This window comes from Variovorax fucosicus (assembly GCF_030316825.1).
Lineage (GTDB): Bacteria > Pseudomonadota > Gammaproteobacteria > Burkholderiales > Burkholderiaceae_C > Variovorax > Variovorax fucosicus.
This window is the reverse complement of record NZ_JASZYU010000003.1, coordinates 736,838-792,228: the sequence shown is the minus strand read 5'-3', so window position 1 is coordinate 792,228 and position 55,391 is coordinate 736,838. Positions and strand designations below refer to the sequence as shown.

The following is a 55,391-nucleotide window of genomic DNA, read 5'->3' as shown; positions in this document are numbered from 1 at the left end:
GCAGGGTGGCGCTGCCATGTACACCCGGCACGATCGGCCGGTGGACTGTGCTGGTCTTGTATCCTGTACATACTTTCCTCAATATGGTGCACGCCGGTTTGCCGAGGCCCTCTCGATGCTCATTCTTCGCCCCGAATCGCCGACACCTCTGGTCAGCCAGATCGTGGAGGGGCTGCGCGGGCTGATCGGCAGCCAGAAGCTCAAGGCCGACAGCAAGCTGCCTTCGATCCGCGCCTTCGCCGCGGCGCACAGCGTCAGCGTCTTCACCGTGGTCGAGGCCTACGACCGGCTGGTGGCCCAGGGCCTGCTGGTCTCGCGGGCCAACGCGGGCTTTTTCGTCAAGCGGCGCAGCGACGAAGGCGGCGGTGCCGCCAGCGCACCACGCGCCGACCCGCGCTTCGATGCGCGCTGGTATCTGCAGCAGATCTTCGAGAACAGCAACCTGCCGCTCAAGCCGGGCTGCGGCTGGCTGCCGCACGACTGGCTGTTCGAGGACGGCGTGCGCCGCAGCCTGCGCCAGCTCGCCTCCGACGGTGCCGACATCGGCGGCTACGGCCTGCCGTTCGGCCACATGGCGCTGCGCATGGCGGTGTCCGAATCGCTGTCGGAGCGGCAGATCCAGGTGGACGCGGCGCAGGTGCTGCTGACCCAGGGCTCGAGCCAGGCGCTGGACCTGGTCGCACGCCGGCTGCTGAAGCCGGGCGATGCGGTGCTGGTGGACGACCCGGGCTACCCCAACCTGATGTTCATGCTGCGCTTCCTGGGGGTGGAGCCCATCGGGGTGCCGCGTACCCCCACGGGCTACGACCTGCCGGCGCTGGAAGCGCTGCTGGCGGTTCATCGGCCCAAGGCCTTCTTCACCCAGCCGCGCCTGCAAAGCCCGACCTGCTCGATGGCGGCGCTGCCGCAACTGGTGCGGCTGCTGCAGCTGGCGCAGGCGCACGATTTCGTGCTGGTGGAGAACGACATCTATGCCGACATGGACGCTTCCATGCGGCCATCGCTCGCAAGCCTCGCCCAGTTGCGGCAGGTGGTGTACGTGAGCAGCTTCTCCAAGAGCATCTCGCCGAACCTGCGGGTCGGCTATGTCGTTGCCGAGCCCGAACTGCTGGGCGACTTGGCCCAGCTCAAGATGGTGTCGGGCCTCACCTCGTCCGACATCACCGAGCGACTGGCCTTCGGCGTGGTGACCGACGGCCGCTGGCGCAAGCATCTCAAGGCGCTGCGCGACCGGCTGGCGCATGCCCATGGCACCGTGGCACGCCGGCTGGAAGCGCGGGGCTTCGAGCTGTTCCACGAGCCCGCGGCGGGCATGTACCTGTGGGCCCGCCATCCGGACATCGCCGACAGTGCCGAGCTCTCGCAGCGCGCCGCAGGCGAGGGCATCATGCTCGGCCCGGGGCAGTTGTTTCTGGTGAACCCGCGCCCGACCGGGTGGCTGCGCTTCAACGTGGCCTTCAGCGAGGACGAGCGCTTGTGGCGCTTCCTGGAGCGCAGCGTCGAGCAGCAGAGCGGGGAACTCGCGGCGCAGGGCGAAGACTGAGGGCTTCGGCCGCCCCGGGGCCTTGGAACAGGCCCCAAACCTATAATCGAATGTTCAAGCAAATCAAGCATTTAGGCGCGTTCCCGCGCCTGCGCAGAACCAGATCCCGATGAGCCAGCCCACCTTCACCGTCGCCGACATCCGCAAGACATTTCTCGACTTCTTTGCCTCCAAGGGTCACACGGTGGTGGCCTCGAGCCCGCTCGTGCCCGGCAACGACCCGACCCTGATGTTCACCAACTCGGGGATGGTGCAGTTCAAGGACGTGTTTCTTGGCGAAGACAAGCGCCCGTATGTGCGCGCGGCCTCGGTGCAGGCGTGCCTGCGCGCCGGTGGCAAGCACAACGACCTGGAGAACGTGGGCTACACGGCGCGGCACCACACCTTCTTCGAGATGCTGGGCAACTGGAGCTTCGGCGACTACTTCAAGCGCGAATCGCTCAAGTGGGCCTTCGAGCTGCTGACCGAGGTCTACAAGCTGCCGGCCGAAAAGCTCTGGGCCACCGTCTACATCGAAGACGACGAGGCCTACGACATCTGGACCAAGGAGATCGGCCTGCCGCCCGAGCGCGTGGTGCGCATCGGCGACAACAAGGGCGGCCGCTACATGTCCGACAACTTCTGGATGATGGCCGACACGGGGCCCTGCGGCCCGTGCTCCGAAATCTTCTACGACCACGGCCCCGGGATCGCCGGCGGCCCGCCCGGTTCGCCCGATGAAGATGGCGACCGCTACATCGAGATCTGGAACAACGTGTTCATGCAGTTCGACATGCAGCCCGACGGTTCGGTCAAGAAGCTGCCTGCGCCCTGCGTCGACACCGGCATGGGCCTGGAGCGGCTGGCCGCGATCCTGCAGCACGTGCACAGCAACTACGAGATCGACCTGTTCGATAAGCTGGTCAAGGCCGCATCCCGCGAAACCGGCGAGAAGGATCTGAACCACAAGAGCCTGCGCGTGATCGCCGACCACATCCGCGCCACCGCGTTCCTCGTGGCCGACGGCGTGATCCCTTCGAACGAAGGCCGCGGCTATGTGCAGCGCCGCATCATCCGCCGCGCCATCCGCCACGGCTACAAGCTGGGCCAGAAGAAGCCGTTCTTCCACAAGCTGGTGCCCGACCTGGTCGCGATCATGGGCGAGGCGTACCCCAAGCTCACGGCCGACCAGCAGCGCATCACCGACACGCTGAAGGCCGAGGAAGAGCGCTTCTTCGAAACGCTGGCCAACGGCATGGAAATTCTGGATGCGGCACTGGCCAACGGCGCCAAGGTGCTGCCGGGCGAAGTCGCGTTCAAGCTGCACGACACCTTCGGCTTTCCGCTCGACCTGTCGGCCGACGTTTGCCGCGAGCGCGACGTGGCGGTCGACGAGGCCGGCTTCAACGCCGCCATGGAAAAGCAGAAGGCCGCGGGCCGCGCCGCCGGCAAGTTCAAGATGGACCGCAACGTCGAGTACGCAGGCGCCAGCAACACCTTCACCGGCTACGAACACCTCGAAGAACAGGCCAAGGTCGCTGCGCTGTACTTCGAAGGCGCATCGGTTTCCGAACTGAAGGAAGGGCAGCCCGGCATCGTGGTGCTCGACAACACGCCGTTCTATTCCGAGAGCGGCGGCCAGGTCGGCGACCAGGGCCTGCTCACGGCCGAGGGCGTGCAGTTCGGCGTCGACGACACGCAGAAGATCAAGGCCGACGTGTTCGGCCACCACGGCACGCAGACGCAAGGCACGCTGAAGGTCGGCGATGTGGTCAAGGCCGCGGTCAATGGCGCTCTGCGCGCCGCCACCATGCGCAACCACAGCGTTACCCACCTGATGCACAAGGCGCTGCGCGAAGTGCTCGGCGGGCATGTGCAGCAGAAGGGCTCGCTGGTCGATGCCGACAAGACCCGTTTCGACTTCGCGCACAACGCCCCGGTCACGCCCGCGCAGATCCTCGAGATCGAGAAGCGCGTGAACGCCGAGATCCTGGCCAACGTGGCCACAGAGGCGCGCGTGATGGACATCGAGTCGGCCCAGAAGACCGGCGCGGTGATGCTGTTCGGCGAGAAGTACGGCGAGACCGTGCGCGTGCTGGACATCGGCTCCAGCCGCGAGCTGTGCGGCGGCACGCACGTTTCGCGCACCGGCGACATCGGCCTGTTCAAGATCACGAGCGAGAGCGGCGTGGCGGCGGGTGTGCGCCGGGTCGAGGCGATCACCGGCGCGAATGTGCTGGCCTATCTGCAGGATCTGGAATCGACCGTGCACACGGCCGCGCAGACCCTGAAGGCGCCTGCCGCCGAGCTGCAGGGCCGGCTCACGCAGGTGCTCGACCAGGTGCGCGCGCTCGAGCGCGAAGTGGGGTCGCTCAAGGGCAAGCTCGCTTCGTCCAAGGGCGACGAGCTCGTGGCGCAGGCAGTCGACGTCAACGGCATCAAGGTGCTGGCCGCCAAGCTCGATGGCGCCGATGCCAAGACGCTGCGCGACACCATGGACAAGCTCAAGGACAAGCTCAAGACCGCCGCCATCGTGCTGGCCGCCGTCGACGGCGGCAAGGTGCAGATCGCGGCCGGCGTCACGGCCGACACCATGGGCCGCGTCAAGGCCGGCGAGCTGGTCAACTTCGTGGCGCAGCAGGTCGGCGGCAAGGGCGGCGGCAAGCCCGATATGGCGATGGCCGGCGGCACCGATCCGGCCGGCCTGGCCGCGGCGCTCAAGTCGGTGCAGGGCTGGGTCGCCGAGCGCGCCAACTGATCTCATGACCGCCGGCGCCGTACTCGTGATGGGCGCCGGCAGCGTCGGCTGCTATGTCGGCGGCTGCCTCGCGGCGGCGGGCGTGCCGGTCACGCTGGTGGGGCGGCCGCGCGTGCTCGACGCCATCGCGCAGCAGGGCCTCACGCTCAGCGCGATCGACGCGGCGGCGCACAGCGTGCCGGCCAGCGCGCTGCGCTTGGCTGGCGCCGTGCCTGTCGATGCGGCACCGGCCCTGGTGCTGCTGTGCGTGAAGAGCAGCGCCACCGCCGAGGCCGCGGCCGAACTGGCGGCGGCGTTGCCGCCCGGCACGCTGGTGCTGTCGCTGCAGAACGGCATCTCCAATGCAGCCGCGGCATCGGCCGCGGCGCCGTCGCTCAAGGTGCTGCCCGCGATGGTGCCGTACAACATCGCCGAGCTGGCACCGGGCGCGTTCCACCGCGGCACGGTCGGGCGTCTCGCGGCACAGGACGACGCGCTGCTGCTGCCCTGGCTGCCGGTGTTCGAGCGCGCCGGCGTGCCGCTGGACCTGCGCGCCGGCCTGGTGGCGATCCAGTGGGGCAAGCTGCTGTTGAACCTCAACAACCCGGTCAATGCGCTGTCAGGCCTGCCGCTGCGCGACGAGCTGCTGCAGCGCGGTTACCGGCGCTGCCTTGCCGCGCTGATCGACGAGGCCATGGCCGCGCTCGATGCGGCCGGCATTGCGCCGGCCCAACTCGCCGCGGTGCCGGCGCGCCGCCTGCCGACGGTGTTGCGCCTGCCCACCTGGCTGTTTCGCATGGTCGCCGCGCGCATGCTGCGCATCGACGCCAAGGCCCGCTCCAGCATGGCGGACGACCTGGCGCTCGGCCGCCGCACCGAGATCGACGCGTTCTGCGGCGAGGTGGTCCGGCTCGCGCAGGCCAACGGTCTCACCGCACCGCGCAACGCAAAGATGGTGGCACTGCTCGACGTGTGGCCAGCGCAGCCGCAGCGACTTGGCGCCGACCAGCTCTGCCGGCTGCTGGCGCTCTGAGCCCTGAGCCCACCCCGAAACCGCAGCGCCCAGATCAAGACCGTATCAGGCGGCCCGCCGCGCACGGTCACGCAAAGAACTTGCAGAGCGACGCGGCAGTGCGCGTGTCCATGTTGCGGCCGCGGTTCAGGTGGTCGTCGATCTCCGCTGCGCAGCCCAGCATCCGCGGGTACAGGAAAATCGTGAAGGCCGCCGTTTCCAGATCGCGCTCGCCGATCTCGCCGGCCTGCAGCGGCTTCCACAGCATCTTCAGCAACAGCGCCGCGATCACGGCGTCGATGTTCACGCAGTAGACATTGCGCGACACGCCGGCATCGAACAGCTGCTGCACCAGCGCGCGGTAGAACTGGTGGAACACGTTGGTCTCGCCGCGCCGCTCGAACAGCTCGGCGATGAAGACTTCGCGCGGGTCGTGGTTGACCGGCTTGTCCTTGAACACCGGATGGTTCACGCCGGGCAGCTTGGCAATGTCGAGGCTGCCGAGCGTCTTTTTCTGCTTCTTGTAGTGCGCGTACTGTTCGACCGCCTTCACCGCCAGCGCCGGTAGATCGATGCCGTGCTCTTTCGCGCTCGGGTCCTTCAGGCCGCTGCCCTTGAACTGCTCGACCAGGTAGGCAATGCCTTCGTAGCCATTGCCACCGTGCGCATACCCCGTGTGCGTCAGAAAACCGACCAGCGCCTTGTTGAGTTGCACGCGCTCGGGCTGCTCGGGCCCGTCGGCCGACACCGCGCCCTTGGCGCCCTGCGCTGAGATGGCGCCCGGGCCGTTGGTGAGCAGCAGGCCCACCAGCGTCTGGAAGGCGAACAGGTCGTCCTCGCCCGGCGTGTGGCCAAGCAGCGCGGCGAAGGCGATCTCGCCGAGGCTCAGCGAGTTCAGCATCTGCTGCTGCGGGATGCCGCAGAAGGCATCGGGCGTGTGCTTCGACGCACCGGCCGACGCACCGATCAGCGTGCCGAACAGCTGCAGCCACCACGGAAAACTCTCGGCCGTGATGCGCGAGATGCGCTTGCGCGACAGCGGCCCCCAGGCCAGCGTGGCCGAGATCGCCGCGAGTACCGCGGCTTCGGTCGGATGGCCGCCAAGGTGCTGGAGCCAGCGCAGGAACACCGAGCGGCCGCCGCGCGCCGCGACGCCGGCCATCAACGCCTCGGCACGCGCGTCGGGCACGTTGGTGGTCATCGCGGGCAGGTTCGAGGTGTCGACCTTGCCCAGGTCGAAAGCCTCGTTCAGCGACGCGCCGAACTCGTTGCCGAGGCCGGCCGCATGGAAGCGCTCGATCATCACGTGCAGCGCCGCACGCGCGGCCTCCTGCCGCTTCGGCCCGACGATGGACGCCGCTGCGGCCAGCACCGCGTTGGGCGCATTGCCGGCCTCGCGGCTGGCCTCGGCCGCCGCAAGCTCGGGCCGGCCGTACAGGTTGATGTAGGCCGCGACCGTCGGCGCGATGAGTCGGCGGTCGTTCTCGCCGCCGGCGTCGTGCACCAGCGCCAGCGCCACGTTCGATTCGAGCGGCAGTGTGGCCGCGTCGAGCATGCTCATGCCGTGCAGGCTGCTCACCTGCGTCTTCGCGTCCATCTGCGAGGCGCCCGACGCATCCTTCATGGCCTGGCGCGGCACCACGCCGCCGATCTGCGTGTTGAGCACCGCCACCTGTTCGTTGTAGGGTGCCAGCGCCTCCACCACGGGCAGGCGCAGTTCATCGGGCAGGTCGAGCCCTTCGTCGGAGCCGAACCACGGCTTGAGCGCGAGGTTGCCCTCGGGGGTGAAGTCGGGCAGGGTGGCGTTGGCCCGCATCACGGCAGTGAGCGCGGCCGGGATGTGGGCGATGTTGGCCACCACTGCACCCTTGGCCGAGACCACCGGGTTCTCGGGCGTGAAGAGGGCATCGACGCCGAACTTGTCCATGAACCAGCGTTCCTTCGCCTGCGCGTCGTCGCTGCCGCCGGCCATCGCGCCTGCATGGCCCACGGCGCGCGTCAACTTGCTCTTCCAGCGGCCGACCACGCAGGCCACGATCGGCTTGGTGAACTTCGCCTCGAGTTCGTAGAAGCCGCCCGGCTCGCAGTACAGCACCGCCGCCTTGCTGCGCGCATCGTTGGCCAGTGCAAACGCGAACTCCGGCGCGGCGTAGTGGATGTAGACGTCCTTGCCGCTGCTGACCACCGTGGTGGTGCCCCAGCCCGCCATGCGCAGGTACTGCGCGATGGTGGTCGAGAAGCCGCCCGAGTTGGAGAAGATCGCGATCGAGCCCGGCCGCAGCGAGTCGCCCGGGTTGTCGCCGCCGAGCGCACCGCCAATGCGCACCTGGTTCCACGAGTCGGCCACGCCGAGCCCGTTGGCGCCGAAGATGTCGATGCCGTGCTGCTGGCCCATGGCGCGGATCTCGCGCGCGTCGTGCACCGAAATCTTCTCGGTGATGATGAAAATCTTGCGCAGGTCGGGGTTCACGCGGATCAGCTCGGCCACGCCGTCGCGCGCCGCCGAGGGCGGCAGGTAGACCACGCCGCAGTTGAAGCGGTGGCCAGCGGCCAGCGCGTCGCGCACGTTGTTGAACACCGGGATGTTGCCGATGCTGGTTTCGAGCACCGCGCCGCCCTTGCCGGGCGCCGTGCCGCAGACCACGTTGCCGCCCGAGTAGACGTGGCTCACCGGCGTGACTTCGCTCGATTCGCCACCCAGGATGTTGAGTACGCAGACGCGGTCGTCGCGCGATGCGACCTGCGTGAGCGAGCTGATGCCGACGTGGTACTTGAAGCCGCCCACGCCCTTGTTCTGCCAGTTGTTCTGCATGATGTGTCCTCGTGCTTCAGGCGGTGACGGGAGCTGTGGCGGGGGCGGTGATGCCCAGGCGTGCCGCGACTTGTTCGCGGCCACCGGCCTTCATCCAGGTGTCGACCTTCTTGGCGAACTGGATCACTTCGCTCATGTCGGAGTCGAAGCCGAACAGCCGGTAGGGCAGGCCCAGAGCATCGCAGGTGTCGCGCAGCGCGCCCATGCCGCGCACCAGGTTCGGCCCGCCGCGGCCCACCACCACGTAGAGCGGCGTCGGCCCGTGCGCACTGAAGTGTTCGCGCAGCGCGTCGGCCATGGCGCGCAGCGTCTCGAAGATGTCGGTGTTGTTGCTCTTGCCGCCGATGATGAACAGCACGTTGGCCTGCCGCAGCCAGTGCTTGAAGCAGATGCGCGCCACCTCCTTCATCTTTTCGTAGGGCGGGTTGCCGCCGAAATCGGAACTGATGATCGCGTCGTCGCCCAGCATCTCGGTGACCAGCGAGTTGGCGCCGCCGCCGAAGGTCGGCGCCAGTACCGTGCCGCGGTCGTTGATCACGTACACGTCGCTCTGGCCCTGGTGCGTGCGCAGCGTGTTGATCTCCTGCTCGAAGCTGGAGTAGTCGGCGGCGAACAGGTGCGGCGGCAGCTTGAGCCGCAGCCAGCGCGGGTCGTCGCGGTCGAAGCCGCACTTGAAGTCGCAGGCCACCGGCGTGAGCCGGCCCTTCTTGTCCTCGCGCATGCGGATCGGGTTGAGCTCCAGCGTGGTCATGCCGAAGTTGTGGAACAGCTCCCACAGCTTGGGCAACTGCTGCACCAGCGGCGAGATGATTTCTTTCGGTGCGCCGATCTCGGTGAGCGCGTTGGCCACCACGAAGGCCTTGAGCCCGGTGAGCGGATCGAACGGCACCATCGCCACCTGGCTCTTGTCGAGCTCCTCGATGTCCATGCCGCCCATGTGCGTGAGCGTCATCATCGGCGCGCGGAAACGGGTCGAGTCGCTGATCGAGAAATACACCTCGTGCTTGGCCGGCACACCGGCCTCGAAGGTCACGCCGTTGGCCTTGGCCTTGACGTGGCCGACCTGGTGCTCGGCGAAGTAAAGACGCTCTTTTTCGGCCAGTGCGGTCTGCAGGTCTTTCGCGCGACCCAGCAGGCCGGCCTTGCCCTTCTTGCCGATGCCGCCCTTGAACACGGGCTTGATGAAGATCAGGCCGTACTTGTCGATCAGGGCCTTGATCTCTTCTTCACTCGCGCCGGGCCCCAGCACTTCGGAGGCGGGGAAGCCCGCGAACTCGAGCAGGCGGGCGCCCTGCAACATACCGGTGATCTGCATGGCTGATGTCTCCTTCGATGGTGGAAGAACAAGGCACGGTCGCGTGCCGGACATGCAGCCCGGATGCCGTGCTGCTGTTCATCGTAGAAACCGAAACTGACGATCAGCCGTCCAGAAAATCAGGGAAAACGCGCGGTATTCAGGCGGAAGGAGGGGCGACCGTACCGCCCACGATGCCGTGGCGCCGGAGCGAATCCGCCACGAAGCCGCTCGCCTTCATGGCTTCCACGAAGTCGGCGAGCACGGCGGCCGCGTCGGCGCCGCGATCCGCGGGCAGGCCCATGGCCTGCTGGATCACCATGAAGCGGCCGGGCAAAAGGCGAAGCGCAGCGTGCTGCTGCGCCCAGTCTTCCAGCAGCTTGCGGATGCCTGCGGCCACTTCGACCTGGCCGGCCAGCAGCGCCGCGAGCACGGCCGGCGCGCTGGCCACGCGCTCGATCGTTGCCTGCTTCAGTTCGCGGGTCAGGAACAGGTCGTAGGCGCTGCCCGAGCCCACGGCCACGCGCGTTCCGGCGCGGTCGACTTCGTCGTTGTGCTCCAGGGCGGAGCCTTGCGGCACCAGGTAGCTGCCTTCGATCAACACGTAGGGCGCGCTGAAGCGCAGGCCCTCGCCGCGCGCCGGATCGATCGCGAAGAAGCCGATGTCGGCCGCGCCGTTCTTCACGGCATCGACTGACTGCGCGGCCTTGTCGAACACCACGAGTTCGATCGGCAGCCCGAGCCGCCCGGCCAGTGCTTGCGCCAGATCGATCGAGACACCGACCGGCTCGCCGCTGGCCTTGTCGCGGTTGGCAAGGATCGGGTTGCCGAGGTTGATGGAGGCGCGCAGCACGCCGGCCGGTGCAAAGGCGCGTGCGATGTCGGGCGAGATGGGTGCGGTGCTCGTCATGCGCTTGCGCCGCTCAGTTGCGCCAGGTGCCGCGTTCGCGCAGCACGGTCTTGCGGCCGTCGTGCACGATCAGCCAGCCGTCGCTGCCGACGAAGTAGCTCACGTTGCCTTTGTAGAACTGGTAGCCGGTTGGGTCGCAGCCTGGCGGGCAGGCGCGCATGCCGGGCTTGCCGGTCAGGTTGATGCGGCTGCCGTTGCGGTTGTGCGTGCCGGCGTACGCGAACTGCTCGCAGTCGGTCACGCGCTCGCCGCACAGCGGCGTGATCTCGACGGTGTAGCTGCGCGTCTCGAGCGTGGCCGCATGCAGCGGCGTTGTGGCGCAAGCCGCAAACAGGGCGAGGGTGGCAGCGAGTCGCTTCATGCAGGCTCCAGGTGGGGTCGGGGAGCGGCCAGTGTATGCCGCTGCGCGCCTGCTGTGCACCACCACGGCCCGCGTCCCGCGACCCGGTTGTCATTCATTCGGCGCCCAGGCCGATCGGGCTGGGCCGGCGTTTTTCGATGGCGTGGCGCAGCAGCGACGCGGTGCGGAAGATGCCGTGCGCGAACTTGCCGTAGGGCAGGGTGGCGAACAGCGCCATCACCGCGCCCAGGTGCAGGCACAGCAGCAAAGCCAGCGCCGGCGTGCCGCGGCCCAGCCAGAGCGCGAGGCCGCTCGCGCTGGTCAGGAACAGCAGCGCGATGAAGCCCATATCCATCGGCTTCTGCGCGGCGTCGCCGTGCAGCGGATCGCGCCGGCGGTTCAGCCACCACAGGCCGGCCGTGCCGGCCATCAGGCTCACGCCACCGGCCACGCCTAGCAGCTTGGGCAGGCTCGGCAACTCGTAGGGTGCGACCCAGCCGAACACATAGTGGTAGAGCGTGGCCACGCTGGTGGCCGCAAAGCACAGTAGGAAGCCGTAGAACGTGAGGTGGTGGAAACGCCGGCGCGCCAGCGTGAAGGCGTCGTCCGCCTCGTTGCAGCCCTCGCCGTGGCCGCCGCCGAGGTACTTCAGGCGCAGCACTGCATCGGCGGCCTCGGCCGCGGCGGGCGGGCTGAGCGCGGCTCCGCCGGTGGCGGGCGTCACGTCGCGCCAGAAGCGGCGCACGCCCATGGCCAGCGCGAGCGCGGAGAACAGGAACACCGGCGCGAACAGGCCGACCAGCAGGTTGTGCGGAAACAGCCGGTAGAAGTTGCCCTGCAACGCGTTGCCCCACAGCGAGCCGTTGGCGGCCACGCCCAGGATCAGGAACAGCGCCAGCCCCGCGGCCAGCGCGAGCGACAACGTGAGGCCGTTGCGCTGGTAGAGCTTTCCGAGCGCTGGCGGCCACGCGTAGTCGGCGTAGGTCTGGCCGCGCACCTCGGCCATCGCCTTCGGCACATTGACGGCGAACTCGTGCGGCGGCGCGTACTGGCATGCGTGCAGGCAGGCGCCGCAGTTGTGGCACAGATTGGCCAGGAAGTGGATGTCGGCCTTGCCGAACTCGAGCCGGCGCGTCATGGCCGGGAACACCGCGCAGAAGCCCTCGCAGTAGCGGCAGGCGTTGCAGATCTGCATCTGGCGGCCGACCTCGGCCTCTCGTGCGCTCAGGATCGGGATCACCGCGCCGCCAGTGCGCGTGCCGTTGGCCAGTGCGCTGGCTTCGCGCGTCAGGGCTTCAAGCGCTCGCATGTGCGGCCTCGGTCTTTGCTGCCAGTGCCGCCTGCGTGCCGGCGATGCGGCCGAAGGCCGTGCCGATCGCCATGCCGACGCCGGCGGTGTAGCCCTTGCCGAGCACGTTGCCAGCCATCATCTCGCCAGCCACGAAGAGGTTGGGGCTGGGCCGGCCGCCGAAATGCACGGCGGCCTCGTCGTTCACCTTGAGCCCGAGGTAGGTGAAGGTGATGCCGGGCTTCAGCGCGTAGCCGTAGTAGGGCGGTGTGTCGAGCGGGCGCGCCCAGTGCGTCTTGGCGGGGGCGAGGCCCTCGGTGCGGCAGTCGTCGAGTGCGGTGTGGTCGAAGTGGCCGGGACGGCAGGCGGTGTTGTAGGCCTCCACCGTCTGTACGAACGCCTGTTCGGGCAGGCCGAGCTTGCCGGCGAGTTCGGCGAGGGTGTGGGCCATAGTGCCGGGAAACACCGGCGGCATGAAGCGGCCGATCGCCTTCTGGTCGATGATCGAATAGCCGACCTGGCCCGGCTGCTGCGCCACCAGCCGGCCCCAGATGGCGTAGCGCTTGGGCCAAAAGTCCTCGCCCTCGTCGTAGAAGCGAACACCTTCGCGGTTCACCACGACGCCGAGCGAGACGCAGTCGATGCGGGTGCAGATGCCGCCGTCGTACAGCGGTGCGCGCGCATCGATCGCCACCATGTGCGCCTGCGTCGGATCGCCGATGGCATCGGCGCCGGTCTCGATCATGTGCTTGAGCAGCACGCCTTCGTTGAAGCGCGTGCCGCGGATCAGGAAGTTGTCGGCCGGCCATTCGCCGCGCTCGTTCTGGCCCCAGGCTTCGCGCAGCCATGCGCGGTTCGACTCGAAGCCGCCTGCCGCCAGCACGCAGCTCCTTGCCGTGATGCGTTCACCACTGGCCGTGCGCACGGCCACGAAGCGGTCGCCGTCGCGTTCGATCGACGCGACCGGTGTGTCGTAGCGGATCTGCACGCCGAGCCGCTCCGCGCTGCGAAAGTAGGCATTGACCAGTGCCTTGCCGCCGCCCATGAAGAAAGCGTTGGTGCGTGCCACATGCAGCGCGCCGGACAGCGGCGGCTGGAAGTGCACGCCGTGGCTGCGCATCCAGTCGCGGCAGCCCGACGAGGCGCGGATCGCGAGCCGGGCCAGGTGCTCGTCGGTGAGACCGCCCGTCACCTTGAGCAAGTCCTGCCAATACTCTTCTTCGGGGTAGGCGTCGATCAGCACGTCCTGCGGCGCGTCGTGCATGCAGCGCAGGTTGCGGGTGTGCTGCGAGTTGCCGCCGCGCCAGGCGCGGGGCGAGGATTCGAGCAGCAGCACGCTCGCGCCGGCCTCGCGCGCCATCAGCGCCGCGCACAGTGCAGCGTTGCCGCCGCCGACCACCAGTACATCGGTCAATCTTCTTGTCTCCGTGGGATTCCAGGAGACTGTAGGCACGTCCTGCGCCGGCCGAAAGGCCGGTTGAGGCAACGGGTGTTCAGTTTTCGAGAAGACGCGCGCCGATCCAGAGCCCGTCGCGCACCAGCCGGCGAGCGGTGTCGGCCATCACCACGCGCGCGGCGAGCGCCGCCGGCGAGAGTTCGTCGTCCGACAGGCTGACGAGCAGGTTGCGGCGCCCGACGTGCGCGTCGGTGATCTGGCAGCGCACCACGTCCTCGGCCGAATGCCGGGCGGTGGCTGCACCCGGCTGGATGGTGGCGCCCTGGCCGGCCCGCACCGCGTCCATCAGCAGCGCGAGGCCGTCAACTTCGGCTACCACGTTCGGCGCGACGCGCACGCGTGCGAACGCGGCCGTCAGCGCCGCGCGCAATCCGTGGCTCGCGCTCGGCATGATGAGCGGCACGTCCGCGAGCTGCGACAGCCGCACCTTCGCGCCAAGGGGGCGCTGCGCCAGCGTCGGCGCGGAGATCACGAACAGCTTCTCGTCGAGCAGGGGCGCGACGCTCCAGCGCCGCGGCGTGGGGGTCTGGAACAGCACGGCCAGGTCGAGCTGGCGCGCCTGCAGCATGGTCGACAGATGGCCCGACAGCGCCTCCACCATGTGCAGCCGCACGTCGGGGTAGCGCTCGCGCATGGCCTGCATCAGCGGCACGCCGAGCACCGAGGCCGTGGTCGGTGCCAGCCCGACGCTCACGTGGCCCGACAGCCGCGCCTGCTGCGCGGCGTGCACCGCGCCTTCGGCATGGCGCAGCGTCAGCTGGGCCTGGTGCAGGAAGGCCATGCCGGCATCGGTGGGCGTGACGCCGGTCGACGCGCGCTGCAGCAGGCGCGTGGACAGCTCGCTTTCGAGCCGGCTGATCTGCTGGCTCAGCGCCGAAGTGACGACGCCCAGCTCAACCGCAGCGCGCCCCATGCTGCGCAACTCGCACACCTTGACGAAGTAGCGCAGCTGGCGCAGCTCCATGCCGCTTCAGCGAGCGCGGGCCGGCTCCAGCCCGCTCTTCTTGATCACCGGCTCGGCGGCCGGCGAGATGAAGTAGGCGATCATCTTCTTCGCCGCTTCGGGCTCCTTCGAGGTGGTCGCGATGCCGGCCGAGAACACCGTCATGCGCTGCACCTCGGGCGGCAGCACGCCGACGAAATCGGTACCGGGGATGGGCAGCAGCTCGCTCACCTGCTGCATGCCGAGTGCGGCCTCGCCGCGCGCCACGATGGTGCCGACCCGCTCGCTCAGGATGCGCTTGCTCTTGGGCTTGACCTCGGCCTCGATGCCCAGGTTTTTGAGCATCTCGGTCTCGTAGTAGGTGCCGCTGGCGCTGGCCGAATACGCGATCGACGGCGCTGCCAGCAAGGTGCGCTTGAGGGCCTCGACGGTGCTGATGTCGGGCTTGGGCGCGCCCTTCTTCACCGAGAAACCGATCAACGAATGAACCAGGTCGACCTGGCTGCCCGCCACCACCTTGCCCTGCGCCACCAGCGCGTCGAGCGCCGGGCGCGCGAGGATCACCACGTCGACCGGTTCACCTCGGGCCATGCGGCTCGGAATGGAGTCGGCGGCACCGCCCATCGAGGAGCCGTAGGCGGTCTTGACGGTGTCGCCGCTCAGGCGTTCGTAGGCAGGGCGGAGCTCGTCATAGGCGGCGGCAAAGCCGCCCGAGGTCATGACGTTGATCTCCTTCGGCGCCGGCTTCGCGCCCATGCCGGCACAGCCGGCCAGGGCGAGCGCCGCGGCCAGCAGCGCGGCGCGACGGGTAAGGGCGAAAGCGGTGGTGGAGAGAGGGTGTTGCATGCTGCGCATCAGTCCTTGTAGCCCGGGTCGATCCGGTCGAGCTTGCGGATCAGCGACGGCCAGACGAAGCTGCCGCCGAGCCCGCCGGTCTGCACCTTCATCGCATGGCCGACGCCTTCGACGATGCGCGGATCCACCTGCGTGAGTTCGCCGCCGCCCGACTGCGCGGCGATCTGGATCTGGCAGGTGTTCTCGAAGGTGTACATCGAGAGGAAAGCATCCGCGATGGTCTTGCCGCAGGTCAGCAGGCCATGGTTGCGCAGCATGAGGAAGTTGGCCTCGCCCAGGTCGGCCTGCAGCCGCACCTTCTCGTCGTCGCGGATCGCCACGCCTTCATAGCCGTGGTAGGCCAGCGAGGCCAGCACGAAGGTCGATTGCTGGCTGATCGGCAGCACGCCGTTTTTCTGCGCGCTCACGGCGATGCCGGCCTTGGTGTGGGTGTGCAGCACGCACTGGATGTCTTCGCGCACGGCATGCACCGCGCTGTGGATCACGAAGCCGGCCGGGTTGACGGGGTAGGGCGAGTCGATCACCTTGTTGCACTGCTGGTCGACCTTGACCAGGCTCGATGCCGTGATCTCGTCGAACATCAGGCCATAGGGGTTGATCAGGAAGTGGTGTTCCGGGCCGGGCACGCGCGCGCTGATGTGCGTGAAGACCAGGTCGCTCCACCCGTACAGCGCAACGAGGCGGTAGCAGGCGGCGAGGTCGACGCGCAGTTGCCATTCTTCGGCGGAGACGAGTTGCTGGACTTCGGACTGGGTGGTGGCGTTCATGGGTTGCTCCTTGGGGTGTCAGGCGGTGGCGGGCTGTTGCAGCGCCGCCTTGTAGATGCTCTGCTTGGGCTGCGCCATCACGCGCTGCAGCATCGGCATGAATTCTTCGATCGGGAGGGTTTCGGCTTTCGCATCGAACGCCGGGTTGTCGTAGAGCTCGCAGAACTCGGCGGTGGGCTCGTAGCCCGGATGCGCCTTGAAGTTGTCGCGCAGGTTGCGGTCCAGCCCGATGTGGTGAAAGAAGTAGTGGCCCTGGAAGATGCCGTGGTTCTGCACCATCCAGTGGTTGGCCTCGCTCACGAAGGGCTTGAGGATCGCGGCGGCGATGTCGGGATGGTTGAAGCTGCCGAGCGTGTCGCCGATGTCGTGCAGCAGCGCGCACACCACGTACTCCTCGTCGCGGCCGTCGCGCCAGGCGCGCGTGGCGGTCTGCAGCGAGTGGGTGTAGCGGTCGATCGGAAAGCCGCCGTAGTCGCCTTCGAGCAGCTGCAGGTGCTTCACCACGCGCTGCGGCAGGCCGCCTGCGAACTGCATGAACTCGCCGCCGATCGTTTGCCAGTCTTCACGCGTGCTGTCCTGCATGCGCACGAAGGTCGCTCTTGCGTTCATCGGGATATCTCCTGTGGGGTGGCCCACTGTAGACTCCGGCTCGTTGCCAAACTGTCCGAAAAATGACAGTTGAGTGCCCGCGTAAACCCCCGGTTACGAATCGAATGCCAACGCCACCCAAGCCCCAGTTGCCGGCCGCATTGCGTGACGCGATGGGTGCCAACCCGTGGTTCGCCAGCCTGCCGCGCCCCCAGCGCGAGGCGCTGCTCGGTGCCGCGGAGCTCACGCACTGGCGCCGCGGCGCGATGGTGTTCCGCCAGGGCGACCCGGTGCATGCGGCGGGCAGCGGCCTGTATGGGCTGGCGGCCGGCATGATCAAGATCTCCACCCTGCGGCAGGACGGGCGCGAAGCGATCCTCGCGGTGCTCGAGCCCGGCAACTGGTTCGGCGAGATCTCGCTGATCGACGGCTCGCCGCGCACCCACGATGCCACTGCGCTGGGCGCGCTCGACCTGCTGGTGGTGCCGCCCGAGGCCTTTGCGCAACTGATGCGCGACGTGGTGTTCGCCAACGCGATGGCCGCGCTGCTGGCAGCGCGCGTGCGCGGCCTCTATGCGCTGATGGAAGACGCCACGCTGCGGGGCCTGCGTGCCCGCGTCGCGCGGCGCCTCATCACCCTCTCTCGCGGCGACGCGACGCAGTCGTCCGAACCGCGCCGCCGCGTGTTTTTGTCGCAGGAGGCACTGGCCATGATGCTGGGCGTGACGCGCCAGACCTTGTCGCGCGAGCTCAACGCGCTGGCGCAGGAAGGCATGATTTCCCTGGGCTACGGCCAGATCGAGATCGTCGCGTTCGAGGCGCTGGAGCGCTGCGGCACGGGCGGCTGATCAGCCTTCGATGGCGGCGCCGCGTTCGGCCAGCAGGCCGCGCAGCAGCGAGCGATGGCAGCGTGCCTCGTGCTCGCAGTAGCAGCCGACCGCCAACGCACTCTGGTGCGACAGCGCCGCCAGCAGGTCGAGGCTGCGGCTTGCGTCGGGCTCGGCCATCTCGCGCTTGTAGGCGCGCGTGAAAGCATTCCACTGCGCGGGTGTTTCTGCGTCCTGCCCGAGCTTCATGGTCTCGGCCGAAGGCGCGAGATTCGGATACCAGACGTCGTACCAGTTCTGGCTGGCGAACTCGGCTTTGGGCACGCCGCGCGGCGGGCGCCGCACCGTGCCGATGCGAAGGCCTTCGCCGGCGGCGCGTTCGCTGCCGAGGCGGACGATGCGGATGCTCATGCCTGTCTCCTCAGGTGCCGACGATACCGCCGTCGCGTCGCTGCACCGCCAGCGTGGCCGAGCGCGGGCGGGCGCTGCCCGGCAGTTTGCCATCGGGCCAGGCGCTGTTCGGCGCGGCGCTGCCATCCTCGCGCGTCTCGCCCGGATGCTGGATGTTGACGAACAGGGTGCGGCGATCCGGCGTCACCACGCAACCGGTGACCTCGCAGCCGTTCGGCCCCACCAGGAAGCGCTTGATGCGCCCCGTCGCCGGGTCGGCGCACAGCATCGCGTTGTTGCCGAGCGCGGCCATCGGGCCCTTGCCGATGCCCGGGCCGCCCATGTCGGTCTGGATCCAGAGCAGGCCGCCGCTGTCGAAAACCAGGCCGTCCGGGTTGCCGAAGGCATCGGCGTCGGCACTCGGGTAGCGCGCGCTGGCATCCGGGCGCTTCGGATCGCCGGCCACTACGAAGTGATCCCAGGCAAAGCCCGTGCTGGCCGCATCCGCGTCGTCTTCGCGCCAGCGCAGGATGCCGCCGTAGATGTTGCCGGCGCGCGGGTTGGCCGCGTCGGCCGCGGGCCTGCCGGGCGCGCCACGCTGGTCGTTGCCGGTGAGGGTGGCGTACACCTCGCCGGTTTGCGGATGCACGGCAATCCACTCGGGGCGATCCATCCGGGTGGCGCCGACGATGTCACCGGCCAGCCGCGCGTGAATCAGCACGTCGGCCGGGTCGGCGAAGCCGCCGGCAGCGTCGATGCCGCCCTGGCCATGCCGCAGTTCGAGCCATTGGCCCCGGCCGCCGGCGTCGTAGCGCGCCGCGTAGAGCGTGCCGTGGTCGAGCACGCTGCGGTTGGCGCGGCGGGCGGCTGCGTCCTGGCCCGGCACCACCTTGTCGCGGCTCACGAACTTGAAGATGTATTCGAAGCGCGCGTCGTCGCCCATGTAAATGGCGACGCGGCCGTCTTTGGTGAGCGTGCAGGTGGCGCTTTCCTGGCGCTTGCGGCCCAGCGCAGTGCGCTTGAGCGGCACCGAATCAGGGTCGAACGGGTCGATTTCGACCACCCAGCCGAAGCGGTTCGGCTCGTTCGGGTGCTTGCTGACATCGAAGCGCTCGTCGAAGCGCCAGTAGTCGACCCATTGCCCGCCGGGAATGGCGCCGTAGCGTCGCTGCGCTTCGGTCAACTGCGCGGCCGCCTCTTTCGGCCCGCCGAAATAGCCATGGAAGTTTTCTTCGCAGGTGAGGTAGGTGCCCCAGGGCGTGACGCCCATCGCGCAGTTGGCGAAGGTGCCGAACACCTGATCGCCCGCCGGGTTGGCGGCGGTACGCATGCGCGGCGAGCCGGCCGCCGGGCCGGTGATGCGCATCGGCGTGTAGCCGTGCACGCGGCGCGCGTAGCGCGATGGCAGCACCTGGCGCCAGCCTTGCGGCTTGCGTTCGACCTCGATCACCGAGACGCCCATGGCATGCAGCGACTTGCGCACCCGCTCGGCCGTCCATTGCGTGGCGCCCGCGGGGTTGAGCAACTGCTCGTCGGTGTACTCGTGGTTCATCACCAGCAGGCCGCGGTCGGCGCCGAGCGCGAAGAAGTGCATGCCGTCGTGGTGCATGCCGGCCTGCACGGCCTGGTCTGCCGCGCTGTTGGAACCGTCGGGCGCAAAGGCCGGCATCGATGCCGCGACGCCGGTCGGTGCGCCCCACGGGTACAGCAACTCGTAGCGGTATTCGGGCGGCACCGTGATGCCATCGGCCAGCGTGGCGGGCACGCCCGTGAAGCCGAGCACACGGCCGGGCGTCGCAGCCAGGCTGGTGCAGCCCTCGCCAAGCAGGGCGACGACCGCGGCGGCAGCGCTGGTCTTGAAGAGATGGCGTCGATCGAGGGTCATGAAGCGGCATCATCGCCGACCCGTGGAGCCGCGCCATACTCGCAAGGAGCAAGGAGACCTCCCATGACCCACCGAATCGAATCGATCCGCCACGCCGACGGCGTGGTCGAACTGCAGTTGGACCGCGCCGACAAGATGAACGCGCTCGACCCCGCGATGTTTGCCGCGTTGATCGAGGTCGGCGAGAAGCTCCAGCACGACACCACCGTGCGCGCCGTGGTGATCGCGGGCCGCGGCGACGCCTTTTGTGCCGGGCTCGACATGCAGTCCTTCCAGGGCATGGGGGAGGGCATCGGTGCCGACCTGCTGGCGCGCTCGCACGGGCTGGCCAACGCCCCGCAGCAGGTCGCCATGGTGTGGCGCCAGGTGCCGGTGCCCGTGATCGCGGCGGTGCACGGCGTTGCGTTCGGTGGCGGGCTTCAGGTGGCGCTGGGGGCCGACGTTCGCATCGTCGCGCCCGACACCAGGATGTCGGTCATGGAGATCAAGTGGGGCCTGGTGCCCGACATGGCCGGCATGGTGCTGATGCGCGAACTGGCGCGAACCGACGTGGTGCGCGAGCTCACCTTCACAGGCCGCATCTTCTCGGGCGAAGAGGCGCTGCGCATCGGCTTTGCGACGCGGCTCGCGGCCGACCCGCTGGCCGAAGCGCTGCAGATGGCACACGAGATCGCGGGCAAGAGCCCGGATGCCATCCGCGCCGGCAAGCGTTTGCTGAATGCCGCGATGAGCCTCGGCGCGGCCGAACTGCTGATGGCCGAGTCGATCGAGCAGCAGGCGCTGATCGGCAGCGCGAACCAGGCCGAGGCGGTCAACGCCAACATGGCGCGGCGCGCGCCAAGTTTCGCCGATCCGGTCGCCTGAGGCTCAGACGCCCCTGAAGCACACCGTTTCTTCGAGCGGTGCGCGATCCGTTTCCAGCGCATTGACCGGATGCGCCGGATCGGCCCAGCCGATCGACATGCCGGTGAACAGGATCCGCTCAGGCGGCAACTGCAGCGTGCGGCCGATGGTCTCGGGGTAGCGCGCCCAGCATTCCTGCGGGCAACTGTCGAGCCCTTCCTCGCGCAGCAGCAGCATCACGGTCTGCAGGTACATGCCGCAGTCGGACCATTGCGGCGGCCCCATGCGCCGATCCACCGAGCAGAACAGCGCCATCGGCGCGCCGAAAAAGGCGTAGTTGTTGGCGAGCCAGCGGCGCCGGGCGGCCTTGTCGTCGCGCGGAATGCCAAGCCTCGCGTACATGGCTTCCGCCACCTGAAAGCGCCGGTCGCGCCATGGCGAGGGCAGGGCGGGCGGATAAATGTCGTAGGCGGGCGTTTCCTGCACGCCGGCCTCCAGCCGTTGTTGCATCAGCGCCTTGAGCGCATCGAGCGGCTCGCCGGCCAGTACGTCGATGTGCCAGGGCTGCAGGTTGCCGCCCGAAGGTGCGCGTGCTGCGAGCGACAGCACCCGGCGGATGGTCTCGGCCGGCACGGGATTGGGAAGAAACGCCCGGGTCGAGCGGCGGGAGGTGACGGCTTCGTGGACGTGCATGGCGCGTCATTCTGGCCGAGATGAGAGACGAATCTGGCAGACTCAGGCCATGTCGTTCAAACTGCTCCATCGCCTCATGCAAGAGAAGCTTCCGGTTCACCTGACCGCGGGGGCGGACATCGACATGCTGCGCGTGCTCATGCTGGCCGGACTCGCCAAGGGCGAGATCGCGCCGCCGGTTCGCACCCTGTCCGGGCATGTGCAACCGCCCGCCGCCGTCACCGAGATCACGCAGATGGGCCGCATGATGGCCAACCGGTTTCCGGTGGAGCAGCGCAGCCGCTGACGGCGCGCCGGGACGGCGCCCGGCCTACCAGCCGAGGATCGATTTGAGCGCCAGCAGGAAGCCGAACATCAGCACCACGACGACGGCCGCCTTGACCCACATCGGGATGCCCGTTGCCGGGCGCACCGCGTCCAGGGTCTGAAACGAAGTCGTTCGGTCTTCGCGCTCGGGCCGGTCGCGCCACATGTCAGGTTTTGTATCCATGTAGCTAAATGTACTTACTTTTGAGGGCGAGTGGCCGGCTTCGCATCGAAGGCGTCCCCGGTTCGTGATAGCGTTCACCGCATGAAATCCCTTGACGACCTGATCAGGAAGCTCCCGCCGGGCGGGACGATCGTCGTCAGGGCAGAGATGATCGGCCTGAGCGCCAAGGCTTTCCAGGATCTCGCGCGGGAGATCCAGGCCGACGGCGGCGCCGACGACTGCGATTTCGTGAAAGCGCACCGTCTGGGCGAAACCAACTGGGCCCAGCTCGAGAAATCGCTGGAGGATTCCGGGCTGCCCGTGGACGCCATCACCCTGAGGCGGCACCGAAACTGACCGGTGTCAGCCGGTCGGCCAGCGCAGTGGCCGAACTTGAGTACTACCCACAAAGGAGTACTAAAGTGTGAAAAATTGTCTTGCAAGGTAAGCAATTGGTAATCACAATTGCTTACATGACACACCCAGCCCAGACCTCCCACGAATGGTGGAAAGACAAAGCCGACCCAACTGAATTGGCGGCTTTCACTCGATCCTACCGAGCCACCCAGCGCGAACTGAACGCCGCCGGTTGGCGCCGAAACGTGCTGCTCTGCATCCTGGCGGTTGCCATTCCGGTCGTAATCCGGCTGGTTACATCATGATGCACGATCCGTTGCCATTGCCGCGTCTGAGCACCTGGCAACTCAGGGCGCTGGCCAAGTCGGTGCGTCACCAGGCTGGTGCAAACGACCGGACCGCAGATTCTGTCGCCGCTGCGCTCGAGTCCGTCTCGCGCAGACGCACCGCCCGCCAGCCGCTGCTGCTGGCGCGCCGTGCGTTCACGGGGTTGCAGCGCCGGGTGTTGATGCTGGCCGGCGCTGGCGTCGATCTTGCTCATATTTGCCTTGCGGCCCGTGCCCTGCAGGTTGCGGCGTACGGAGAGCAGAAAGCCAACCGCAATCTTTCGAGCCAGGCTGCCCAGGGTGGGGCACCGGCCTCAACTCCGGGGAGCAAGGTCATGTCGTTGAGTCCGTCCGTTGTCAAACAGGCGTTCCTTGCGGTGGAAAACGGCAACGGGCTGTCGCCCGACGTCTGCAATGCGCTCGTTGAGCAAGGCTGGCTCGAGTGGGTCGACTTCGTCCATGGCACACCGATCGACGCGAACAGCCCCCGGTCGCTGCTCAGAATGACGCGGGAAGGCCGCAGGCTGTTCAGGGTAGAACGCGTTTCGCTGGACGAAGGCTCGGGCAGCGCGAATAGTCTGGCGGCCTGAGTCGCTCAGCGGGAGGCAGTTCGCGGCTGCGCTCGGCGCGCGCTCACTTGCGCCAGAACGAGGGGGTCAGCAACGCAATGAAGCTCAGCATCTCCAGCCGGCCGAGCACCATCGCGAACGTGCAGACCCACACCTGGAAGTTTGTCAGGCCGCCGAAATTGCCGGCCGGACCGATGGTGCCGAGGCCTGGGCCGGTGCAGTTCACGCTGGCCAGCACTGCACTGAAGGCCGTGACCGGGTCGAGGTCGGTCAGCACCAACAGCATGCTCAGCGAGATCGTGGTCACGCCGTAGACCAGCATGAAGGCCAGCACCGAGAAGATCACGCGGTGGTCGACCACCGTATTGCCGAGCGTCACCGGTTGAACCGCGCGCGGATGTACGAGGCGCGTCATCTCGCGCCGCGCCTGCTTCACAAGGATGAGAACCCGCACCATCTTGATGCCGCAGCCGGCAGAGCCTGCGCTGGTCGCCACGCTCGAGAGCAATAGCATGAAGAGCGGCGCGAACACCGGCCAGGCCAGGTAGTCGACGGTTGCAAACCCGGTCGTACTGCCGACCGAGATGGCGTGGAACACGCCATAGCGCAGCGCATCCACCGGCCCGTAGACGCCCTTGACCCACAGCACCAGCGCCACCAGCAGACCGCCGCCGACAAGCGCGATCAGCGTGGCACGCAACTCCGGATCGCGCCAGAAGCCGCGCCAGTGACCCTTTCGCATCGCAACGAAATACAGCGCAAAGTTGCAGCTGGCTGCGAGCATGAAAACCACCGCCACGCCTTCGAGCAGCGGCGACGCGAAGTGCGCAAAACTCGCGTCGTGCGACGAGAGCCCGCCCAGGCTCACCGTGGCAAACATGTGCATCACCGCGTCGATGGCCGTCATGCCACCGGCCCAGTACGCGAGGAAGCAGACCGCCGAGAACGTCGCGTAAATGCCCCAGAGCCCCTTGGCGGTTTCCTTCACGCGCGGCGTGAGCTTGCTGTCCTTGATCGGGCCGGCCACCTCGGCCTTGAAGAGCTGGCTGCCACCCACGCCCAGCAGCGGCAGGATGGCCACCGCCAGCACCAGGATCCCCATGCCGCCGAGCCATTGCAGAAAGGTGCGCCACACGTTGATCGACACCGGCAGCTCGTCCAGTTTGACGAGCACTGTCGCGCCCGTGGTCGTGAGGCCCGAGACCGCTTCGAAGTACGCATGCGTGAAGTTGATCGGCCGCCCGATCGCGTCGAGTGCCCACATCAGTGGCAGCGTGGCAAACAGCGGCAGCAGCACCCAGGTGAACGACACCAGGAAGATGCCGTGGCGCGGTTGCAGCTCGCGCTTGTGGCGGCGCAGGCCGCCCCACAACGCGGCCCCGCAGACAAACGAGATCGCGGAAGAAACAGCCCACACATGGCGCAGGCCGTCCGCGTGCGTCCACGAAATGACCCACGGTACGAACATGCCGAGCGAGAAGAAGGTCAAGAGCGCGCCGAGCACGCGCAACACCGGAAGGAAGTCGCTCATGGGACGAGGCCGGTCGTGTCAGAAGAAGGTGGCGCTCACGCGGAACAGCTTTTCCACCTCGCGCAGCTGGCGCTTGCGCGGCACGAAGATCACGACGTGGTCGTTGCTCTCGATCACGGTGTCGCCGCGCGCGATGATCACTTTCGCCGGCGTCGGCGGCGCCCCGCCGGCCGGAACCGCGCCGATCTCCGGCAACCCGCGCATGACCAGGCCGAACTGCGCGCCCTTGGGAAGCTGGATGTCCGAGATCTTGCGCCCGACCACGTGCGAGGTCTTGCGGTCGCCGCGCGCCACGATCTCCAGGGCCTCGGCCACGCCGCGTCGCAGGCTGTGTACCGCCTGCACGTCACCCTGCCGCACATAGGCCAGCAGCTCGCCGAGCATGGTCTGCGCGGGCGACAGCGCAATGTCGATCTGCGTGCCGTGCATCAGCTCTGCATAGCTGCGCCGGTTGATCAGCGCCAGCACGCGCCGCGCTCCCAGGCGCTTGGCCAGCAGGCTGGCCATGATGTTGTCCTCGTCGTCGCTGGTGAGCGAGAGGAACAGGTCGATGTCCTCGATGCCCTCGTCTTCCAGCAGGTCTTCATCGGTGCCGTCGCCGTGCAGCACCAGCACGCCGGTTGGCAGCTCGGAGGCGAGCAGCACGCAACGTGCGTGGTCGCGCTCCAGCAGCTTGATCTGGTATTTGCGGCCGGTCTCGATGAGTTGTCTTGCGAGGCGCAGCCCCACGCGGCCGCCGCCTGCGATCATGATGCGCTCGACGTCGCGACGACCGGTATGGTCGTCGCGGTGCAGCGCCGACAGGACCGATTGAAGGTGCTCACGCGCCGACAGCACGAACACCTCGTCGCCGGGCTCGATGAGCGTCTGGCCTTCGCACATGATGAAGCGGTCGGGCTCGTTCTCGAGCCGGCGGTAGATTGCGACGATGCGCATGTCGGCATCGGGCACGCACTCGCGCAGCTCGGCGATGCTGTGGCGTACCAACGGCGCGCCGGCCACAGCGCGCACCGCCACCAGACAGGCCAGCCCGTTCGCGAACTCGCGCACCTGCAGCGCCTCGGGATACTCGACCAGCTTGCCGATGTAGCGCGTCAGCGATTCCTCGGGGCAGATCACGCGATCGACGGCAAAGCCTTCCTTGCCGAGGAGCGGGCTGTCGTCCTTGAATGCATTGGAACGAACGCGCGCAATGCGCGTCGGAATGCCGAACACCTGGTGGGCGACCTTGCAGCAGACCAGGTTGGTTTCGTCCTGTGCAGCGCAGGCGATCAGCATGTCGGCATCGCGCGCACCGGCTTCGGCCAGCACGTCGGGCTCGATGCCGCTGCCCACCACGCCGCGCAGTTCGATGCGTTCCTCGAGTTCGCGCAGGCGCGCCGCGTCGGTGTCGATGACGGTGATGTCGTTTCGCTCCGACACCAGCGTGCCGGCCACGCTTTCGCCGATTCGGCCTGCGCCGAGGATGATGATTTTCACGTGATGTACTCCCCCAAGCCGTCTTATACGCCCCAAGGGAATCGCATATTCAAGGCACCCCTGGCGCCAGCACCTGCTGCATCGCCAGGCGGATCTGCGGCAGACGCTCCAGCGCCGTGCGCCGGCCACAGTCGACCATGGCCTCGGCCGCCGCAAAGTTGAAGCCTTCGCCGACCGGGATCGGAACGGTCAGCGACAGGTCGGCGCGATCGGCCTGGGCGGCGGCGTCCCACCAGCCCTGCAAGCGCCAGGCACCGCCCATCGCGGCGCGCAGGCCGAACGGGCGACGCAGTCGCTGTTCGAAGCGATCGGCGGCGCGCGCAGCATCGGGGGCCGCCTCGGGATAGGTGGGTCGGACCAGCGCGGCGAGCCTGAAGCCGCAGCCGCGCGCGGCGAGCAGGTCGACCGGCAGGCGCGACACGACTGCACCGTCGACGAATACCGAGTCGCCGAGCCGGACCGCGGCGAACACCCCCGGGATCGCCGCCGTGGCCTGTGCCGCCGGCGCCACGGCGCCGCTGTCGAGCACGGCACGCTTGCCCATCGTCAGGTTGGCCGCGACGACCGCGACCGGCAACCGCAACTGCGCAAACGTGGCATCGCCATACAGCTCGCGGGTGAGCGTCGTCATGCGCGATGCGGAGATGAGCGAGCCGCGTGGCAGCCATTGCATGCCCCTGGCGCGCGCGAAGTCCGCCACCACGCGCAGGACGTTCTCGGTCGCAGCGCGCGCGCTGCCGAATCGGGCAAAGGCCAGTGCCACGGCACCCCCCATGCTCGAGCCGCAAAGGAAGTCGATCGGCAGCCCATCGCTTTCCAGGACCTCGAGCACCCCCAGGTGCGCCAGCCCGGCAGCTGCGCCCACGCTCATGGCCACGCCCACCTCCCGGCCGCAAAGCCGCCGCACGAGGTGATCGAGCGCCGGCTGGCGCGCCCGCGACCAGTCGCCGCCCGATGCCGCAGCGTCGATCTCGTCGCGCGGCACCGCGTGGCACCAGCGCTGCAGTGCCGCCGCCGCGGAGAGCGCACCCGGGCGCCAGACGACGGGGGCGGCGTGCGTATCAGGGAGGCGACGCAGATCGTCCGCGGTGACCAGCAACGCGTCATCGGCATCGAGCTCCGCCAGCAACGCCGCGCTGCCGGCCAGGCCGCTACCGAGCAGCAGCACTGCGTCGCTCGGCCCAACGTCCCGCCAGCGGCGAATGCGCTGCGCGCCGCTTGCCGCGTCGTCGCGCGACTCGTCGTGCTCGGAGCCGGGCGCGTAGTGCTGCAAGCCGCGAGCAAGCGCCACCAGCAGGATCGGGTCGCCTTCCTCCCCCGTCGGCACCAGCACGACGCGCGGCCGTGCCGCCGCCGCACGGCGCGTCCGCTCGCGAAGGCGCAGCCCCAGCAAGGTCGCGACGTTGCGGAAGAACGCGACCTCCTGCGCCATCGCCTCCAAGAGAACGGGGGCCGAGAGGACCCAGGTTTGCACATCGCGCTGGGCGACGACGTTGGCCGAGACCGGATCGCCGGTCAGCGCCGACAGCTCGCCAAAGCACTGGGGCGGCAACAGCAGCAGCCGCCGGCCACCCCCGGCCAGCTCGACACGCACAGCGCCGTCGATCAGCCCGAACAGCTCGGCCGACGGCACGCCGGCGCGCAGGATGATGTCGCCCGCTTCGAAGCGACGCGTTTGCAGGTGTGGTTCAAGGGAGGCGAGCGCCTCTGACGAAATGCCGGCGAACAGCGGGTGCAGGGCGAGCGAAGGCGTCATCGCGCCAGGCCGAGCAGCAGGAACCCGCAACCTTCGGCGAGGACTGCGAGCGCCTCGGCCGGAAGCCGGCGGTTGCAAAGGGGCGGCGGTTCGGCGAGCATGGCCGTCAGTATGCCGCGGCGCGACGGCGCCTCGGTGCCCGACACCCATGCCGAAGATCGCCAAATCCGCCATCGTCATCCCGAGCAAGCTCGCCCCCGCCGCGCGGGAAGAGTTCATCGATGCGCTCTACAAGGTCCATTGCGAGGTGTTCGACGGCGTCAGCCGCGACTCGTTCGCGAAGTACGTGGTCGAGTCCCGGGCCGAGCACACCTGGATCAACGTGCACCGCAACCACGCAGGCGAGATCGTCGGCTACTTCGCGCTGCACATCTTCGAGCGTGAACTGGCCGGCAAGGCGAGCGCCATCTTTCGTGCCGAGGCCGGTTCGCTGCGCGCTTACCGGGGTGGCAATACCAACACGCGCTTCGGCCTCAAGCTCGGCGTGCCTTACCTGCTGCGCTACCCCGGGCGGCGCGTCTACTACCTCGGCTCGCTGGTGCACCCTTCGAGCTATTGCCTGTTTGCCAAGCACTTCGACGTGATCTGGCCGAGCACCCGGCATCCGCCGCCGCCGGCCGTGGTCGAGGTCATGGACGAGTTGGCAAACTCGTTCGGCCTCGAGCGCGTGACCTCCGACAACCCGCTTACTCGCCAGGTGCACTGGATCACGCGCGACTCCGAGGTCGAGCGCCACTACTGGCGCCAATCCAACAAGCCCGCGGCGCGCTTCTTCATCGAGGCCAACCCCGGCTACGGCAAAGGCGACGGACTCGTCACCCTCGCCAGGATCGACCCGCACAACCTCTGGCACATGATCTCGACCTTTTTCGGCGAGCGCTACGCGCGGCGCAGGGAGGGATTGACGGCGATGCTGTACCGCCTGCCCATCGGCCGCCAGTTGCTGCGCCCGGCCGAGGTCGTCCGGCGCCTCGAGGCGACCGCACTGTTCGGCTCATTCGGCGCACCCAGCCTGGCCACGCTGGCACGCAGCGCGCAAATCGTTGCGCTTCCCGCGGGAAGGATCGTCTTTCGTGCCGGCGACCCCGGCGACGAGCTCTACGTGATTGCGCGCGGCGCCGTCTATGTGCTGGCCGATCTCGGGGGCGCAGGCGAAGGCGAAGACGAAGACGCCATCATCGACGAGCTGGCCAGCGGCGACATGTTCGGCGAGATCGCCATGCTCAGCGGCGAACGGCGCAGTGCCTCGCTGCGCACCGCCACCGCCACGCTGCTCATCCAGATTTCGCGCGCGGCGTTGTTCTCCATCCTCGAAGCGCACCCGAAACTGAGCGAGATCCTCTGGAAGAACTTCGCGGCGCGGCGCTTCGACGACTGCGTGCGTGGCCTGCCGACGTGGAAGACGATGGAGCGCGCGGCGCGGCTGGCGGTCGTCGACACGGGGCAGCACCGGCCGCTGGCCGCCGGCGAGCGCGCCGAGGTGAGCGCCGGCGAGCTCTTGCTCGTGCTGCTGGGCACCGTGCAGGTCGAGCAGGTTGGCACATCGACCGTCGTGCGCGCGCCCGCCTTCTTCGATACGAAGCAGGCGCTGGCAGTGACGGCCATTGGCGCGGCGCGCATCGTGCGCATCGCGCGTTGATGGCTACAAGTCGTTCTCGGACACGAACACCGATTGCAGCCACAGCGAAACGCCTTGCCACAGGCTCGCGTGCGGCTCGTCGTGCCGCACCTGCGTCTTGCCGCTGTCGTCGCGCAGATGCCATTCGACCGTCTGGCCGTCTTCACCAAGCTGGAGCCGGTACATGCTTGCGAAGGCATCGGCGCGCAGCAGGCTGAGCGCCTGAAGCGTGAGCGCCGCGCAGTCGATGGTGACGCCCAACTCGGTGTTCAGCACCGCCGAGCGAAGATCGAGGTTGACCGAGCCCACCACCATCCAGCGCCGGTCCACGCCCACCACCTTGGCGTGCAGGCGCGGCGTGGACTTGCCGAAGGCTCCGAATCTGTCCGACCGCCGCACCAGTTCGGGACCGAACTCGTACAGCTGTACGCCCAGTTTCAGCATCTCGGGGCGGTAGCGTGAGTAGGAGCGGTACACAAGCGGCTCGTCGGTGGAGCCCAGTGAGTTGGTGACGATGAGCACCCGCGTGCCGCGCTGCTGGGCCTCCCGCATCATGCGCAGGCCGACCGGGCCGGGCAGGAAATATGGATTGACGACGACCACCTCCTCGCGCGCGCCGGCGATCACGTCGAGCTTGGCGCGCATCGCCCGGGTGGCCTTGTTCGTGTCCACCGGGCCGACCACCTTGTCGGGCGGGTCGTCGTGCACGCGGGCCGTGCCGGGCAGCAACTGCAAGCGGCCCTGCGCGATCTGCGCGCGCACCGTGCTCTGGCCCAGGTGGTCGCGCGGCGGCACGTTCGGCGGAGGGCCGGCGATCTCTTTCAGCCGCATGTCGAAGTCGGCGCGCCGCTCGGCGGGTTTCATGACGCGTTCCAACGCATGCAGCCGCTGCTCCAGCGCCCACACCTGTTCGCTGTTCCAGTAGCGGTCGAAGCTCGCCGACAGCTCGGGCACGACCGCGCCGGCGGAGAGCACGTCGAGGTCGATGAAGTTGGCTTGGCCGTGGCGCGTGAAGTATTCGTCGGCGATGTTGCGCCCGCCGTAGACGGCAAACTGGTTGTCGGCGACGAAGAGCTTGTTGTGCATGCGGTGGTTGACACGCGCGTAGTCGTGCAGCGACATCAGCATGCGACCGATCGGCGTGCCGTAGCGCGCCGGCAGCGGGTTGAACAGGCGCACCTCCACGTTCGGATACGCGGCCAGCCCGCGCAGCAGGAGGTACAGCTCGCCGGCGTAGTAGTCGTCCACCAGCAGCCGCACGCGCACGCCGCGCAGCGCGGCATCCCGCAGCGCCGCGAGGAACGCGGCGCCGGCCGTATCGGCATGGATGTGGTAGTACTGCGCATCGATGGAGCGTGTGGCCGCCTCGGCCAGCGCAAGGCGTGCATCGAAGGCCATCTCGCCGCTGGGTAACAGCCTGAAGCCCGTGTCGCCTCCGGGTGCATCGGCCAGACTCGCCTCAGCGATGCGCCCGAGGGGCGTGACGTCGGTAACGGCGATGGCGTTGCTGGCAGGCTGCGCGATGCGCGGCGGCAGCGTTGTGCAGCCGGCGAGCAGCAGCACGAAGAGGGCGGTCAACCAGCGTTTCATGGCCTCGGTTCCCAACCGCATCGCCTGGAAGCGAGCGTTTGCCGCAATTCTGACCCCATCCACGGGGCAGCGGAAGGTCCGTAACAGAGATGACTTGTTGCGTGGATAGATTGCGCGACCATGTCGTCCCTCCTGTCATCTGCCCGTCCGTTCGCCATCTCCCTCGTCGCAGCACTCTGCCTTTCGGCATGCGGTGGTGGCGGCAGCAGCGGCGGCGCCTCGTTTCCCATTGTCAGCACACCGCCCGCAGCCACCAATCCGCCTGCGGTCGTCGAGGTGGCCGGCCCGCCCAAGGATCTGGGCTTTACCGACACCGCGCCCGCACCCGACCCGGCCGCGACACCGCCCTTCGTCGACAACGTGGCGACCAACCAGCGCGGCGATGCGCGCTACGCCACCAAGGAAACCAATGCGGGCGTGCGCGTGGTGGCCGGCTTTCTCGACTTCTGGCAGCCCAGCACGTTGATCGTGGATGCGGGCGTGTCGGCCTCGGCGCAAGCGGGCTTTCCGGCCGTGGTGGCTTCCACCTGGAGCGGCATTCCCGGCGATTCCAGCGACGGCAAGGTTCTGAACGCGGCGGTGTTGAACAGCAACATCCAGTACGTTGTAGACGCCACCAACGCGCGCACCGCCGCCCAGGAACTGGCCGCCTACCTGGACGACCGCCGCGGCAAGGGCTACAGCATCAGCGATGGCATGGGCCCGCTCACGGCCGCCTGGCGCACCGCCACGCAGCAAAGCACCACCATCACAAGCATCGCCTCCGACGCGACCACCGTGCTCTACAACGATGGCGGCAGCGACATCGGCGTGCCCGGTGCGGCCAACCCGAGCTTCGGCACCGTGGTGGATCTGCTCAACAACATCGGCGAGAACGGTTCCACCGAGCCCGCCAAGCGCTACTACAAGTACGCGCGGCCATGGCGCTGGAGCAGCAGCGTCAAGGTGGTGCCGGCGCTGGAGCCCGCCAAGAGCAGCACGCCCACGACCGACGGCGGCTTCGTGAGCGGCCACACGGCCGAGGCCGTGCGCAAGTCCGTCGCCTTCGCCTACGTCGTGCCCCAGCGCTTCCAGGAGATGGTGGCGCGTGGCCTCGAGCTCGGCGAGAACCGCATCCTCTCTGGCATGCATTCGCCGCTGGACGTGGTCGGCGGCCGGGTGCAGGGCCATGCCGTCGCGGCCGCAAGCCTGGCCACCGGCGCCAACGTCGCGCGCAAGAGCGCGGCCTACGCGCAGGCACAGGCGGTGCTCATGGCCGCGGTGGGTGCAGCCGATGCGGCCGCGTTCAACGACTTCGCACACTCGCAAGATGCCGCGACCGATCGTTTCGCGGACCACGCTGCCAGCAAGGCCGCCTACCTGCGTCGCATGACCTTCGGCTTCAAGCAGGTCGGCGACGCCACCAAGCCGGCCGTGGTGCCCAAGGGCGCCGAGGTGCTGCTTGAAACGCGGCTTCCGTACCTCGACGCGACACAGCGCCGCGTGGTGCTCAAGACCACGGCCGTGCCCTCGGGCTACCCGGTGATGGACGACCCCGAAGGGTGGGGCCGCCTGAACCTGTTCGATGCGGCAGATGGCTACGGCGTCTTCAACGGCGACGTGGTCGTGACGATGGATGCCAGCCTCGGCGGCTTCAACGCCATGGACAGCTGGCGCAACAACATCTCCGGCGCCGGCAAGCTCAGCAAGCGTGGCAGCGGGACGCTCAGGCTCGGTGGCGACAACAGCTATGCCGGCGGCACCCAACTGGTGGCCGGCACGCTGCAGGCCGATTCGGCAGCCGCCTTCGGCGCGGGCAATGTCTATGCGGGCGGCGGCACGCTGATCTGCAACGCGCCTTCGCTCGTGACGATGAAAGGCGCCTACACCCAGCTGGCCGATGCCACGCTGCAGCTGAACATCGGCAGCAACGGCGCCGGCCGCTTGAGTGTTGCGGGCGTAGCGGCCCTGGGCGGCACGTTGAACGTGACCTTCAAGCCCGGCGCCGCGCCTAGGGTGGGCGATACGCTCACGCTGGTTTCCAGCGGTGTGCTGACGGGCAGGTTTTCGGCTATCAATGTGCAGGGGTTCAAGGTCACGCCGACTTATACGGGCACGGAACTCCTTTTGCACATCGATGCTTGACGCCATACCGATGGCGGCGGCGACTCGGAGGTGGACAGGGGGAATTTCCCGTTCGGTTAAGGGTTGTCCAACACCTGCCCTCAGGCCATTGTCATGCTCGGCATCGCGGTCTCACACTGGCAGGTGTCGGACAACCCTTAACCAAAGCGGAACTGGCTGAATCCCGACAGCAGACGTTCAACGTTTGAGTTAACCGTCGCTGCGCGCGAACTACGAGCGTTCATCGTCAAGGACTTTTGAGACCCCAACTAAGTAGGCCATGGAATTCTTGCGTGCAAGATTTCGCCGCTGCACGTAGTAATCGACCACCGACGGAACTGCGGGAGCTAGCGCGCCCGCAAATGCGGCCAACGCAGTGGGAAGACTCAAGCTACTGAAGTATGCAAGCGACATGGTCGGTACTTCCCACTTGGTCACCGTCTTTAGTAGATCTCCAAAGAGCTTGTCGCGCGCACAAGCCATTTCGGATCGAAGCTCCAGCATTCGCGGTCTAACTTCACTTACGATGAGTCGGGCTGCCTCGGCACCAAACCGCTCTATCGGAACATCGACAAGCTTCTGTGCCAAACGCTCGACTTCTAGGGACCATGAACCATACGCCTCCTTGGCGGTGGTCCTGTACTCGAACAAGTCCTTCATTTTTAGGCGCGCGAGCGTTTCGTCTGGGAGAACAGACTTGGTGATCGCGAGCCCAAGTAGCGACGCGGTCGCGGCGGGCTGTGAGACATATGCAGCGTCAGAGGCACGTAGAGCAATCAGGCGGCAGAAGTACGGATCGTCAGCGACCGGACTCAGTCCAGTGGCTTCCGCAACAATTAGCGCGTTAGTCACTTGAATGGATGCCTCGATTAGCAGGGTCGCAAACGTCTGACGGCGACCTTCTGCCGTGTCCGGTACATAGAGCAGCTTGGGCTCCGTTGGAGCTCCGTACTTTCCCTCATACAACGCGGCGTCTTTGACTAGCTCGTCAAGTACTTGCCGCCCTGTGCCCCAACCGTAGTTCGCCTCAAGTTGAACCAAGCGCTGCTGGAACGTGACGTCGGCTTTCAGCCCGTCAAGCACGATCCGCAAGAAGTTCGCGTCCCTCAGGTCCGTCTCAACGTATCTAAGGTATAGATCACGTCTTTGGCCCTCTGGAGGTGCGTGTACGGAGAACTTGACCGGAGCGGCCTCGATCTGAAACCGTCGAAACTCGGAGTCGCGACCTACCGTTCCAAAGTTGCCAACTTTGACTGAAGGACGATCCATGAACGCGATCTCGTCCGCCAGCAGCACCAGACGCTGCAGCGTCTCGAAGCTGCAGATAGTTCCTCCAGAATACAGGACGCGCATAGGATCTCTTTTGCGAAGGCTAATGTTCGAGTTGAGCCGCCCGCGGAGGAAGGCTTTGTAAGCCTGGACTGAGAAAATGTACCGCGTACCTCAGGCCGAGCTTACAAAGCCTGCCGTAGTGGGTGGGCTCGAACGAGGGGTTAGGCGTCACTCGTGTCCGTTTGCCGATTCTTCGGCATCAGCTTGCAGGGGCGGAAACCTTTCGAGCAATTTAGACCAGTCTGCGACGCGGCCCGACGTATCCGAGAATCGCTTGAAAGATGGCGCGAGACGCTCCCCAGCTCGTTTCAAGGAGCGTGAGGCCTTGCCGATTTCAATCGCATTAACGCGCATTGCATTTGAGCCTTCTATGCTGGATCGGGCGGCATCGCAGAGATTCTTGACCTGAAGGGGAAAATCTGGGACTGCTGCAAGCTGATCTGGCTCCTCCGCAAGGCGCCCAAGCAGGTACTGAATACCTGGTTCGATGCGATCTACGGTGCGAGCAAACTCACCAGATACAACCTCAAGACGGGCAGCCTGTTCGTTGAGCTTCGTTGCTGCGAGCTCAGCAATCGCTAGACGCACCGAGGCTCCACCTCCGCGCGCCTCTGCCTGACGAATGCTCGCTGTCGCTTCCGTGTAGACGGCGATAATGTCTTCAATGATGGAAGCTGCTGCAACCATTGTCTGCACCAGGGACTGTGTTCCCGTTTCCATTTCAGCAAATAGTTCAAGGAAACCTGGTGCGTCTTCGTCGCTGGCCGGGCTCGCGACGCCAGTTGTTTGAGGGTCGGGCTCCTTTTGTTCTATTGAGGGCGCCTCGAACCAAATGCGGGTTGCCGTGACTGGGTCGCCGCCCGTATCGAGGTTTGCGGCCAGGGATTTGGAAAGATCCTTTCTCGCTTGAACAATTCCTGCTTCGGTTCGCTTGAACATGATGGTCCTGATCGCCGCGACGTCGAATGGAAGCCTACCCTTCTCTCCAATCTGAATTGTCACGCGACCCGTGGTGTGGCGAAGTCCGAGCTCATACATGACATTCGGATTCGCACCAGTCAGATCTGCAATGACAACGGGGCAATCGCGGAGCTGCCGAAAAATCTGCTCAGGTATCTCTCCCGTCCGAGTGATCATGTCAGCTCGGACAGCTTCAAGACCGAACGCCGTGCACGCGGGAGCTATTACGTCTTCGAAAACTTGGATACCCTCTTCATAAGATGTGCGGGCGGGACTTCCATCCTCCGCATCCTTATCTCCGATTGGTCCGATGACGAAGGCCTTCATTGCGGGCGTACTGATTTGTGTATTCATGGGCAGGGTAGCGAAAGCGCTTGCATGTGTGGATGTTATCGGTGAGGACACGACACCCTTCGTCATTGGCACGCACCACCACGACTGCGCGCGAGCCTCGGCTCGATGCCGCGGAAGTGAAGGTCGGCACCACCGAAGAGTACGCCAGAGCAGCCGTTTACCAACTAAAGCGCACGAATACTCACCGCTTCCGAGATCGCGTTTTGGCCTTCAAAGACATCGAGATTTTCAGACAGTTGGTAGTCGGCTATGCATCTGTCGCCATGCAACCCGCGTAGTCGCTGTCCACGCCGGATCGAAGAAGTGCGCACAGGTTCGGCTACAGAGGGGTCGGGATTCTGCAATCGTGTTGACAGTTCAATGTGATCACCACCTTTGAAGTCTGACGGCAGGCGTCCGGGCGCAGGAAGCGCTGCATGCCAGGCCAGGCACTCGTGATATGCGGAATAGTAGGCGCGACCAATGATCGCTCTAACGCGCGCCTCTGAAGGACGCGGATGGTTCGCAAGCTCGCGGGCCAGCGACAGCACATCTGAAGGATGTAACGCCATTTCAGTTCGTCTCCACTGCGACGGCAGTACCTAGAAAGCGGATCGAAAGTGGAACGTCAGTCAGACCTTCTCCGATAACTTGGTCGATAAGCTCGCCATTCAACCGCGAGGCTTCATCTGGCGATACTTCAATTCGATACCGAATGCCGACACATTGCATCTCATGGTCGTAAGTGAATCGTGGCGATTCCTCTAGCCAGAACATCTGTTGCTTTCGCAAGAGGGCGCCAGCAATGTCCAAGACATGTGAGAACCGCGAGTCCGGGACTGCGATTCGTGTAGCGATACCCGCAATCTGTCGAATCTGTGAAATCTGCCGGACACTGCTGAGATCAATGCCCGCCGCCTCTGCGCGCGCCAATAAATGTGCAGCGAACTTGAGCCCGCCACTTCCCACGACCATGGGCAAGCCAACGCCGATATTCATGCGCTCGACAGAGACTAGCGTTTCGCACTCCGCGAGGGCTCGGCTTGCGTACCCGAGGTTCATAAAAATCGGAATGCGAGCGCCGGCCATCTCAATCTCGCTAAAGCCCGACGTTTCCGCGCGAGCGAGAAAACGCTCTGCTCCTTCCAGATCACCGGTTAGATGGGCCAAAATCGCAAATCCAGCGAACGCCCGTGCTCGTCCTGCAGTCATGGCTTTCTGGAGCTCGTCCGACCAGGCCAGAATTCGCTCGTCATCGGCCGGAAGGTAGTGCGGCAGTGCATAAAGGGTTCGGGCTACCTCGGACTCCACTCTGCTAGTCACGGTCATGGAAATGGGGGCACTCATCCTTGGATTGTGGGGCATTGGCGCAATCAGATGCCGCACCACAAGTGTCCGCCGTTCCTGATCTGCGCCGTACGAACAGGCCGATGGGTCGCCATGGCGATGGTGCTTCGGCGCGCCGGGAGTGTGACAAAGGCCGCTGACAGCGGCGGGCATTGCGGCGATGATTTGCCATGACTCCCGAACTCCACATCAGCAAGGTTCACCGCGGCCTCTATGAAGCGCGGCTCCTCGACGGCCACGAGGAGCTCTTCGAATCGACGCTTCACGAGTCGATAGCCGATGCCATCAAGGAAACTGGCTCGACTTTCCCGAACGAGATCTCAGCGTTCCTTGAGGTTCGCTATGTGGACGTGTCGATTGGCACCCAGTCTCTGGCGAAGATGCGAGGCGAGTCCGGCGCGCTTGCTGATCGCCTGGTGGAACTTGCGGCCGCGGTGTGGCACTCCGAAGAGGAGCGCGACGCGAAAGCCAGGGCGGCTGAGTAGCTACCGGCAATGACCGAATTCCCGTTTCTGTTCTGGTTCGCCATCGTGATTGCGGCCGTCGTCGTGATCGTGGTCGCGCGCAGCAAGGCCTCCGCACAACGGAGCCCCAAACCGCGCCCCGTCGCCAGAGCCAGCGCGGGGCGCGAGCTCGTCAACAGCAACTCGCCGCCGCACCACTGGGCATCAATCGGCGAATTTGCATTCAGCGTCGTCGGCGAGTCCCACTATCAAGATGCGCTCAAGAAAATCGCGGGCGACCACGGCAAGGCCAAGGCACGCGTCGAATGCATTGCCCGATTGATGCCCGACGACGCGAACAAATTCGACGACAAGGCGGTCGCGGTGCTCGTCGGCGCTGCACAGGTTGGAAACCTCAGCCGGGAAGATGCTCGACGCTTTCGCCGTCGTCTCGGCCAGAAGGGTCTGGGCAGTCAAATCACAAGCTGCGACGCCGTCGTGCTGGGAGGTGGGGAGTGGAGGGGAGAGCCGCGCATGTATGGCATGCAGCTTGATCTGAAGCCATTCGATTGATGGAGCCGCGCGAATCATCCCAGCCCATAGGCCGCCTGCCGAATCAAGCGGAGCCTCCGCCGCGATCTGCTGACGGGTTCGGCGATGAATCTGGCCTTCCACGGAGATGTGGAGGTTGCCAGCTCTGATCACGGCAACGCCCATACATGACCGAACATGGCTGATTGCTTACGCCAAATCATTGATCTATATCGAGAAAATGACCGCACACGGCGCATCATGATTTCTTGATATGGCCTGTCCGGAGGGGATCGAACCCCCGACAACCTGCTTAGAAGGCAGGTGCTCTATCCAACTGAGCTACGGACAGAAGTGGCTTCAAGGATAGAACGAACCTTGGCGCGGGGTTCGTTCAAAGAGAAAAAGAAAAAAGTGGTCGGGGCGAAAGGATTCGAACCTTCGACCCTCTGGTCCCAAACCAGATGCGCTACCAGGCTGCGCTACGCCCCGACGAGCCTTCGATTCTAACCTGCCGAATCAGCGCTTCTGATATTGCGTCTTGCCGAAAAGAATGTCGCGTTCCTTTTCGCTGGTGAGCGGCTTGCGCAGGTCGGCCAAGACTTTCACGCCGCGCTGCACGGCGGGGCGGGCTGCGATGCCGTCGAACCAGGCCTTGAGGTGGGGGTACTCGGTCAGCGTGATGCCCTGGTTCTCCCAGCTGCGCAGCCACGGGAAGATCGCGATGTCGGCAATCGAATAGGTCTTGCCGGCGATGAACTTGTTGGCCGACAGCTGCTTGTCGATCACGCCGTAGAGGCGCTTGGCCTCGTTGCTGTAGCGGTCGATGGCGTAGGGGAGTTTTTCGGGCGCATACATGCGGAAGTGGTGGGCCTGGCCGAGCATGGGCCCGACGCCGCCCATCTGGAACATCAGCCACTGCAGCACGTCGTAGCGCGCGCGGTCGCCGGTGGGCATGAGCTTGCCGGTCTTGCCGGCCAGGTACACCAGGATCGCGCCCGACTCGAACAGCGAGATCGGCTTGCCGTCCGGGCCGGCCGGGTCGGTGATCGCGGGGATCTTGTTGTTGGGGCTGATCTTCAAGAAGGCCGGCTCGAACTGGTCGCCGCGGCCGATGTTGACGGGGTGCGCCACGTAGGGGAGGCGGCATTCCTCCAGCATGATGTGGATCTTGTGGCCGTTGGGCGTGGGCCACGAATAAACGTCGATGGGGGCTTGTTGGGTCATGGCGGGCAGCATATCCGCGGCCCGGATTTCCTGCTGGCTGGCTGGCTCAGTCAGGCCGTGGTCGTCGCACCCGACAGGTGCTGGTGGATCAGCGCCACCACGGCCGCCCCCTCGCCAATGGCGCCACCGACGCGCTTGACCGAGCCCGAGCGCACATCGCCCACCGCGAACACGCCGGGCACGCTCGATTCGAGCGCGGCGGCCGGCCGTGCCGGGAAGCCGCCGCTGGCCGGCTGGCCGGTCAGCACGAAGCCGTGCCGATCGACCGCCACGCCGCAGCCGTCGAGCCAGGTGGTTTCAGGCTCGGCACCGACAAACAGGAAGATGTTGCGCGCCGCGCAGTCGTGTTCCGTGCCGGTGCGGTGGTCGCGCCAGGTGGCGCCGTTCAGGCCCGTTTCGGGGTCGCCGTGCAGGCCGCTCAACTCGGTGTGCGGGTGCAGTTCGATGTTGGGCGTGGCTTCGATGCGGTCGATCAGGTAGCGCGACATGCTGGCCGCGAGCGACGGCCCGCGCACCAGCACGTTGACCTTGGCCGCGTGCTGCGACAGGAACACCGCGGCCTGGCCGGCCGAATTGCCGCCGCCGACCAGCCCGACCTCCTGCTGCGCGCACAGCTTGGCTTCGAGCGCCGATGCCCAGAACCAGATGCCGCGGCCTTCGAAATCGGCCAGACGCGGAACGGCAGGGCGCCTGTAGCGCGCGCCACTGGCGATCACCACGGTTCGGGAGCGCAGTTGGCGGCCGTCTTCGAGCGTGATCGACAGCTCGCCGCTACGGTGCGCCTTGCTGCAGTCCATCGACACCACCTTGGTCGGGATCAGCATCTCGGCGCCGAACTTCTGCGCCTGTACATAGGCCCGGCCCGCAAGCGCGCCACCCGAGATGCCGGTCGGAAAGCCGAGGTAGTTTTCAATGCGGGCGCTGGCGCCCGCCTGGCCGCCGTAGGAGCGGCAGTCGAGCACGATCACGCGCAGGCCTTCTGAGGCTGCATAGACTGCCGTCGCGAGGCCGGCGGGGCCGGCACCGACCACCACCACGTCGAACAGTTCGGCGTGCTCCTCGCTGTCGATCATGCCGAGGCAGCGCGCCAGCGCGTCTTCGGTCGGGTTCATCAGCACCGCGCCGTTCGGGCACACCACCAGCAGCCGGGCCTCGCCGTACTGCTCGAGCAGGGCTGCGGCATCGGCGTCCTGCGTGGCGTCGACCACGTGGTACGGATAGCCGTTCCGGCTCAGAAAGTTTTGCAGGCGGCGCACGTCGGGCGAGTCGGGCGGCCCGATCAGCACCGGGCCGCTCGCGCCGGCTTCGATCAGCGCCACGCGCCGCAGGATGAGTGCGCGCACCAGTCGCTCGCCGAGATCCGCCTCGGCAATGATCAGCGCCCGCAACTGGTCAGGTGGCACCAGCAGCGTTTCGACTTCGCCCATCGCATGGCCGTCGACCAGGGCAGCGTGGCCCGACAGCTGTCCCACCTCGGCCAGGAAGTGCCCGGGGCCCTGTTCGGCGATCGGCGTCACGTTGCCGAGGCCGTCGCGCTGCGTGATCGCCACCACGCCCTTCAGCACGACGTACATGCCCGGGCCGGGTTCGCCGGCGCGGAACAGGCAGGAATCGGCAGGGTAGTGCCGCTGCGTGCCGAAGCGCGCGATGCGCGCGATATCGGCGGCGTTCAACACCGGAAACATCTGGTGCCGGCGGGTTTCGACTTCGATCGGGGCTTCGTTGGGCATGCGCTATTAGACGATGTTCACGCATTTGCCATGGTGCTGACACGGGCTTTTCATGTGCCGTCACCAGACTCCGGTGCAACCAATGCCCAAGGATCATGGATGAAAGAGTTGCCCAACCCGATGTTCGCCATTTCGCAACTGGGGCTGCGCGGCGTGCTGCAGCCTGCAGTGCCGGTGCGGCCGCAGATGCCGTTGCCGGTGGAGGCGAACGGCATCACCGTGCACTGGGCCCGGCACCAGGATGAAGTGCGCGCCGCACAGCGTCTGCGCTTCGAGGTTTTTGCTGGCGAAATGGGCGCGCGCCTGAACACGCCGATCGCCGGCCACGACGTCGACCTGTTCGACGATTTCTGCGAGCACCTGCTGGTGCGGGACGCTGCCACGCGCATGGTCATCGGCACCTACCGCGTGCTCACGCCGGCCCAGGCGCGCCGTGTCGGCGGCACCTACAGCGACACTGAATTCGACCTCACGCGGCTGCGTTCGCTGCGCGAGCGTATGGTCGAACTGGGGCGCAGCTGCGTGCACGCCGAGCATCGGCAGGGCGGCGTGATCATGGCGCTGTGGGGCGCGCTGGCGGGCTTCATGCACCGCAACAAGCTCGACACCATGATCGGCTGCGCCAGCATTCCGATGTGCCACCACGGCGTGGCCGGTGGCGATGCGGCGGCCAGCATCTGGCGGCAGCTGTCGGCCACGCACCTGGCGCCGATCCAGTACCAGGTGCAGCCGCGCCTGCCGCTGCCGGTGGATCGGCTCGATGGCGCGCTGCAGGTCGAGCCGCCGGCGCTGATCAAGGGCTATCTGCGGCTCGGCGCCAAGGTGCTGGGCGCACCGGCCTGGGATCCCGATTTCAACACCGCCGACCTGCCGATGCTGATGCGCATCGAAGACCTTCCGGCACGCTACCGCAAGCATTTTCTGGGCAATTGACGGGGCGGATCCTGTCATGAGATCGTCATATGTTTGTCATATGGTCGGTTTCCGCGTGCCCCCGGCGCCTTGTTCCAGAATCCATACCATGCAGCTTGCCGCCAACGATCCGGTTCATCAAGAAGCCGCCCCGCTACCCGTTCTCACGCTGCTCGACCGCGACCACGCCATCCTGGCCTTCAACGAGCGCGTGCTCGACTGGGCCTACCGGCCCGAAGTGCCGCTGATCGAGCGGCTGCGCTACCTGTGCATCGTGTCGTCCAACCTGGACGAGTTCTTCGAGGTGCGTACCGCGCCGCACCTGATCGCGGCCGGCACGGGCGACCACACCGGCAGCTACACCGTCCAATCGTTCGAGGCGCTGTCGGCCGCGGCGCACAGCCTGGTGGCGCGCCAGTACGCGCTCTACAACGACGAGCTGATGCCGACCTTTGCCGAACGCGGCATCCAGATGATCTCGCACGGCGAGCGCAACCCGGCGCAGCGCAAGTGGGTGCATGAGTACTTCGAGCGCGAGGTGCGGCCGCTGCTGATTCCGGTCGGGCTCGATCCTGCGCATCCGTTTCCGCAGGTGGCCAACAAGTCGCTCAACTTCATCGTGCGGCTGGCCGGCAAGGACGCCTTCGGGCGCGAGAACCCGATCGCCATCGTCAAGGTGCCGCGCGTGCTGCCGCGCGTGATCCGCATGCCGGCCAAGCTGTCGGGCGGCAAGACGCTGTGCGTGGCGCTGTCGAGCATCGTGCGTGCGCACCTGTCGAGCATGTTCACCGGGCGCGAGGTCGGCGACTTCTCGCAGTTTCGGGTGACGCGCCATTCCGACCTCGCGGTCGACGAAGAAGACGTCAAGAACCTGCGCACCGCACTGCGCCAGGGGCTGCAGCACCGGCACTACGGCCAGGCCGTGCGGCTCGAGGTGTCGGCCAGCTGCGCCGAATCGCTTGCGGGCTTCCTGCTGGCGCAGTTCAACCTGCCGGCACAGGCGCTGTACCGCGTGCATGGGCCGGTGAACCTGGCGCGCCTCACGCAGATGATCGACCTGATCGACGAACCCGCGTTGCTGTTCCCGCCGTACCTGCCGTCGTACCCGGTCACGCTGTCGCCGGGCCAGTCGTTCTTCGACCGGCTGCAGCGCGGCGACGCACTGATCCACCAGCCCTTCGAGAGCTTCGACGGGGTGCTGGCCTTCCTGCGCGAGGCGGTCTACGACCCCGACGTGCTGGCCATCAAGCAGACCATCTACCGCACCGGCACCGATTCGGCGCTCATGGACTTGCTACGCGAGGGCGTGCGGCGCGGCAAGGAGGTCACCGTCGTGGTCGAGCTCAAGGCGCGCTTCGACGAAGAAGCCAACATCAACTGGGCCGAGATGCTGGAATCGATCGGCGCGCAGGTGGTGTATGGCGTGGTCGGGCTCAAGACGCACGCCAAGATGCTGCTGGTCACGCGCCGCGAGGGCAAACAGCTGCGCCGCTACGGCCACCTCTCCACCGGCAACTACAACCCGCGCACCGCGCGGCTCTACACCGACATCAGCCACCTCACGGCCGACCCGCTGCTCACCGCCGACATGGAAGCGGTGTTCGTGCACATGGCCAGCCAGAGCAAGCTGCCCAAGCTCAACCGCATGTGGTTGGCCCCGTTCGACCTGCACAAGAACCTGGTGGCGCAGATCGATGCGCTCGGCGTCGCCGCCACGGCGGGCCGCCAGACGCGCATCGTCGCCAAGATGAACGCGCTGACCGACGAGGCGCTGATCGCCGCGCTGGTGCGGGCCGGGCAGAAGGGCGTGAAGATCGACCTGATCGTGCGCGGCGCCTGCACGCTGCCCGCGCAGGTGCCGGGGCTCACCGACAACATCCGCGTGCGTTCGGTGATCGGCCGCTTCCTGGAGCATTCACGCGTTTTCTACTTCCGCAACGGCGAGGACGAAAGCCTCTACCTGTCGAGCGCCGACTGGATGAACCGCAACATGATGCGGCGCGTCGAGATCGCCTGGCCGGTGACCGACCCGAGCCTGCGCCAGCGCCTGATCGACGAATGCCTGGTGGCCTACCTGCACGACGGCCGCGATGCCTGGGATCTCGGCCCGGACGGCCGCTACCACCGCGTCGATCGCGACACCCACAGCCACGAGGCGGGCGCCTCGCGCTCAATCGAAGCCCACGGTGCGCAAAGCGCGCTGATGGGCCGCTATGCCTCGCGCGGCCTGCGTCGCGCCGCGGCAAGGGACTGATGATTTTTATTCGAGGACTGGACTGATGGATCTGATCTTCTGGCGCCATGCCGAAGCCGAGGACTGGACGGAGGGCTGCGACGACATGCAGCGCTCCCTGACCTCCCGCGGCGAGAAGCAGGCCAAGCGCATGGCGTCCTGGCTGGACCGCCAGTTGCCCGAGGGCACGCGCATCATTTCAAGCCCGGCACGGCGCTGCGAGCAAACGGTGCTGGCGCTCGGGCGCAAATACAAGCTGCGCGCCGAGCTGAGTCCCGACACCACGGCCGATACGCTGCTGGCGGCGGCCGGCTGGCCGAACGGCAAGTCGGTGGTGCTGCTGGTCGGCCACCAGCCGTCGCTCGGCCAGTCGATCGCCATGCTGCTCGGCTTGCAAAGCGACAGCTGCCAGGTGCGCAAGGGTGCGGTCTGGTGGATTCGCACGCGCGAGCGCGATGGCGACGTGCAGACCGTCGTGGTCGCGGTGCAGTCGCCCGAGCTGCTCTAGCAGCCTTCAGCCGCCGCGCAGTTCGACGGCCCAGTTGGTCTTCTGCCAGGCCAGCACTTCTTCGCGCAGCAGGTGCGCCGATTGCGGAAAGCGTTCCGACCAACCCGGCCGGCAAACGATGCTGAAGCTGCGGCCGTCGGGCGCGTCGAGCTTGAGCGCATTGGCCTCCGGGTCGCGTCGCGCGTGGCAAAGGATCACCGCCAGCCGCAGCGCCAGCAACTGGCGCGCGAAGGTTTCGTCGTCCAGCAGGGGGCCGAGCTTGCGCAGCTTGCCGCGGTGCCCCAGCACCAGCTGGCCCAGCGCATGCAGCTCGTTCACGGCAAAGCCGGGTGCGTCGGCGTTGTCGAGGATGTAGGCGCCGTGCTTGTGGTACTCGCTGTGCGAGATCTGCGTGCCGATCTCGTGCAACTGCGTGGCCCAGTCGAGCTTGCGCAGCGCCCGGCCAGCGCGGTGGGTGGTGCGGGCGCCGCGGGCGGTCGGGTCGAGCTGCACGAACAGCGCGGCAGCGGTTTCGCCGACGCGCTGCGCCTGCGCCGCATCGACCGTGAAGCGGGTGGCGAGCCGCGCCACGGTGGCGGCTCGCAAATCGGCCACGCCCTCGTCTCGTTCCAGCAACTCGTACAGCACGCCATGGCGCAACGCGCCCTGGGCCACGCGCATCTGGTCGATGTCGAGCAGATCGAACACGGCGCGCAGCACGCTCACGCCACCGCCGATCACGGCCTTGCGGTCTTCGCGCATGCCCTCGATGCGCAGCTTGTCGGCGCTGCCGGCCTTGAGCAGCCGGTCGAGCAGCCAGTCGAGCCCGGCGCGCGTCACCAGGCCGGGCTCGTTGCCGGCCGCGGCCAGCACGTCGCCAACCGCGCCGATGGTGCCCGACGCGCCATAGGCCACGTCCCACTGGTCGCGCGTGTAGCTGCTCAAGGCCTCGTCGAGCACCGCCTTGGCCGCGACTTCGGCGGCGCGGAAGGCGGCGACGGTGAACTGGCCTTCGGCAAAGTGCTTCATCGACCAGGCCACGCTGCCGACGCGGTAAGACTCCATCACCTGCGCCTGCAGCGCCTGGCCGAGGATCATTTCGGTGGAGCGGCCGCCGATGTCGACCACCAGGCGGCGCTCCCGGTCGGACGCATCGGTCTGCGGCAGCGCGTGTGCGACGCCAAGGTAAATGAGCCGTGCTTCTTCGCGGCCCGGAATCACGTCGATGCCGAAACCGAGCACGGTGCGCGCCCGCAGCAGGAATTCGTCCCGGTTGCGCGCTTCGCGCAGCGTCTGGGTGGCGACGGCCCGCACCTGAGAGCGCTTGAAGCCGGCCAGCCGCTCGCCGAAACGCGCAAGCGTGTCCCAGCCGCGTTGCATGGCTTCGGGCGTGAGGTTGCGTGCGCTGTCGAGGCCGTTGCCCTGGCGCACGGTTTCCTTCAGGTATTCGGTGCGGTGGATCTGGCCATGGTCGAGTTGACCGATTTCGAGGCGAAAGCTGTTCGAGCCGAGATCGACCGCGGCGAGACGGGTACCGTTTTGCATGGAAAAGAGAGAAAAGGAGGCACCCGCATGGTAGCCGCCGCAGCGGTGCGATCCTGTGACGGTTGTGTGACACGGTCACGCAGCGGAGCACCCGGCCGACCTCCTTTTCCCTCTGTGGCGGGGTGTCATAGAGATGTCACACAAGCTTCCTAGAGTCGCCGGCATGCCCTGTAACGGGGTTTTGCTGTACGTCAAAAGGAAGCTTCATGAAAACGACCCTCCAATTCGCAACCGCCGGCCTCGTGGCCGCCGCTTTCGCCCACGTCCCCGCCTTTGCCCAGAACGTGACCGGTGCCGGTGCCAGCTTTCCGGCGCCGCTGTATGCCAAGTGGGCCGGCGATTTCAACAAGGCGACCGGCACCCAGGTCAACTACCAGTCGGTCGGCTCGGGCGCCGGCATCAAGCAGATCGAAGCCAAGACGGTCGATTTCGGTGCTTCGGACATGCCGTTGACCGACGACGAACTGAAGGCCAAGGGCCTGATGCAATTCCCGACCGTGATCGGCGGCGTGGTGCCGGTGGTCAACATCGCCGGCATCAAGCCGGGCGAACTGAAGCTCAGCGGTGCAGTGCTCGGCGACATCTACCTCGGCAAGATCACCAAGTGGAACGACCCGGCGATCAAGGCGCTGAATGGCTCGCTGGCGCTGCCTGACGCAGCCATCGCTCCGGTGCGCCGCGCCGACGGCTCGGGCACCAGCTTCCTGTTCACCAACTACCTGAGCAAGGTCAACGCCGACTGGAAGAGCAAGGTCGGCGAAGGCACGGCCGTGAACTGGCCGATCGGCACCGGCGGCAAGGGCAACGAAGGCGTCGCTGCTTTCGTGAAGCAGTTGCCCAACTCGATCGGCTACGTCGAGTACGCGTACGTCAAGCAGAACAAGATGGTCTACGCGCAGATGCAGAACGCAGCCGGCACGACCGTGTCGCCCGACGACAGCGCCTTCAAGGCCGCCGCCGCCAATGCCGACTGGAGCAAGACCTTCTACCAGGTGCTGACCAACCAGGCCGGCAAGGAAGCATGGCCGATCACCGGCGCTACCTTCATCCTGATGCAGAAGGTGCAAGACAAGCCGGCCAACGCCACCAGCGTGCTGAAGTTCTTCGACTGGGCTTACAAGAGCGGCGACAAGACGGCCGACGACCTCGACTACGTGCCGATGCCCGACAACGTGAAGACGGTGATCGCCAAGTCATGGGGCGAGATCAAGGACACGTCGGGCAAGTCCGTCGCGCCCGCCGCCGCCAAGTAAACCCGCCCGCCAAGTAAACCCGGACAGGCGCGCGCATGAGCAGCATTTCCCCGCTCGACGCGTCGCCGTCTTCGTCCCTGTCGGAGCGACCCGTGTCATCCACCTTTCCCGCCAATGGCACCACGCTCGACCTCTCGGCCGAGCGTGCCACGCCTTCCACGCCCCCCCCGGCCAAACGGCCGCGCACCGGCGCCCTCACTGACAAGCTGTTCGGCATGGCCGCGATGGGCGCCGCGCTGCTCACGCTGGCGCTGCTGATCGGCATCCTGCTGTCGCTGTTCGCCGGCGCCTGGCCGGCCATCTCCAAGTACGGCCTGAGCTTCCTGACCAGCACGACCTGGGATCCGGTGCAGGAGGAGTACGGCGGCCTCGTGATGATCTACGGCACGCTGGCGACCTCGCTGATCGCGCTGGTCATCGCGGTGCCGGTGAGCTTCGGCATCGCACTGTTCCTGACCGAGCTGTCGCCCTCGTGGCTCAAGCGCCCGCTGGGCACCGCCATCGAATTGCTGGCCGCCGTGCCGTCGATCGTCTACGGCATGTGGGGCCTGCTGGTGTTCGGCCCGATCCTCGCGCAGTACGTGCAGCAGCCGCTGCAGAAGCTGTTTGCCGGCGTGCCGTACCTCGGCGCGCTGGTGTCCGGCCCGCCTGTGGGCATCGGCATCCTGTCGGCCGGCATCATCCTCGCGATCATGATCATTCCGTTCATCGCTTCGGTGATGCGCGACGTGTTCGAGGTGACGCCGCCGCTGCTGAAAGAGTCGGCCTACGGGCTTGGCTCCACCACCTGGGAAGTCGTTTCCAAGGTGGTGCTGCCGTACACCAAGGCCGGCGTGGTCGGCGGCATCATGCTCGGCCTCGGCCGCGCGCTGGGTGAAACGATGGCCGTCACCTTCGTGATCGGCAACACCAACCAGCTCAATTCGCTGTCGGTGTTCGAGGCTGCGAACAGCATCACCTCGGCGCTGGCCAACGAGTTCGCCGAAGCCGGCGCCGGCCTGCACCAGGCGGCGCTGATGTACCTCGGCCTCGTGCTGTTCTTCATCACCTTCGTCGTGCTCACGCTGTCGAAGCTGCTGCTGCAACGCATGAAGAAGAGCGAGGGCACCAAGTCATGACCACCGCAGAAAAGCCCCTGGCCGTGAAGGCCCTCAACGAAACGCGTGCGGCGAGGTTCGCCAGCCGCAAGCGCGTCAACCAGATCGCGCTGACGCTCTCGCTCGCGGCGATGGCGTTCGGCGTGTTCTGGCTGGTGTGGATCCTCTGGGAAACGCTGCGCCAGGGCATCGGTGGGCTCGCGCTCGCGACCTTCACCGAAATGACGCCGCCGCCGAACGAGGCCGGCGGCATCGCCAACGCGATCTTCGGCTCGCTCGTGATGGTCGCGATGGCCACCTTCGTCGGCACGCCGATCGGCATCATGGCCGGTATCTACCTGGCCGAGTACAACCCGAAGGGCTGGCTCTCGAACGTGACGCGCTTCGTCAACGACATCCTGCTGTCGGCGCCGTCGATCGTGATCGGGCTGTTCGTGTATGCAGTGGTCGTGGCGTACTTCAAGAGTTTCTCGGGCCTGGCCGGTGCGCTCGCGCTGGCGCTGATCGTGATCCCGGTCGTGATCCGCACCACCGAGAACATGCTGCAACTGGTGCCGCCGGGGCTGCGCGAAGCAGCCTATGCGCTCGGCACGCCGAAATGGAAAGTGATCATCAGCATCACGCTGCGCGCCGCGCGCGCCGGTGTGGTCACGGGCATCCTACTGGCCGTGGCGCGCATCGCGGGTGAAACCGCGCCGCTCCTGTTCACAGCGCTCAACAACCAGTTCTGGACAGCCGACATCTCGCAACCGATGGCCAGCCTGCCTGTGACCATTTTCAAGTTCGCGATGAGCCCGTACGAAAACTGGCAGCAGCTGGCCTGGGCCGGCGTGTTCCTGATCACCGTCGCGGTGCTGGGTCTCAACATCCTCGCGCGGATCCTCACGCGCAACAAGCTTTGAAAGACAACAACATGGTCGCCACCCTCGCACAACCCGCGCGCTCGAAGATCTCCGTCAAGGACCTGAACTTCTACTACGGCAAGTTCCACGCGCTGAAGGGCATCAATCTCGAGATCCCCGAGAACAAGGTGACAGCCTTCATCGGCCCGTCGGGCTGCGGCAAGTCGACCTTGCTGCGCACCTTCAACCGCATGTTCGAGCTCTACCCCGAGCAGCGCGCCGAAGGCACGATCGCGCTCGATGGCGAGAACCTGCTGACCAGCAAGCAGGACGTGGCGCTGATCCGCGCCAAGGTCGGCATGGTGTTCCAGAAGCCGACGCCGTTTCCGATGTCGATCTACGACAACATCGCCTTCGGCGTGAAGCTGTTCGAAAACCTGAGCTCCAGCGACATGGACGACCGCGTGGAGTGGGCGCTCAAGAAGGCTGCGCTCTGGACCGAAGTGCGCGACAAGCTCCAGCAAAGCGGCTCCGGCCTCTCGGGCGGGCAGCAGCAGCGGCTGTGCATTGCACGCGGCATCGCGATCAAGCCCGAAGTGCTGCTGCTCGACGAGCCTTGCTCGGCCCTCGACCCTATTTCGACGGCAAAGATCGAAGAACTGATCGCGGAGCTCAAAAGCGAGTACACCGTGGTCATCGTGACCCACAACATGCAGCAGGCCGCGCGCTGCAGCGACTACACGGCCTACATGTACCTCGGCGACCTGATCGAGTTCGGTGCCACCGAGCAGATGTTCTTCAAGCCGCAGCGCAAGGAGACCGAGGACTACATCACCGGCCGTTTCGGCTGATCCGGAGCAACGACATGACTGAAAAACATCTCTCCAGCCAGTTCGACAGCGAACTGAATGCCGTCTCCTCGCGCGTGATGGAGCTCGGCGGCATGGTCGAGTCCCAGATTCACCAGGCCGTGTATGCGCTCTCGCAGTTCGATGCCGAGGCCGCCGACCGCGTGATGCAGGCCGAGCACAACGTGAACGCGATGGAGATCGAGATCGACCGTGAGCTGTCGTCGATCATCGCGCGGCGCCAGCCGACCGCGCGCGACCTGCGCCTTTTGATCGCCATCTCGAAGACCACCGCCAACCTGGAGCGCGTGGGCGACGAGGCCAACAAGATCGCGCGCATGGTCAAGTCGATCATCGAGAGCGGCTCGGCCCGCGCCTTGCCGTCGACCGAGATCCGCATTGCGGCCGACCTGGCATCGGGCCTGCTGCGCAAGGCGCTCGACGCCTTCGCGCGGCTCGACACTGTGGCGGCGGTGTCGATCCTGAAAGAGGACGACCTGATCGACAAGGAGTTCGACGGTTTCGTGCGCAAGCTGGTCACCTACATGATGGAAGACCCGCGCACCATTTCCGCCAGCCTCGACCTGCTGTTCCTGGCCAAGGCGATCGAGCGCATCGGCGACCATGCCAAGAACATCGCCGAGTTCATCATCTACATCGTCAAGGGCGCCGATGTACGGCACACTTCGATGGAAGAGATCGAATCCGCACTGCAATGAAGAAGCCCAGAGTCCTGATCGTTGAAGACGAGTCCTCGATTGCCGAGCTGATCGCGGTCAATCTGCGCCACAACGGCTTCGATCCGATCTGGGCCGAAGACGGCGTCTCGGCGCAGCGCGAGATCGACAGCGGCCTGCCGGATCTGATCCTGCTCGACTGGATGCTGCCGGGCCAGAGCGGCCTGGTGCTGGCACGCCAGTGGCGCAAGGACGCGCGCACCAAGGCGGTTCCGATCCTCATGCTCACCGCACGCGGCGACGAGCCCGACAAGGTGGCCGGGCTCGATGCCGGGGCCGACGACTACATCACCAAGCCGTTCTCCACGCAGGAAATGCTGGCACGCATCCGCGCCGTGCTGCGCCGCCGCGCACCCGAGGTGGTGACCGAGCGCGTCGAGATCGGCGAGCTCGCGCTCGACACCGCCACGCACCGCGTGACCTGGCAGGGCCAGTCGCTCAAGGTCGGGCCCACCGAGTTCAAGCTGCTGGCCTACCTGATGCAGCACGCCGAGCGCGTGCACAGCCGCTCGCAGCTGCTCGACAAGGTGTGGGGCGACCACGTCTACATCGAAGAGCGCACGGTCGACGTGCATGTGAAGCGGCTGCGCGAATCGCTCGGCGCAGCGGCGGCCATGGTCGAGACGGTGCGTGGCGCCGGCTACCGGCTCACCGCACAGATCACGGCTTAGCCGTTCCGGCCTCCAGCAGGCCCGCCGCGCCGCACCTGGCGCGGATAATCCCTCGCCATGCCCTTTCGAATTGCTACGTTTTTGATAGCGTCCTGCGCAGGCGCAGCGGCCGCTTCCGCCATTCTGGGTTTGAAGTTTGCGTGGGCTGGCGCCTGGCTTGGCGCGTTGCTGTGGTTGTTGCTCGATGCCTGGCGCGCCGGGCGGCTGCTGGCCGTGCTGCGCAGCGACGTGGCTGGCCTGCCTTCGCGCGGGCCGGGTATCTGGGGCGAGCTGTCGGAGCGCATCCGCAAGCTGCTGCGCGAGCGCGAGCAGCAGACGCGGCAGGCCGAAGACCGTCTCCAGGAATTTCTGGCCGCGATCCAGGCTTCGCCCAACGGCGTGGTTCTGCTCGACGAACAGGGCCGCATCGAATGGTGCAACCAGACGGCCGCCACGCAGTTCGGCATCGATGCCGAACGCGACATGCTGCAGCACCTGGCCAACCTTGTGCGCGACCCGGCCTTCGTGGCCTACCTGGCCTCGTGGAACTACAGCCGCGACGTGCTGATCAATGGGCAAGGCGGCACGCAGCGCCGCCAGCCGGTTCGCCTGTCGGTGCAGGTGCATCCCTATGCCGGCAACCGCCGCATGCTGTTGACGCGCGACATCACGGCGCTGGAGCAGGCCGAAACCATGCGGCGCGACTTCGTCGCCAATGTCTCGCACGAGATCCGTACGCCGCTCACGGTGCTGGCCGGGTTCGTCGAGACGCTGCAGAACCTGCCGCTCGATGCCGAGGAGCGCGCGCGCTACCTGCGCCTGATGGGCCAGCAGTCGAGCCGCATGGAGATGCTGGTGAACGACCTGCTGACCTTGTCGCGGCTCGAAGGCAGCGCAGCCCCGCCGCCCAACCAGTGGATTCGCATGCGCGCGCTGCTGGTGCAGTGCGAGGACGAGGGCAGGGGCCTGTCGGGCCGGCTTGCGCCGCAGGGCCACAGGCTGTCGTTCGCGCTCGATGCCGATTCCGAAATCGCCGGCGCGTCGACCGAACTGCAGAGCGCAATGTCGAACCTGCTGAGCAACGCCATCCGCTACACACCCGGCGGTGGCCAGGTGGCGGTGAGCTGGAAGCTGCTGCCCGACGGGCGCGGCGAATATTCGGTACGCGACAGCGGGCCGGGCATCGCGGCCGAACACATTCCGCGGCTCACCGAACGCTTCTACCGCGTCGACCGCAGCCGGTCGCGCGAGACCGGCGGCACCGGGCTTGGACTGGCCATCGTCAAGCACATCGCGCAGCGGCATGGTGCCGAACTGCAGATCGAGAGCACGCTGGGGCAGGGGTCGAAGTTTGCGCTGGTGTTTCCTGCTGCGCGGGTGCGCGAGGCCAGGGAGCGGGTGAGTTGATGCCGGTTCGGTGAGCCGGTCTACCAGGCGAAAGGCCTGAACCTGCAGCGCGCGCAGAAAAGGACAACGGGCTCGCCGTCGCCGAGCGTCAGCGTGCCGGAGCGGAACTGGTCGATGCGCCAGCGACCGCTGCGCCCATCGCTGAAAGTCACGTCGCCAGCGGCGTAGCAGGGCGACCAGTCGAGTGTGAAGTGCGCGGCGCGCGCGGTTGTCGTCTTGGCGCGCGCGAGATAGCGCCTGACGTGTGCCTCGCGCAGGCGGAAGCCATCGCAACGGATCGCCGGATCTTTCTCCGCGGCCGACTTTGCTGCGTTTTCAGTGATGGCGATCCGGCGGATCGCGGGCAGTTCCAGTGGGCAAAGCGGCGGTTCGAACTCCGAGCCCGCAGTGCAGCCGGCATTCGCGTGAGTGGCCGACGCGGCCACGCACAACAACATCGATGCGGCGACGCGGATCATCATCGGGTGGCGGCCGGGACGCGAATCGTCCGCCAGAGCAGCGCCATGAACAGCACTGCCGTTACCGCCAGTGCGGCGGCGCCCATGAGCCAGAACGCCAGTGGCGACTGCATCGCAGCCCACGGCCCGAGGCCGCGGTAGGCCAGCAGATAGCTGCCGCCGAGCCCCACGCCCCACAACAGCGCGCAGTAGAGCAGCAGGGGCAAAACGGTCACGCGGTAGCAGCGCAGCACGAACACGCACATCGTCTGCAGCACGTCGGCGATGTGGTAGCCAGCGGTCACGACCAGCAGCGCCGCCGCCAGCGCCGCCACTTCCGGGTTGGCCGAGTAGATGCCAGCCAGCCAGCCGCGCAGCAGCAGCATCGCGGCTGCGATCAGCAGCGCCATGGCGGTCGCAAGCTCGAAGCCCCTGCGGCAGCTATGCCGCGCCAGTGCGGGCTCACCAGCGCCGAGCCAGAAGCTCACCCGCGCGCTGGTCGCGATCGAGAGCGACAGCGGCATCATGTAGGCCACGGCAGTGAGGTTGGACGCGATCTGGTGCGCCGCCGCCGCAGCAGTGCCCAGCCGCGCAATGAACAGCGCCATCAGCGTGAACGAAGTCACCTCGACCAGCACCGCGAGCCCGCCCGGCCCGCCGAGCCGCAGGAACCGGCCGAGCTGGTGCCAGTCCGGCGGCTCGATGCGCTGCCAGAAGCGGTAGCTGCGGTAGAACGCGGCCTGGCGCAGCAGCACCAGCGCGCAGGCCAGCATCGTCCAGTTCACCACCAGCGTGGCCAGGCCGCAGCCGACCAGGCCGAGTGCCGGCACGCCGGCGCCGCCGAAGCAGAACCACACCGACAGGGGCAGCTTGATCACGAGCGAGGCGAGCTGCAGCCAGGTCACGAGCTGGGGTTTGCCGAGGCTCTGGTTCAGCGTGCTGAACAGGCGGAACAGCAGTGCCGGCGGCAGCCCGAACGCAAGCACCGCAAGGTAGCGGCCGACCTCGTCCTGCATCGCTGCGGGCACGCCCGTCCAGCGCATCAAGGCATCCGGATGCAGCAGCACCGCCATGCCGAGCGCGATGGTGAAGCCGCACAGGTAGAGCGACTGCCGCACCGAGCGGCCCACTTCGGCCGTGCGGCGCGCGCCGTGCAACTCGGCCCAGACCGGCAGCAGCGCCTGCAGCACGCCCATGAGCGAGACATACACGCTGATGAAGATGGCCGAACCGACCGACAGCGCCGCGAGGGCGCCTTCGGCATAGCGGCCTGCCACGATGGTGTCGGTCACGCCGAATGCCATCACGGCGAGCTGGCCGACCAGCACGGTGCCGGCGTGGCGCGCGATGACGCGCCATTCGCCGACCGCGCCCGCCGGGCTCACGGGACGATGCGCTGGTACAGCAGCAGGTCGTCGCTCGGGCTGGTGGGCCGCCGCAGGGTGCCCATGAAGCGCCACTGATCGAGGCTCACGATGTCGTGCAGCCGGGCGATCACCTCGGGGTTGACCAGCAGCCAGCCGCAGTCGGTCTTGCCGTTCAGCGGCTGCAGCTCGAAGTGGCCATGGTGCTGCAGCGCCGCCAGGTGCGGACGCTGCAGGCCCAGCTCGGAAATGCACTTGGCGCTGCCCACGCGCTCCGAGATCGCGCGCACCTGGGGCACGTAGCTGCGCGCGTAGTCGAGCAATGGCAGCCACAGCGTCATCAGCAGCATCCAGCAAAGGGCCGCGCCGCCGGCCGGCAGCACGAGCGTCTTCCAGAGCGCGGTGCGATGGCGGCCGGTGCGCCAGCGCACCAGCCAGCACCATGCCAGCGTGGCTGCCAGCGCGAACACGAATGCCGGCACCGAGAACTGGGGCACGAAGCCGGGCGCGAGCTTGGCAACGTTGGCGGCCGGCTTGGCCGGCACGCCAGTCTGCATCGCGATCCAGATCACCCAGATGATCACGGCCGAACCGCTGAAAAAGAGCAGGGTGAACCAGTCGATCAGCGCCGCCACGCTGCGCCGGAAGGTGGGCAGCGCAAAAGCCGCGAGCGTGGCGAAGGCCGGCAGCCCGAGCAGCAGCGAGCGCTCGGAGAA

50 protein-coding genes and 2 tRNA genes (1 of these 52 cut by a window edge) are annotated in these 55,391 nt (G+C 66.9%); 23 read left to right on the top strand and 29 right to left on the bottom strand.

What is annotated here, in order from left to right; all coding sequences use genetic code 11:
- Positions 1–115 precede the first annotated feature (115 nt).
- The 3 genes from QTI05_RS21185 (at position 116) to QTI05_RS21175 (ending at position 5,292) form a co-directional block, all read left to right on the top strand.
- Complete coding sequence (locus QTI05_RS21185) at positions 116–1,543, top strand: aminotransferase-like domain-containing protein (protein ID WP_286620741.1); 1,428 nt, start codon at positions 116–118, stop codon at positions 1,541–1,543.
- Positions 1,544–1,652: 109 nt separating this feature from the next.
- The gene (gene alaS, locus QTI05_RS21180; RefSeq protein WP_286620739.1) at positions 1,653–4,280 is read left to right on the top strand and encodes an alanine--tRNA ligase; all 2,628 of its coding nucleotides are present in this window, start codon (positions 1,653–1,655) and stop codon (positions 4,278–4,280) included.
- 4 nt (positions 4,281–4,284) lie between these two features.
- Positions 4,285–5,292 (top strand): 2-dehydropantoate 2-reductase, encoded by a 1,008-nt coding sequence (locus QTI05_RS21175; protein ID WP_286620738.1) that lies wholly within the window; start codon positions 4,285–4,287, stop codon positions 5,290–5,292.
- A 67-nt stretch (positions 5,293–5,359) separates the two neighbouring features.
- Here QTI05_RS21175 and QTI05_RS21170 read toward each other — a convergent pair whose 3' ends face one another.
- From QTI05_RS21170 to QTI05_RS21125, 10 genes are all read right to left on the bottom strand, one after another.
- A complete protein-coding gene (locus tag QTI05_RS21170) occupies positions 5,360–8,083 on the bottom strand; it encodes a CoA-binding protein (RefSeq protein WP_286620737.1) in 2,724 nt (907 codons plus the stop codon).
- Between the two features lie 16 nt (positions 8,084–8,099).
- Positions 8,100–9,398 (bottom strand): ATP citrate lyase citrate-binding domain-containing protein, encoded by a 1,299-nt coding sequence (locus QTI05_RS21165; protein WP_286620736.1) that lies wholly within the window; start codon positions 9,396–9,398, stop codon positions 8,100–8,102.
- A gap of 139 nt (positions 9,399–9,537) precedes the next feature.
- A complete protein-coding gene (locus tag QTI05_RS21160) occupies positions 9,538–10,287 on the bottom strand; it encodes a transporter substrate-binding domain-containing protein (protein WP_286620735.1) in 750 nt (249 codons plus the stop codon).
- Between the two features lie 13 nt (positions 10,288–10,300).
- A complete protein-coding gene (locus tag QTI05_RS21155; protein ID WP_286620734.1) occupies positions 10,301–10,648 on the bottom strand; it encodes a hypothetical protein in 348 nt (115 codons plus the stop codon).
- Positions 10,649–10,742: 94 nt separating this feature from the next.
- Complete coding sequence (tcuB, locus tag QTI05_RS21150; RefSeq protein WP_286620732.1) at positions 10,743–11,936, bottom strand: tricarballylate utilization 4Fe-4S protein TcuB; 1,194 nt, start codon at positions 11,934–11,936, stop codon at positions 10,743–10,745.
- Positions 11,923–13,329 carry an FAD-dependent tricarballylate dehydrogenase TcuA gene (tcuA, locus tag QTI05_RS21145; RefSeq protein ID WP_286620730.1) on the bottom strand — a complete coding sequence of 469 codons (1,407 nt, stop codon included), beginning with the start codon at positions 13,327–13,329 and terminating at the stop codon, positions 11,923–11,925. Before tcuA ends, tcuB begins: the two co-directional genes overlap by 14 nt.
- Before the next feature lie 79 nt (positions 13,330–13,408).
- Positions 13,409–14,335 (bottom strand): LysR family transcriptional regulator, encoded by a 927-nt coding sequence (locus QTI05_RS21140; protein ID WP_286620728.1) that lies wholly within the window; start codon positions 14,333–14,335, stop codon positions 13,409–13,411.
- Positions 14,336–14,341: 6 nt separating this feature from the next.
- Complete coding sequence (locus QTI05_RS21135; RefSeq protein ID WP_286620727.1) at positions 14,342–15,160, bottom strand: substrate-binding domain-containing protein; 819 nt, start codon at positions 15,158–15,160, stop codon at positions 14,342–14,344.
- A gap of 8 nt (positions 15,161–15,168) precedes the next feature.
- On the bottom strand, positions 15,169–15,936 hold the full coding sequence (locus QTI05_RS21130; RefSeq protein ID WP_286620726.1) for a class II aldolase/adducin family protein: 768 nt from the start codon (positions 15,934–15,936) through the stop codon (positions 15,169–15,171).
- Between the two features lie 18 nt (positions 15,937–15,954).
- Complete coding sequence (locus tag QTI05_RS21125; RefSeq protein ID WP_286620724.1) at positions 15,955–16,545, bottom strand: HD domain-containing protein; 591 nt, start codon at positions 16,543–16,545, stop codon at positions 15,955–15,957.
- A gap of 104 nt (positions 16,546–16,649) precedes the next feature.
- On the opposite strand from QTI05_RS21125, the gene QTI05_RS21120 reads away from it, so the two are divergent.
- On the top strand, positions 16,650–17,372 hold the full coding sequence (locus tag QTI05_RS21120; protein ID WP_286620723.1) for a Crp/Fnr family transcriptional regulator: 723 nt from the start codon (positions 16,650–16,652) through the stop codon (positions 17,370–17,372).
- On the opposite strand, the gene QTI05_RS21115 is transcribed toward QTI05_RS21120, so the two are convergent.
- Positions 17,373–17,762 (bottom strand): DUF488 domain-containing protein, encoded by a 390-nt coding sequence (locus QTI05_RS21115; RefSeq protein ID WP_286544945.1) that lies wholly within the window; start codon positions 17,760–17,762, stop codon positions 17,373–17,375.
- Between the two features lie 10 nt (positions 17,763–17,772).
- A complete protein-coding gene (locus QTI05_RS21110) occupies positions 17,773–19,626 on the bottom strand; it encodes a PhoX family protein (RefSeq protein WP_286620721.1) in 1,854 nt (617 codons plus the stop codon).
- A 63-nt stretch (positions 19,627–19,689) separates the two neighbouring features.
- Between QTI05_RS21110 and QTI05_RS21105 the strand changes: the two genes are divergently transcribed.
- A complete protein-coding gene (locus tag QTI05_RS21105; RefSeq protein ID WP_286620720.1) occupies positions 19,690–20,490 on the top strand; it encodes a crotonase/enoyl-CoA hydratase family protein in 801 nt (266 codons plus the stop codon).
- Between the two features lie 3 nt (positions 20,491–20,493).
- Here the strand turns inward: QTI05_RS21105 and QTI05_RS21100 are convergent, their stop codons facing one another.
- Entirely contained in the window at positions 20,494–21,162 is a 669-nt protein-coding gene (locus QTI05_RS21100; protein ID WP_286620718.1) for a nitroreductase, read from the bottom strand.
- 76 nt (positions 21,163–21,238) lie between these two features.
- Between QTI05_RS21100 and QTI05_RS21095 the strand changes: the two genes are divergently transcribed.
- Positions 21,239–21,448, top strand: a complete 210-nt coding sequence (locus tag QTI05_RS21095) for a hypothetical protein (protein ID WP_286544939.1) — start codon at positions 21,239–21,241, stop codon at positions 21,446–21,448.
- Between the two features lie 24 nt (positions 21,449–21,472).
- Here QTI05_RS21095 and QTI05_RS21090 read toward each other — a convergent pair whose 3' ends face one another.
- Positions 21,473–21,652, bottom strand: a complete 180-nt coding sequence (locus tag QTI05_RS21090; RefSeq protein WP_286544937.1) for a hypothetical protein — start codon at positions 21,650–21,652, stop codon at positions 21,473–21,475.
- A gap of 81 nt (positions 21,653–21,733) precedes the next feature.
- Here QTI05_RS21090 and QTI05_RS21085 point away from each other — a divergent pair, with 81 nt between their 5' ends.
- Both QTI05_RS21085 and QTI05_RS21080 read left to right on the top strand, forming a co-directional pair.
- Positions 21,734–21,988 (top strand): hypothetical protein, encoded by a 255-nt coding sequence (locus QTI05_RS21085; protein ID WP_286544936.1) that lies wholly within the window; start codon positions 21,734–21,736, stop codon positions 21,986–21,988.
- A gap of 301 nt (positions 21,989–22,289) precedes the next feature.
- A complete protein-coding gene (locus tag QTI05_RS21080; protein ID WP_286620716.1) occupies positions 22,290–22,904 on the top strand; it encodes a hypothetical protein in 615 nt (204 codons plus the stop codon).
- A 43-nt stretch (positions 22,905–22,947) separates the two neighbouring features.
- Here QTI05_RS21080 and QTI05_RS21075 read toward each other — a convergent pair whose 3' ends face one another.
- The 3 genes from QTI05_RS21075 to QTI05_RS21065 are packed head-to-tail and all read right to left on the bottom strand — an operon-like array spanning position 22,948 to position 27,649.
- Positions 22,948–24,414, bottom strand: a complete 1,467-nt coding sequence (locus QTI05_RS21075; protein WP_286620714.1) for a TrkH family potassium uptake protein — start codon at positions 24,412–24,414, stop codon at positions 22,948–22,950.
- Positions 24,415–24,432: 18 nt separating this feature from the next.
- Positions 24,433–25,893, bottom strand: coding sequence for a Trk system potassium transporter TrkA (trkA, locus tag QTI05_RS21070; RefSeq protein ID WP_286620712.1), 1,461 nt, complete (start codon positions 25,891–25,893; stop codon positions 24,433–24,435).
- Positions 25,894–25,942: 49 nt separating this feature from the next.
- Positions 25,943–27,649, bottom strand: a complete 1,707-nt coding sequence (locus tag QTI05_RS21065; RefSeq protein ID WP_286620711.1) for a cyclic nucleotide-binding and patatin-like phospholipase domain-containing protein — start codon at positions 27,647–27,649, stop codon at positions 25,943–25,945.
- A 148-nt stretch (positions 27,650–27,797) separates the two neighbouring features.
- On the opposite strand from QTI05_RS21065, the gene QTI05_RS21060 reads away from it, so the two are divergent.
- Positions 27,798–29,288 carry a cyclic nucleotide-binding domain-containing protein gene (locus tag QTI05_RS21060; protein WP_286620709.1) on the top strand — a complete coding sequence of 497 codons (1,491 nt, stop codon included), beginning with the start codon at positions 27,798–27,800 and terminating at the stop codon, positions 29,286–29,288.
- A gap of 3 nt (positions 29,289–29,291) precedes the next feature.
- On the opposite strand, the gene QTI05_RS21055 is transcribed toward QTI05_RS21060, so the two are convergent.
- A complete protein-coding gene (locus tag QTI05_RS21055; RefSeq protein ID WP_286620707.1) occupies positions 29,292–30,857 on the bottom strand; it encodes a phospholipase D family protein in 1,566 nt (521 codons plus the stop codon).
- 120 nt (positions 30,858–30,977) lie between these two features.
- Here QTI05_RS21055 and QTI05_RS21050 point away from each other — a divergent pair, with 120 nt between their 5' ends.
- Positions 30,978–32,981 (top strand): acid phosphatase, encoded by a 2,004-nt coding sequence (locus tag QTI05_RS21050; protein ID WP_286620705.1) that lies wholly within the window; start codon positions 30,978–30,980, stop codon positions 32,979–32,981.
- Positions 32,982–33,191: 210 nt separating this feature from the next.
- On the opposite strand, the gene QTI05_RS21045 is transcribed toward QTI05_RS21050, so the two are convergent.
- Together QTI05_RS21045 and QTI05_RS21040 are read right to left on the bottom strand one after the other, a co-directional pair.
- The gene (locus QTI05_RS21045; protein WP_286620704.1) at positions 33,192–34,313 is read right to left on the bottom strand and encodes a hypothetical protein; all 1,122 of its coding nucleotides are present in this window, start codon (positions 34,311–34,313) and stop codon (positions 33,192–33,194) included.
- A 147-nt stretch (positions 34,314–34,460) separates the two neighbouring features.
- A complete protein-coding gene (locus QTI05_RS21040; protein ID WP_286620702.1) occupies positions 34,461–35,606 on the bottom strand; it encodes a hypothetical protein in 1,146 nt (381 codons plus the stop codon).
- A 65-nt stretch (positions 35,607–35,671) separates the two neighbouring features.
- Here QTI05_RS21040 and QTI05_RS21035 point away from each other — a divergent pair, with 65 nt between their 5' ends.
- Positions 35,672–35,884 (top strand): hypothetical protein, encoded by a 213-nt coding sequence (locus QTI05_RS21035; protein ID WP_286620700.1) that lies wholly within the window; start codon positions 35,672–35,674, stop codon positions 35,882–35,884.
- A 274-nt stretch (positions 35,885–36,158) separates the two neighbouring features.
- On the opposite strand, the gene QTI05_RS21030 is transcribed toward QTI05_RS21035, so the two are convergent.
- Positions 36,159–36,932: a hypothetical protein gene (locus tag QTI05_RS21030; protein ID WP_286620698.1), complete on the bottom strand. Its 774-nt coding sequence runs from the start codon at positions 36,930–36,932 to the stop codon at positions 36,159–36,161.
- 170 nt (positions 36,933–37,102) lie between these two features.
- Here QTI05_RS21030 and QTI05_RS21025 point away from each other — a divergent pair, with 170 nt between their 5' ends.
- Positions 37,103–37,417, top strand: a complete 315-nt coding sequence (locus tag QTI05_RS21025) for a hypothetical protein (RefSeq protein ID WP_286620696.1) — start codon at positions 37,103–37,105, stop codon at positions 37,415–37,417.
- 9 nt (positions 37,418–37,426) lie between these two features.
- The gene (locus QTI05_RS21020) at positions 37,427–37,948 is read left to right on the top strand and encodes a hypothetical protein (RefSeq protein ID WP_286620694.1); all 522 of its coding nucleotides are present in this window, start codon (positions 37,427–37,429) and stop codon (positions 37,946–37,948) included.
- Positions 37,949–38,181: 233 nt separating this feature from the next.
- Here QTI05_RS21020 and QTI05_RS21015 read toward each other — a convergent pair.
- The 4 genes from QTI05_RS21015 to QTI05_RS21000 form a co-directional block, all read right to left on the bottom strand.
- Positions 38,182–38,258: transfer RNA gene (locus QTI05_RS21015), tRNA-Arg, on the bottom strand.
- A gap of 63 nt (positions 38,259–38,321) precedes the next feature.
- Positions 38,322–38,398: transfer RNA gene (locus QTI05_RS21010), tRNA-Pro, on the bottom strand.
- Between the two features lie 27 nt (positions 38,399–38,425).
- Positions 38,426–39,133 (bottom strand): glutathione binding-like protein, encoded by a 708-nt coding sequence (locus QTI05_RS21005; protein WP_286544919.1) that lies wholly within the window; start codon positions 39,131–39,133, stop codon positions 38,426–38,428.
- 50 nt (positions 39,134–39,183) lie between these two features.
- Positions 39,184–40,863, bottom strand: coding sequence for an FAD-dependent oxidoreductase (locus QTI05_RS21000; protein WP_286620693.1), 1,680 nt, complete (start codon positions 40,861–40,863; stop codon positions 39,184–39,186).
- A gap of 99 nt (positions 40,864–40,962) precedes the next feature.
- Here QTI05_RS21000 and QTI05_RS20995 point away from each other — a divergent pair, with 99 nt between their 5' ends.
- From QTI05_RS20995 to QTI05_RS20985, 3 genes are all read left to right on the top strand, one after another.
- Positions 40,963–41,796 carry a GNAT family N-acetyltransferase gene (locus QTI05_RS20995; RefSeq protein ID WP_286544915.1) on the top strand — a complete coding sequence of 278 codons (834 nt, stop codon included), beginning with the start codon at positions 40,963–40,965 and terminating at the stop codon, positions 41,794–41,796.
- 88 nt (positions 41,797–41,884) lie between these two features.
- Positions 41,885–44,029 carry a polyphosphate kinase 1 gene (gene ppk1 / locus QTI05_RS20990; RefSeq protein WP_286544913.1) on the top strand — a complete coding sequence of 715 codons (2,145 nt, stop codon included), beginning with the start codon at positions 41,885–41,887 and terminating at the stop codon, positions 44,027–44,029.
- 25 nt (positions 44,030–44,054) lie between these two features.
- Positions 44,055–44,516, top strand: a complete 462-nt coding sequence (locus QTI05_RS20985) for a SixA phosphatase family protein (RefSeq protein ID WP_286544912.1) — start codon at positions 44,055–44,057, stop codon at positions 44,514–44,516.
- Positions 44,517–44,522: 6 nt separating this feature from the next.
- Here QTI05_RS20985 and QTI05_RS20980 read toward each other — a convergent pair whose 3' ends face one another.
- On the bottom strand, positions 44,523–46,040 hold the full coding sequence (locus QTI05_RS20980; RefSeq protein ID WP_286620691.1) for a Ppx/GppA phosphatase family protein: 1,518 nt from the start codon (positions 46,038–46,040) through the stop codon (positions 44,523–44,525).
- Between the two features lie 206 nt (positions 46,041–46,246).
- Here QTI05_RS20980 and pstS point away from each other — a divergent pair, with 206 nt between their 5' ends.
- Genes pstS through phoR form a run of 7 tightly spaced genes read left to right on the top strand, consistent with a single transcriptional unit; the run spans position 46,247 to position 52,874 of the window.
- A complete protein-coding gene (pstS, locus tag QTI05_RS20975) occupies positions 46,247–47,293 on the top strand; it encodes a phosphate ABC transporter substrate-binding protein PstS (protein ID WP_286544907.1) in 1,047 nt (348 codons plus the stop codon).
- Between the two features lie 35 nt (positions 47,294–47,328).
- Positions 47,329–48,411 (top strand): phosphate ABC transporter permease subunit PstC, encoded by a 1,083-nt coding sequence (pstC, locus tag QTI05_RS20970; RefSeq protein ID WP_286544904.1) that lies wholly within the window; start codon positions 47,329–47,331, stop codon positions 48,409–48,411.
- The gene (gene pstA, locus QTI05_RS20965) at positions 48,408–49,292 is read left to right on the top strand and encodes a phosphate ABC transporter permease PstA (protein ID WP_286620689.1); all 885 of its coding nucleotides are present in this window, start codon (positions 48,408–48,410) and stop codon (positions 49,290–49,292) included. The genes pstC and pstA overlap by 4 nt, the downstream gene beginning before the upstream one ends.
- A gap of 11 nt (positions 49,293–49,303) precedes the next feature.
- Positions 49,304–50,083, top strand: a complete 780-nt coding sequence (gene pstB / locus QTI05_RS20960) for a phosphate ABC transporter ATP-binding protein PstB (RefSeq protein WP_286544901.1) — start codon at positions 49,304–49,306, stop codon at positions 50,081–50,083.
- Positions 50,084–50,097: 14 nt separating this feature from the next.
- On the top strand, positions 50,098–50,799 hold the full coding sequence (gene phoU, locus QTI05_RS20955; protein WP_286544899.1) for a phosphate signaling complex protein PhoU: 702 nt from the start codon (positions 50,098–50,100) through the stop codon (positions 50,797–50,799).
- Complete coding sequence (gene phoB / locus QTI05_RS20950) at positions 50,796–51,488, top strand: phosphate regulon transcriptional regulator PhoB (protein ID WP_286544896.1); 693 nt, start codon at positions 50,796–50,798, stop codon at positions 51,486–51,488. Before phoU ends, phoB begins: the two co-directional genes overlap by 4 nt.
- A gap of 57 nt (positions 51,489–51,545) precedes the next feature.
- The gene (phoR, locus tag QTI05_RS20945; protein ID WP_286544893.1) at positions 51,546–52,874 is read left to right on the top strand and encodes a phosphate regulon sensor histidine kinase PhoR; all 1,329 of its coding nucleotides are present in this window, start codon (positions 51,546–51,548) and stop codon (positions 52,872–52,874) included.
- Positions 52,875–52,894: 20 nt separating this feature from the next.
- Here the strand turns inward: phoR and QTI05_RS20940 are convergent, their stop codons facing one another.
- The 3 genes in view from QTI05_RS20940 to QTI05_RS20930 are tightly spaced (each overlapping or abutting the next) and all read right to left on the bottom strand, a layout consistent with a single transcriptional unit that may run on beyond the window.
- Positions 52,895–53,335: a hypothetical protein gene (locus QTI05_RS20940; protein ID WP_286620687.1), complete on the bottom strand. Its 441-nt coding sequence runs from the start codon at positions 53,333–53,335 to the stop codon at positions 52,895–52,897.
- Positions 53,332–54,696, bottom strand: coding sequence for an MATE family efflux transporter (locus QTI05_RS20935; RefSeq protein ID WP_286620685.1), 1,365 nt, complete (start codon positions 54,694–54,696; stop codon positions 53,332–53,334). The genes QTI05_RS20940 and QTI05_RS20935 overlap by 4 nt, the downstream gene beginning before the upstream one ends.
- A protein-coding gene (locus QTI05_RS20930; protein WP_286544887.1) for a hypothetical protein crosses the window boundary here: on the bottom strand, positions 54,693–55,391 show its 3' end. It continues 1,041 nt past the right edge of the window; 699 of the gene's 1,740 nt are visible here — the last part of the coding sequence; its start codon lies off the right edge, out of view; its stop codon occupies positions 54,693–54,695. Before QTI05_RS20930 ends, QTI05_RS20935 begins: the two co-directional genes overlap by 4 nt.

Excerpts from the sequence above, each read along its gene's own strand:
- QTI05_RS21125 (WP_286620724.1), bottom strand. The coding sequence starts at position 16,545 with ATGAACGCAAGAGCGACCTTCGTGCGCATGCAGGACAGCACGCGTGAA.
- QTI05_RS21165 (WP_286620736.1), bottom strand. The coding sequence starts at position 9,398 with ATGCAGATCACCGGTATGTTGCAGGGCGCCCGCCTGCTCGAGTTCGCG.
- QTI05_RS21000 (WP_286620693.1), bottom strand. The coding sequence starts at position 40,863 with ATGCCCAACGAAGCCCCGATCGAAGTCGAAACCCGCCGGCACCAGATG.
- QTI05_RS21075 (WP_286620714.1), bottom strand. The coding sequence starts at position 24,414 with ATGAGCGACTTCCTTCCGGTGTTGCGCGTGCTCGGCGCGCTCTTGACC.
- QTI05_RS21130 (WP_286620726.1), bottom strand. The coding sequence starts at position 15,936 with ATGAACGCCACCACCCAGTCCGAAGTCCAGCAACTCGTCTCCGCCGAA.
- phoU (WP_286544899.1), top strand. The coding sequence starts at position 50,098 with ATGACTGAAAAACATCTCTCCAGCCAGTTCGACAGCGAACTGAATGCC.
- QTI05_RS21065 (WP_286620711.1), bottom strand. The coding sequence starts at position 27,649 with ATGACGCCTTCGCTCGCCCTGCACCCGCTGTTCGCCGGCATTTCGTCA.
- ppk1 (WP_286544913.1), top strand. The coding sequence starts at position 41,885 with ATGCAGCTTGCCGCCAACGATCCGGTTCATCAAGAAGCCGCCCCGCTA.
- QTI05_RS21060 (WP_286620709.1), top strand. The coding sequence starts at position 27,798 with ATGCCGAAGATCGCCAAATCCGCCATCGTCATCCCGAGCAAGCTCGCC.
- pstA (WP_286620689.1), top strand. The coding sequence starts at position 48,408 with ATGACCACCGCAGAAAAGCCCCTGGCCGTGAAGGCCCTCAACGAAACG.
- QTI05_RS21105 (WP_286620720.1), top strand. The coding sequence starts at position 19,690 with ATGACCCACCGAATCGAATCGATCCGCCACGCCGACGGCGTGGTCGAA.
- QTI05_RS20985 (WP_286544912.1), top strand. The coding sequence starts at position 44,055 with ATGGATCTGATCTTCTGGCGCCATGCCGAAGCCGAGGACTGGACGGAG.
- QTI05_RS20995 (WP_286544915.1), top strand. The coding sequence starts at position 40,963 with ATGAAAGAGTTGCCCAACCCGATGTTCGCCATTTCGCAACTGGGGCTG.
- QTI05_RS21170 (WP_286620737.1), bottom strand. The coding sequence starts at position 8,083 with ATGCAGAACAACTGGCAGAACAAGGGCGTGGGCGGCTTCAAGTACCAC.
- QTI05_RS21095 (WP_286544939.1), top strand. The coding sequence starts at position 21,239 with ATGCAAGAGAAGCTTCCGGTTCACCTGACCGCGGGGGCGGACATCGAC.
- QTI05_RS21175 (WP_286620738.1), top strand. The coding sequence starts at position 4,285 with ATGACCGCCGGCGCCGTACTCGTGATGGGCGCCGGCAGCGTCGGCTGC.
- tcuB (WP_286620732.1), bottom strand. The coding sequence starts at position 11,936 with ATGCGAGCGCTTGAAGCCCTGACGCGCGAAGCCAGCGCACTGGCCAAC.
- QTI05_RS21050 (WP_286620705.1), top strand. The coding sequence starts at position 30,978 with ATGTCGTCCCTCCTGTCATCTGCCCGTCCGTTCGCCATCTCCCTCGTC.
- QTI05_RS21005 (WP_286544919.1), bottom strand. The coding sequence starts at position 39,133 with ATGACCCAACAAGCCCCCATCGACGTTTATTCGTGGCCCACGCCCAAC.
- QTI05_RS21100 (WP_286620718.1), bottom strand. The coding sequence starts at position 21,162 with ATGCACGTCCACGAAGCCGTCACCTCCCGCCGCTCGACCCGGGCGTTT.
- QTI05_RS21090 (WP_286544937.1), bottom strand. The coding sequence starts at position 21,652 with ATGGATACAAAACCTGACATGTGGCGCGACCGGCCCGAGCGCGAAGAC.
- QTI05_RS21055 (WP_286620707.1), bottom strand. The coding sequence starts at position 30,857 with ATGAAACGCTGGTTGACCGCCCTCTTCGTGCTGCTGCTCGCCGGCTGC.
- QTI05_RS20940 (WP_286620687.1), bottom strand. The coding sequence starts at position 53,335 with ATGATGATCCGCGTCGCCGCATCGATGTTGTTGTGCGTGGCCGCGTCG.
- QTI05_RS21085 (WP_286544936.1), top strand. The coding sequence starts at position 21,734 with ATGAAATCCCTTGACGACCTGATCAGGAAGCTCCCGCCGGGCGGGACG.
- QTI05_RS21115 (WP_286544945.1), bottom strand. The coding sequence starts at position 17,762 with ATGAGCATCCGCATCGTCCGCCTCGGCAGCGAACGCGCCGCCGGCGAA.
- QTI05_RS21110 (WP_286620721.1), bottom strand. The coding sequence starts at position 19,626 with ATGACCCTCGATCGACGCCATCTCTTCAAGACCAGCGCTGCCGCCGCG.
- QTI05_RS21185 (WP_286620741.1), top strand. The coding sequence starts at position 116 with ATGCTCATTCTTCGCCCCGAATCGCCGACACCTCTGGTCAGCCAGATC.
- QTI05_RS21020 (WP_286620694.1), top strand. The coding sequence starts at position 37,427 with ATGACCGAATTCCCGTTTCTGTTCTGGTTCGCCATCGTGATTGCGGCC.
- QTI05_RS21155 (WP_286620734.1), bottom strand. The coding sequence starts at position 10,648 with ATGAAGCGACTCGCTGCCACCCTCGCCCTGTTTGCGGCTTGCGCCACA.
- QTI05_RS20980 (WP_286620691.1), bottom strand. The coding sequence starts at position 46,040 with ATGCAAAACGGTACCCGTCTCGCCGCGGTCGATCTCGGCTCGAACAGC.
- QTI05_RS21160 (WP_286620735.1), bottom strand. The coding sequence starts at position 10,287 with ATGACGAGCACCGCACCCATCTCGCCCGACATCGCACGCGCCTTTGCA.
- QTI05_RS21040 (WP_286620702.1), bottom strand. The coding sequence starts at position 35,606 with ATGAATACACAAATCAGTACGCCCGCAATGAAGGCCTTCGTCATCGGA.
- pstS (WP_286544907.1), top strand. The coding sequence starts at position 46,247 with ATGAAAACGACCCTCCAATTCGCAACCGCCGGCCTCGTGGCCGCCGCT.
- QTI05_RS21135 (WP_286620727.1), bottom strand. The coding sequence starts at position 15,160 with ATGCAACACCCTCTCTCCACCACCGCTTTCGCCCTTACCCGTCGCGCC.
- QTI05_RS21045 (WP_286620704.1), bottom strand. The coding sequence starts at position 34,313 with ATGCGCGTCCTGTATTCTGGAGGAACTATCTGCAGCTTCGAGACGCTG.
- QTI05_RS21030 (WP_286620698.1), bottom strand. The coding sequence starts at position 36,932 with ATGAGTGCCCCCATTTCCATGACCGTGACTAGCAGAGTGGAGTCCGAG.
- phoR (WP_286544893.1), top strand. The coding sequence starts at position 51,546 with ATGCCCTTTCGAATTGCTACGTTTTTGATAGCGTCCTGCGCAGGCGCA.
- QTI05_RS21025 (WP_286620696.1), top strand. The coding sequence starts at position 37,103 with ATGACTCCCGAACTCCACATCAGCAAGGTTCACCGCGGCCTCTATGAA.
- QTI05_RS21120 (WP_286620723.1), top strand. The coding sequence starts at position 16,650 with ATGCCAACGCCACCCAAGCCCCAGTTGCCGGCCGCATTGCGTGACGCG.
- phoB (WP_286544896.1), top strand. The coding sequence starts at position 50,796 with ATGAAGAAGCCCAGAGTCCTGATCGTTGAAGACGAGTCCTCGATTGCC.
- pstB (WP_286544901.1), top strand. The coding sequence starts at position 49,304 with ATGGTCGCCACCCTCGCACAACCCGCGCGCTCGAAGATCTCCGTCAAG.
- QTI05_RS21080 (WP_286620716.1), top strand. The coding sequence starts at position 22,290 with ATGATGCACGATCCGTTGCCATTGCCGCGTCTGAGCACCTGGCAACTC.
- alaS (WP_286620739.1), top strand. The coding sequence starts at position 1,653 with ATGAGCCAGCCCACCTTCACCGTCGCCGACATCCGCAAGACATTTCTC.
- QTI05_RS21140 (WP_286620728.1), bottom strand. The coding sequence starts at position 14,335 with ATGGAGCTGCGCCAGCTGCGCTACTTCGTCAAGGTGTGCGAGTTGCGC.
- pstC (WP_286544904.1), top strand. The coding sequence starts at position 47,329 with ATGAGCAGCATTTCCCCGCTCGACGCGTCGCCGTCTTCGTCCCTGTCG.